Here is a 57,394-nt window from a genome sequence, read left to right as displayed (position 1 = left end):
CTCGCCTGTGTGGGCGTCGGGCTGTGCCTGGTCGTCGCGTCGGCCGGGTGGTTCTTCAAGGACCCGCCGAAGAACTGGTGGCCCTCGCACGTCGACCCGCTCAAGGCCACGGACGACCCGAAGATCCGCCGGGCGCTGGAGAAGAACCCGCCGGCGGTCAAGCAGTACACCCCGAGGGAGGCGTCCCGTCAGCCCGTCCTGTGGATGATGTGGTTCTGCCTGCTGTGCACCGCCGGAATCAACATCTTCGGCATCGCCTTCCAGGTGCCCTTCGGCAAGGACATGGGCTTCGCGGGCGGGATCGTGGCCACCGCGATGTCCCTGAAGGCCATCGTCAACGGCACCGGTCGCGGTGTGATCGGCTGGATATCCGACCGGTACGGGCGGCGCAACACGCTGATCATCGTGTGTCTGGTGCTGGGCACGGCCCAGTTCGGCGTACTGGTCTCCGGCCAGATGGGCAGCATGCCGTTCTTCCTGTTCTGCTCCATGGTCTCCGGTTTCGGCGGCGGGGCGATCTTCCCGCTGTTCGCGGCCATGACCGCGGACTACTTCGGCGAGAACAACAACGCCTCGAACTACGGAATGGTCTACAGCTCGAAGCTCATCTCCGGCCTCGTCGGCTCCGGAGTGGGCGCGATCGTCGTCAAACACTGGGACTACGAGGGCGCGTTCGTCCTGGCCGGCTGCATCGGCCTGGCGTCCGCCGTACTGGCGGTGTTCCTGAAGGCGCCGGGCAGGCCGACGACCGCCCGGCGGGTCTCCCCCAACCCCCAACCGCTCGGCGAGGAAATGGCCTGACCCATCGGCAAGGAACTGACCCGACGCAAAGGAATCGCCCTGAGATGACGGCAGATCCCATCGCGACGAACACTTCGTCGTCCGACCCGCAAGCCGCACACCGTCCCCGTACCCGTCCCTATCGAGAGGTGACCGACTCCCGAGGCCGTGTCTACCGCGTCGGCGAGACCGACCGGGACATCCTCGGTCACTCCCGCAAGCTCATGGTGTACCTGCCGTGGATCGCCATGATGGCCATCAGTGTCTTCGAATACGCGTACGGCTCGGCGGAGGACACCCTGTCCCACGCCCACGGCTGGACGCAGAGCAACACCTTCTGGATCCTCAGCGTCTGGGTCTTCTTCCAGGCCGGCATCGCCTTCCCGGCGGGCTGGCTGCGCGAAAAGGGCGTCCTCACGGCCCGTACGGCCATGTTCATCGGCTCGGGACTCTGCGCCCTGGGGTTCCTCGCCCTGTCGCACCTGAGCAACGTCTGGCTGGCGATCCTGGGCTTCGGCGTCGTCGGAGGCATCGGCGCCGGCCTCGTCTACGCGACCTGCATCAACATGGTCGGCAAGTGGTTCCCCGAGCGCCGGGGAGCCAGGACCGGGTTCGTCAACGGTGGGTTCGCGTACGGATCGCTGCCGTTCATCTTCATCTTCAACTACGGCTTCGACACCGCGAACTACCACCGGGTCCTGGACCTGATCGGCTGCTACATCATGATCGTCGTCCTGGCGTCCGCCTTCTTCTTCAAGGATCCCCCGAAGAACTGGTGGCCCGCGGACATCGATCCACTGACGTACGCCGGTGACGCGAAGAACGCGACAAGCCTCGCGAAGAACCCTCCCGCGGTACGCCAGTACACGCCCAAGGAGGCCATCAGGACCGGCATGCTCCCCCTTATGTGGGTCTCCATCGTGCTGACCGCCGGCGTGTCGATCTTCGGGATCTCGTTCCAGGTCGACTTCGCCAAGGAGGTGGGCTTCGGTCCATTGGTGGCCGCCTCGTCCATGGGTGTCATGGCGGTCATCAACGGCATCGGCCGCGGTGTCGTGGGCTGGCTGTCCGACCTGTGGGGCCGAAAGCCCACCCTGGTGTTCGTCATCGTCGTCCTGGGTCTCGCCCAGTTCGGCGTGATCTGGGCGGGCGACGTCAAGAGCGAGGCACTGTTCCTGTTCTTCGCCTTCCTCTCCGGCTTCGGCGGCGGCGCGTTCTATCCGCTGTTCGCGGCGCTCACCCCGGACTACTTCGGGGAGAACTACAACGCCTCCAACTACGGGCTGGTGTACAGCGGAAAGCTGATCAGCGGTCTGTTCGGGGGCGGCCTCGGCTCCATGGTGGTCGCCGCCTGGGGGTACGACGGCGCGTACGCCCTCGCCGGTGCCGTCTCCATGGTGGCGGCGGGTATCGCCCTGCTGCTGCGGCAGCCGGGGCACGGCACGGCCGTCCGGAGTGCGGAGGCTCAGCCCACGGGATGAACGGCACGCGCGCGTGAGGAGGCCCTCCCGGGAATCGCCGCCCCGGGAGGGCCTCCTCATGTGCACACGGTGCTGTGCTGTCCGTCAGCACTTCTCGCGCAGCGAGTGCAGGTGCTGGCTGGAGCGGCGCGCGAAGGTGAAGGACTCGGTCGGGTTGTCGTGCTCGGCCTGCCAGTGGTGGGCCAGCCGCTCACCGCGCAGCCGGGTCACGGCGGAGATGAACCGCTGGTAGTCGATGTCGCCGTCACCGACATCGGTCATCCGGTAGCCGTACTGGTTGCCGGGGTCGCTGACGCCGTCCTTCACGTGGAAGAGCGGGTAGCGGTGGGGCTGCCTGAGCACGTAGTTCAGCGGCTCGAAGGGCGCGGGGGTGCCGTCGGGGCGCTTGGAGAAGCGGAACTGGCCCGAGTAGGCCCAGAAGATGTCCATCTCCAGGTACACGAGCTTGGGGTCGGTCTCGGCGAGGAGGACGTCGTAGAGGCGGACCTTGGGGTTGTCGGTGGCGAAGGAGAACTCCTCGGAGTGGTTGTGCTGGTAGAACTTCATGCCGCGTGCCCGGGCCGCCGCGCCGTACGTGTTGAACTCCTCCGCCGCCCGCTTCCAGGCGTCGACGGTGGAGCCGTAGCGGAAGGGTCCTGAGGCGGTGCCGATGTGCTTGAGGCCGAGGGCCTGGGCGTCGTCGAGGACCTTGTTCAGGTTCTGGGCGAAGGTGTAGGCGTTCGGGTCGCTGGAGTAGTAGCCGACGTGACTGCCGATCGGGTTGAGGCCGTTGTTGCGTGCCAGCCGCTTGAGCTGGGCCAGGGTGATCGGGCCCGCCGAGCCCTGGGTGTATCCGGCGAACTCGACCTCGTCGTAGCCGTACTTCTTCAGTTCGGCGAAGACGGGGGCGAAGCCGAGCGTGGAGACCTTGTCGCGCAGGCTGTAGAGCTGGATGCCGAGCCGGCCGGGCGGCAGGACGGGACGGCCGTGGCCCGCGCCGCCGGACGCGGACTGGGTGGCGGCGCCTGCGGGGGACGCGGCGGCGCCCAGGAGCGCGGCTGCGGTGGCGCCCGCGGCGACGCCGAGCATGTTCCGTCTGCTGAGGCGGTGGGCGAGTTCGGGGTCGGTGTGCTGGATGCGGCTCATTGCTGGAACTCCTCGGGATCGGAGGGCGTTGTCAGTGGTGAGTGCTTCACTTGTGACCAGTCAGGAGAGACCGGCCAGTTGGAGCAGGAGTGACTTCACGTCGGTGGCCGCGATGCGGCCGTCGACGGCACGGGGGGTGGAGCAGATGAGGAGCGGACCGTCGTCGTCGCTCGCCGGAAGGCGGCCGTGGCTGCCGCGAATAGGCGAGGGATCCAGGGGCACGACCGCCATGCGGTAGCGCAGGCCGAGTTTCTTGCGGGCCAGCGCGGTCGCCGCCTTGACCTTGACGTAGGGGTCGCGCGGATCCATGAAGAGTTCGACCGGGTCGTATCCGGGTTTGCGGTGGATCTCGACGAGCTGTGCGAAGTCGGGCGCGTGTGCGTCGTCGAGCCAGTAGTAGTACGTGAACCAGGCGTCCGGCTCCGCCACGGCGACGAGTTCGCCGGAGCGCGGATGGTCGAGGTGATGGGTCTTCTTGCCCTCGTCGTCGAGGAGTCGCTCGATCCCGGGCAGCTCGGCGAGCGTTTCCTGCACGGTCTCCAGATCCTCCGGTCGCCGCACATAGATGTGGGCGATCTGGTGGTCGGCGACGGCGAAGGCGCGTGACGCCATCGGGTCGAGGTACTCCATGCCGTCCTGGGTGTGCACTTCGAGCAGTCCCGCGCGGCGCAGCGCCCGGTTGATGTCGACGGGCCGGTCTACGCGGGTGATGCCGTACTCGGAGAGCGCGACGACGGTCCGGCCTTCGGCGCGGGCGTCGTCCAGGAGTGGGGCCATGGCCGCGTCGAGGTCGGCGGCGGCTTTCAGGGAGCGTGGGTCGTCGGGGCCGAAGCGCTGCAGGTCGTAGTCGAGGTGGGGGAGGTAGCAGAGGGCCAGGTCGGGGCGTCGGGTGCGCAGTATGTGCCGGGTGGCGTCGATGATCCAGCGGCTGGAGGTGAGGTCGGCGCCGGGGCCCCAGAAGTGGAACAGGGGGAACGTGCCGAAGCGGGCGGTGAGTTCGTCGTGCAGGGCCGGGGGCCGGGTGTAGCAGTCGGGTTCCTTGCGGCCGTCGGAGTAGTAGATCGGACGGGGGGTGACGGTGATGTCGGTGTCGGCGCCCATGGCGTACCACCAGCAGATGTTGGCGACGGTGTAGCCGGGGTGCGCGCGGCGGGCGGCGTCCCAGAGTTTGTCGCCGGCGACGAGACCGTTGTGCTGGCGCCACAGGAGTACGTCGCCGAGGTCGCGGAAGTACCAGCCGTTGCCGACGACGCCGTGTTCGGAGGGGTGGGTGCCGGTGAGGAAGGTGGACTGGGCGGCGCAGGTGACGGCGGGCAGGACGGTGCCCAGCGGGGCACGGGAGCCGGACTGGCCGAGGGCTTTGAGGTGGGGCATGTGGTCGAGGAGACGGGGGGTCAGGCCTACGACGTCCAGGACGAGGAGGGGGGTGGGGTCGGTGGGTGTGGGGGCACTGTGCGCGGGACCTTCTCCGGCGGGGCCGGGGCTCATGGCAGCTCCTTCAGGCCCAGGTCGGTCAACAGGTCGCGGGCGAGGGTGAGTTCGGCGGCGATGCCGTCGGCGAGCTGGGCGCGGGCGCGGGGCCGTAGCTCGGGTGGGAGGGCCTGCCAGGTGTAGGTCTCGACCTCCAGGTGGCGGGTGAGGGGATGCGGGCCGCCGACCAGGCGGGTCAGGGCGGACTTGAGTACGGGGAGGGTGGAGGTGAGGGGTGCGGCGGGGGCCGCGTGCAGCGGGACGTGGAAGTGGGCCCGCCAGGGGGAGGCGTCGGGCAGGGTGTCGCCCTTGAGGGCCTCTCCCAGGTCGTCGGTGCCGCGCAGTCCGGCGGCGGTGGCGGTGCGGGTCTGGTGCAGGAAGCGGGGTTCGTCGAAGGCGGCGAGTGCCTCGCGGACTTCGGGGAGGTGGGGGTGTTCGGCGTGCAGGGCGGCTGAGAGCTGGGATTTGACGACGGGGACGCGGGCTCGCGTGAGTGCGTCCAGGGCGGTGTCGGGGTCTTCGAAGGAGGTGGCGAGGTGGCAGGTGTCGACGCAGATGCCGATGCGGTCGTGGCCGATGTCGGTGAGCGGGGCGATGGCGTCGGCGGTGGTCTCGACGGTGCAGCCGGGTTCCGGTTCCAGTCCGACGCGGATGGAGCGGCCGGTGAGTTCGGCGAGGGCGTCGAGGCGTTCGGCGAGGGTGCCCAGGGCGGTCATGGCCGTGGCCGCGCGCTCGGCGTCGTAGGCGGTGCGCCAGGCGAGGGGCAGGGTGGAGATGCTGCCTTCGGTGACGTCGTCGGGGAGGAGTCCGGCGAGGACCCGGGCGAGGTCGGTGGTGTGGGCGAGCCGTGCGGGGTCGGCCCAGTCCGGCCGGTAGACGCGGTACTTGACCTCTTCGGCGCCGAAACCCTCGTACGGGAAGCCGTTGAGGGTGACGACTTCGAGGCCGCGCCGGTCGAGTTCGGTGCGCAGACCGCGCAGGGCGGAGGGGTCGGTGACCAGGGCGTGGGCGGCGTCCTTGGCGAGCCACAGGCCGATGCCGAGGCGGTCGCGGCCGAGGCGTCGGCGTACGGGTTCGCAGTGGTCGCGGAGTTGGGCGAGGACGCCGTCGAGGGTCTCGGCGGGGTGGACGTTGGTGCAGTAGGCGAGGTGGACGGTGGAGCCGTCGGGGTGCCGGAAGCGCATCGGTCACTCACCGCCGCGCAGGATCGAGTTGCCCTCGTGCGTGGCGTCGGTGGCGTCGACTTCGAGGTCGAGTCGGCCGCTGAGTCCGTAGAAGGCGACCGGGTTGCGCCACAGGACGCGGTCGACGTCGTCCTCGGTGAAGCCCTCCGCGAGCATCAGGTCGCCGACCTTGCGGGTCTTCAGGGGGTCGCTTCTGCCCCAGTCGGCGGCGGAGTTGACCAGCACCTGGTCCGGCCCGTAGTCGCGGAGGATGGCCACCATCCGTTCCTCGTCCATCTTGGTCTCCGGATAGACCGAGAAGCCGAGCCAGCAGCCGGCCGCCTTGGCCTCCTTCACGGTCGTCTCGTTGAGGTGGTCGACCAGGACGTGCTCCGGGGACAGCGCGGACTCCCGTACGACGTCGAGAGTGCGGCGCAGGCCCGCGAGCTTGTCGCGGTGCGGGGTGTGGACGAGCGCGGGGAGGCCGTGGTCGGCGGCGAGCTGGAGCTGGGCGGCGAGGGCGGTGTCCTCGGCAGGGGTCATCGAGTCGTAGCCGATCTCGCCTACGGCGACTACTCGGTCCTTGACGAGATAGCGGGGCAGTTCGTCTAGGACGGGGGTGCAGCGGGGATCGTTGGCCTCCTTGGGGTTGAGGGCGATCGTGCAGTGGTGGGCGATGCCGTGCTGGGCGGCTCGGAAGGGTTCCCAGCCGAGGAGGGAGTCGAAGTAGTCGAGGAAGGAGGCGGGCGAGGTGCGGGGCTGGCCGAGCCAGAAGGAGGGTTCGACGACGGCGCGGACGCCTGCGGTGTACATGGCGCGGTAGTCGTCGGTGGTCCGTGACGTCATGTGGATGTGGGGGTCGAAGATGCGCATCAGGACTCCTTCGCTTCGGACGCGTCGGATGCTTTGCACGCTTTGGAATCCGTCAGGGCCAGGGCCCGGTGCAGATCCTCGGGGACTGGGCGGCCGGCGGCGGTGCGTTCGGCCGCGTAGTCGTCGAGCATGCGGGCGAGTTCGGTGTCCGCACGGGCCCGCTGGTGGAGGTCGGCCACGGTGTCGACGGGCACGCCGGTGAACAGGCACTTCAGTACGGCGTGACGCCAGTTGTGGGCGTCCAGGTGCCGGGCGGCGTAGGGACCGACGGCTGCGGCGACGAGGCGGGTGTCGTTGGTGCGCAGGGCGTCCTCGACCAAGGGGAGGGCTTCGGGGCCGGTGACCAGATGGGGCAGGGCGTGCAGGACGGCTCGGCGTTCGGCGGCGGTGCCCTGGTGGTAGACGCGGGTGAGGGCGTCGGGGCCGGCCTGGGCGGCGTGCAGGATCAGGACGCGTACGGCGTCGGCGTGCTCGGCGCCGCAGCGGCGGCCTGCTTCGGCGAGCCGCAACTCCCAGGCGGAGATGGGGCCGTGGGCGCCGGAGCGGGCGGCTGCCTCGTCCAGGGCGCGGGCGAGCCAGGTGCGGGCGGGCTCGTCGAGGTGGGCGGTGAGGTGGGTGTGGAGGTCGGCCAATGGGGTGCCGGAGGTACCAGGGCCGGGGTGGGGCCGGGGGGTCATGGGGCGCTCCCTTCGGCGGTGGCCGTCGGGGCTGTGCTCGCCGGGACTGCGGTCGCCGTGACGGTGGGCGTCGCTCGGTGGAGGAAGCGGAGGGAGTGTTCGGCGTAGTGGGGGCCCGCGTGGGAGTGGCGGGGGAGTTCGACGACCGTCAGGCCCTGGTAGCCGGTGGCGGACAGGGCGGCCAGTACGGGCGGGAAGTCGATCTCGCCGTCGCCGAAGGGGAGGTGCTCGTGGACCCCGCGGCGCATGTCCTCGATCTGGACGTGGCGCAGCCAGGGGGCGGCGGCGCGGACGCAGTCGGCGGGAGAGAGGGGTTCGAGGCACTGGCAGTGGCCGATGTCGAGGGTGAGGCCGAGGGCCTCGGGGTCGTCGAGTGCGTGCCGGAGGTGGTGGAAGTCGGCGATGGTGGCGAGGAGTTGGCCGGGTTCGGGTTCGACGGCGAGCGGGACGCCGGCTGCGGTGGCCGCGTCCAGGACGGGGGCGAGGGCGTCGGTGAGGCGGTGCCATGCGGTGTCCGGGTCCGTGCCCGCAGGGGTGATGCCGCTGAAGCAGTGCACGGCGTGGGCGCCCAGGTCCGCGGCGACTCGTACGGCCCGGAGGAGGAGGTCGACGCGTCGTGCGCGGTCGTCCGGGTCGGGGTCGAGGAGGGAGGGGCCGTGTTTGCGGCGCGGGTCGAGTACGTAGCGGGCGCCGGTCTCCACGGTCACGCCCAGGCCGAGGGTGTCCAGGCGGCGGGCGAGTCGGTGGGTGCGGGCGGGGAGGTCGGGGGCCAGCGGGTCGAGGTGCATGTGGTCGAGGGTCAGGCCGACGCCGTCGTAGCCCAGGTCGGCGAGCAGGCCGAGGGCGTCGTCGAGGCGGAGGTCGGCGAGGCCGTTGGTTCCGTAGCCGAAGCGGAGGGGGGTGGGAGCAGGGGTGGGGTTGGGGGTGGCGGAGTCGGCGGCGTGCGGTGCGTTGGACCGGGTGCGGGGCCGGGTGACCTGGTCCTGGGCACCATTGCGGGTCGGTGCGTCCGCTCGCGTGCTCACCGGTGTTCCCCCTCACCGTCGGCCGGTCGCCCACCGCCCGGGGACTCGCTCGGCCGGGGTGCCTGGGCCTGGGCGTCCGTGTGCGGGCCGCTTCCCTCGCCGCTCGAAGGCCCCGCCGGTCCCGCTACGTCGCCCGGAAACCCCATCTCTCCCCCACCCCTCAGCCGCCCCGCGAACCCCACCAGCTCCGCGTACTGCTCCCCCAGTCCCGCCGGCCCGTCGCCCACCGGGTCCTTGAAGTAGAAGCCGAGTTCGGTCAGTGGGCCGGAGAGGCCCGCCTCGTGGGCGCGGGACGTCAGGCGGGCCAGGTCCAGGATGAGGGGGGCCGCAAGGGCCGAGTCGCAGCCCTGCCAGGTGGTCTGGAGGACCATGCGGGTGCCGAGGAAGCCGTCGAAGGCGATGTGGTCCCACGCGGTTTTCCAGTCGCCGAGGGACGGGACGTCGTCGATGTGGACCGTGCCCTCGGGGGTGGTGCCGAGGGTGTCCGCGAGGACGCGTTCCTTGCCCGCGTTCTTCGCCGCCGCCGCGGAGGGGTCGGCCAGGGACGCCCCGTCGCCGCCGCCCAGCAGGTTGGTGCCCGACCAGGCGCGGACTTCCAGGGCGCGTTGCGTGAACATCGGGCCGAGGACCGACCGCAGCAGGGTCTGGCCTGTTTTGCCGTCGCGGCCGGCGTAGGGGAGGCCGCTCGTCTCCGCCGCGTGGGTCAGGGCCGGGTGGTGCAGGCCCGTCGACGGGGTGAAGTTGACGTAGGGGCAGCCCGCGCGGAGGGCCGCCGCCGCGTAGAGCGAGCTGGGCGGGAGAGCGGTGCCGGTCGGGGTGGGCTCGGTGGAGGCCACGTTCACCACGACCGCTCGGGCCAGGGCGTGGCGTCGTACGAAGTCCTGGATGTCTGCGGCGAAGGCCGCCACCAGGTCGTCAGGGGTTCGGTCCAGCTCACCCGGCGCGGGGGCGCCGGGCCTGATCTCCCGTTCCGCAGCGGCCAGTTCGGAGGTGATCGCCGAGGTGAGGCCGTACGGGAGGACGCCTGCCGCCGTCAGCGCCTCCGCGCGTTTCGGGAGGGGGCAGTCCACCGTGTCGTGGCCGCCGAAGACGAGGTCGGACAGCGGCGGGAGGCCGCAGTCCGTGAACGGGGGTGTTTCGGTGACCATGCCCGTGGGGCGGTGGAGGCCCGCTGTCACGGCGGCGCAGCCCGCGACGACGGTGGTGGCGACCGAGCCTCGGGCTCCGATCAGCCATACCCCCACACGAGTTCGAGGTTGGGACGTCGACGTGGACATGGGCATGGACATGGGCAGCGGCCTCCTTGTCGTTCACACGCCCCGGCGGCGGGCCGGGTGGAAGGCGGCGGGCGGAGGTCCGGCGTCCTCCGCCCGCCGCCGCTCAGTGGCCCGTGGTGGCCGGGGTCTCCGGCGCCTTCACGGGCAACACGGGCGTTACGGCAGTTCCTTGATCCGGATGTCTCGGAAGGACACCTGGTCGTCGGCTCCGTGGTTCTGGATGCCGATGTGGCCGTCCCGCAGGCTGCGGGCCGGATCGGTGTTGGTGAAATCGTTGATCCGCACGCCGTTGAGCCAGACGCGGAGGCGTTCGCCCTCCACGCGGATCTCGTACGTGTTCCACTCCCCCGGCGGATTCAGCGCGCGGTCGCGCTTCTTCACGTCGGCGGACCTGAACCCGTAGACGGCCCCGGTGGTGCGGTCGGGGGCGTCGGTGGCGTCGATCTGGATCTCGTAGCCCTGGGAGACGGCCGACCAGGGGTCGTCGGAGGGCGGGAAGCCCACGAACACCCCGGAGTTGTCGTCGCCCTCGGTCTTCCAGTCGAGCTTCAGCGAGTAGGCGCCGAAGCTGCGGTCGGCGTACCAGAGCATCCCCATGCCGCCCGACGACGTGAGTGTGCCTTCGTCGGAGCGGGTGAAGGTGCCCGGGCCCGCCTGTCTCCACCCTGCCTGGGAGGTGCCGTCGAAGAGCGGCTGGTAGCCGTTCTCCGGGCGGCAGTCCGCCTGGGCCTTGCCGGTGGCCCAGCGCAGTCCGCCCAACAGGTGCTGCCGGAGGGCGGGTTCGGCGTACGCGGACGGCAGGTGGCCGACGCCGGTGTAGAAGGAGCGTCCGCCCGCGTAGTTGTGGCACCAGGCGATCGGATGGTCGCCGTTCATGGTGCCGCCGGTGTACGAGGACTCGTCGAGCGAGGCCAGGACCCGTACCGAACTCCGGGGATTCGAGCGGTAGTTGTACCACTCGTCGGTACGGTTCCAGTCCGCGCCCAGGGCCGAGGTGGCCGGGTGGGCGCGGTCCTCGACCACGGTGCGGGCCGGCTGGATCGCCGGGTGGCCCTGGAAGTAGGCGCCGACCAGGCCGCCGTAGAACTGCCAGTCGTACTCCGTGTCGGCCGCCGCGTGGATGCCCACATAGCCGCCGCCGTGGTGGATGTAGCTTTCGAAGGAACGTTGTTGACGGTCCGTCAGGACATCGCCGGTCGTCGAGAGGAAGACGACGGCCGCGTACCGGCGGAGGTTCGCCGGGTTGAACGCGGTCGCGTCCTCCGTCGCGTCGACCCTGAAGCCGGCGCTCGTGCCGAGTTCCTTGAGCGCCTTGACGCCGTCGGGGATGGAGTCGTGCCGGAAGGCGGCCGTCTTGGAGAAGACGAGCACCCGGTCGGCGTGCCGTGCTGGTGCGGGGGTGGAGGCGGCCGGGGTCGACACGCACCCGAGGAGCAGTGCCGTGCCCACAACAGCTGTTGGTATTCGGCCTGTTGGTCGCATGGCGCGCACTCCTCTCAGCGTGTCGTGAAGGTGAAGTCGTCCACCTCGAACAGGTCGCCGCTCGCCGCTCCCTTGAAGACCAGATAGAAGGTGGTCGTGCCCTTGGGGGCGTGGGAGAGGGTGGCGGTGACGTCCTTGTAGGTGTCCCAGCCGCCGGTCGCCGGTACGGTCGCCCGGCCCAGCACCTTGCCGGTCGGTGAGCCCGCGCGGATCTCCAGCTTGCCGCCCGCGCCCACCGAGGCGACGCGTGCCGTGAGCGACTTGGCGTTGCTCAGGACGTACGGCGTGAAGGCGATCCAGTCGCCGTTGTCGATGTCGCCGACGGTCTTGCCGCCGTTCGCCGACGCCCGTGAACTCACCGTCGTGCCGGAGGAGTTGTTGGAGTGCTCGGCCTGGCGGTGGGTGGGCTGGACGACGTTCTGGTCATGGGTGGTCAGGGGCGCCTGGCCGCCGCCTCCGAGGTCGGTGTACTGGGCGTCGAAGACCCCGAAGATGTTGGCGTTGGGGTCGTGGCCGCCGTCGGCGCTGGTCTGGATGGTGCCGGAGCAGCCGTTGGCCGAGGTCTGCGGGTGGCCGTGGCTGTCGTGGCCGAGGATGAAGGTGACCTGGACCTTGGTGCAGTCAATGTTCCGGCCGTCCTCGCGGTCGGTGACCTTCACCTTGAACGGGATGGCGTCGCCGAAGGCGAACAGCTGGCCGTCCTCGGGGAGTTGGAGGACCACCTTGGGCGCGGTGTTGCCGACGACGACCTGGACGCTCGCGCCGCCCGTGCGGCCGGAGGCGTCCTTCGCGGTCACCGTCGCCGTGTAGGTGCCGTTCTTCTTGTACTTGTGGGTGGGGTTCGCCGAGGTCGACGTACCGCCGTCGCCGAAGTCCCAGCTGTAGGTGAGGGCGTCGCCGTCCTGGTCGGTGGAGCCGGCTGAGGAGAACTTGACCTTCAGCGGGGCCTGGCCGGAGGTGACGTCCGCGGCGGCCTGGGCGACCGGGGAGTGGCCGTCGGTGGCGTTCTCGATGCGGTAGAGGGCGGAGTGCTCGTCGCCGCCGAACCACGAGATGCCGTAGTCGAGGACGTACAGCGCGCCGTCCGGCCCGAAGGCCATGTCCATCACCTGGGTGCCGGTCCACGGAATGTCGTTGATGGACTGGACGGTCCCGTCGGCGTCGCTGCTGATCCGCTTGATCCAGCGGCGGCCGAACTCACCGGCGAAGAAGTCGCCGTCGTAGGCCTCGGGGAACTTGACCGGGGAGTCGAGCGCGGGGTCGTAGTGGTAGACCGGGCCGCCCATCGGGGACTCGGAGCCGTCGCCGAACTCCGGTACGGACGGGCCGTTGTAGGGAATCCAGGCGGCCTGCGCCGGGGGAAGGTCGGTGAGGCCGGTGTTGTTGGGCGAGGTGTTCTTCGGGGCGGCGCAGTCGAACTTGGCGCCGGAGGTGCCGGTCGCGAAGTCGTAGTCCACGTAGGCGTCGTTGGCGCCGGTGCAGTACGGCCAGCCGAAGTTGCCGGGGCCGGTGACGCGGGCGAACTCGACCTGGCCCGCCGGGCCTCGGTTCGGGTCGGCCGCGCCCGCGTCGGGGCCGTACTCGCCGATGTAGATGATCCCGGTCGCCTTGTCGACGCTGAAGCGGAACGGGTTACGGAAGCCCATCGCGTAGATCTCGGGCCGCGTCTTGTCCGTGCCGGGCGCGAACAGGTTGCCGGACGGGACGGCGTACGAGCCGTCCGCGTTGACCTTGATACGCAGGATCTTGCCGCGCAGGTCGTTGGTGTTGCCGGACGAACGCTGGGCGTCGAAGGCCGGGTTGCGGTTCGCGCGCTCGTCGATGGGTGTGAACCCGTCGGACTGGAAGGGGTTGGTGTCGTCGCCCGTCGACAGGTAGAGGTTGCCCGCCGCGTCGAAGTCGATGTCGCCGCCGACATGGCAGCACAGGCCGCGTGAGGCGGGGACGTCGATGACCTTCGTCTCGCTGGCGTTGTTCAGGGTGCCGTCGGCGTTGAGGACGAACCGGGAGAGCCGGTTGACGCCGTCGAAGGGCGCGAAGTCGGCCGCTGTGCCCGTCTCGGGGGCGTCGCCCGCCGGGGTGTTCAACGGGGGTGCGTAGTACAGGTAGATGAAGCGGTTGGTGCTGAACTCCGGGTCGACGCCGATGCCTTGGAGGCCCTCCTCGTCGTGGGAGTAGACGTCGAGCTTGCCGGCGAGCCGGGTGTTTCCGGCGGCGTCGGTGATGCGGAGTTCGCCGTCGCGCGAGGTGTGCAGGACCGAGCGGTCGGGGAGGACGGCGAGCGACATGGGCTCGCCGACCTCGGGTTCGCCCTTGGCGAGGGTGACCTGCTGGAAGTCCTCGGCGGCGGCGACGGCCGTCGGCTCGGCGTCGGCGGCGCCCGCTGCGGGCGCGGTGAGGGAGAGCGAGGCGCCCGCGAGCATCAGACCGCTCAGCAGGGCGATCGGCCCGCGTATTCGGCGGCGTCTGAGGGGGCTGGTGGGGCGTCTGTTGTCATCGTACGGGTGCACGAAATGCCTCCAGAGAGGAACTGGTCGTACGGAATGCACGGGTGTGTGCGGTACGCCGGGGTGCGCCGTCACCCCGGAAGACACAACAGGGCGGTACGCCCTAGTCGTTGCTGCCGAACGCCGCGTCGAAGGAGGCCGACGGCGGCTCGAAGTCGTACGCCTTGAGGTGGGTCAGTGCCTCGGGGGCGCCCTGGAGCCGGTCCATGCCCGCGTCCTCCCACTCCACGGAGATGGGTCCCCGGTAGTCGATGGAACGCAGCATCCTGAACACGTCCTCCCAGGGGACGTCGCCGTGGCCGGCCGACACGAAGTCCCAGCCTCGGCGGGGGTCGCCCCAGGGCAGGTGCGAGCCGAGGCGGCCGTTGCGGCCGTCGAGCCGCTTGCGGGCCTCCTTGCAGTCGACGTGGTAGATCCGGTCGCGGAAGTCCCAGAGGAAGCCGACCGGGTCGAGGTCCTGCCACACGAAGTGCGAGGGGTCGAAGTTCAGGCCGAAGGCGGGCCGGTGGTCAACTGCCTCCAGTGCGCGCTGGGTTGTCCAGTAGTCGTAGGCGATCTCGCTCGGGTGGACCTCGTGCGCGAACCGCACGCCCTGGGCGTCGAAGACGTCGAGGATCGGGTTCCAGCGGTCGGCGAAGTCCTGGTAGCCGCGGTCGATCATCGACTCGGGGGCGGGCGGGAACATCGCGACCAGGTGCCAGATCGCGGAGCCGGTGAAGCCGATGACGGTGTCGACGCCGAAGGCGGCTGCGGCCCGGGCGGTGTCGGCGATCTCGGCCGCCGCCCGCTGCCGTACGCCCTCCGCGTCGCCGTCGCCCCAGATGCGGGCGGGCAGGATCGCCTGGTGGCGTTCGTCGATGATGGCGTCGCAGACGGCCTGGCCTACAAGGTGGTTGGAGATCGCCCAGCACTTGAGGCCGTACTTGTCGAGGAGTTGGTGGCGGCCGTCCAGGTAGGAGGGGTCCGCGAGGGCCTTGTCGACCTCGAAGTGGTCGCCCCAGCAGGCGAGTTCGAGTCCGTCGTAGCCGAAGTCACGGGCGAGGCGGCAGACCTCTTCGAGGGGCAGGTCCGCCCACTGGCCGGTGAAGAGAGTGAAATCGCGCGGCATTCTCGTCGGACCTCCTCAGACCGATACGGGCGAGACCGTGGTGGGCGCGGCCGTGGTGGGTGAGACCTTGATGGGCGTGTAGACGGAGTTCTTCTCCGCGCTCTCCTCGACCGCCGCGAGGACGCGCTGCACCTGGAGGCCGTCCGCGAAGGACGGCCGGGGGCGGCTGCCCGTGGCGATGGCGTGGACGAGGTCGCGGGCCTGGTGGACGAAGCTGTGCTCGTAGCCGAGGCCGTGGCCCGGCGGCCACCAGGCGTCCAGGTAGGGGTGGTCGGGTTCGGTGACGAGGATGCGGCGGAAGCCGGCGTGGGTGCCGGGTTCGGTGCCGTCGTGGTAGGCGAGTTCGTTGAGGCGTTCCAGGTCGAAGGCCAACGAGCCGTGCTCGCCGTTGAGTTCGATGCGCAGGGCGTTCTTGCGGCCGGTCGCGTACCGGGTGGCCTCGAAGGAGGCGAGGGCGCCGGAGGGGAAGCGGCCGGTGAACAGGGCGGCGTCGTCGACGGTGACCTGTCCGGCGCCGGAGGTCGCGGCGGCGGTCAGGCCGCTCGTCGGGCCGCCGGGCAACGGGCGTTCCCGTACGAAGGTTTCGGTGAGGGCGGAGACTCCGGCGAGTTCCTCGCCCGCGAGGTACTGGGCGAGGTCGACGATGTGGGCGCCGAGGTCGCCGAGCGCGCCCGAACCTGCCGACTCCTTGCGCAGCCGCCAGGTGAGCGGGAACTGCGGGTCCACCAGCCAGTCCTGAAGGTACGTCACCCGTACGTGCCGCAGGGTGCCGAGCCTGCCCTCGGCGACCATGGAGCGGGCGAGCGCGGTGGCGGGCAGGCGGCGGTAGTTGAAGCCGACCATCGCCAACTGGCCGCGCCGTTCGGCCTCTTCGGCCGCCGCCGTCATCGCCACGGCCTCCTCGACCGTGTTCGCGAGGGGCTTCTCGCACAGGACGTGCTTGCCAGCGGCGAGGGCGGCGAGGGCGATCTCGGCGTGGCTGTCGCCGGGGGTGCAGATGTCCACGACGTCGACGTCGTCCCGTTCGATCAGGACGCGCCAGTCGGTCTCGGCCGCCGCCCAGCCGTGGCGGTCCGCCGCGGCTCTGACGGCGTCGGCGTCACGGCCGCAGATCGCCGCGAGCAGCGGGCGCCGGGGGAGGTCGAATACGCGGCCCACTGTGCGCCAGCCCTGGGAGTGGGCTGCGCCCATGAACGCGTATCCGATCATGCCGACGCCCAGTGCCGGCCTGTCGGCGTCGGCGGCGTCTGCCTGCGGCTGTGCCATGCGGATGTCCTCCTCGGGTGGTGGGGGGTCGTCCAGTGGGTCGGCTGCGGGTGCGTTGGGGCTGGTCGCGCTCACGCGGCGGAGCCGCATATCGATGCAGCCCCGCGCCCCTTTGGGGCGCGGCAGAACCGCACGCCTGAGAAACCGCCCCCAGCCCCTGGCCCCGCTCCCTCTACTTGAAGCCCGTCGGCATGTACTGGTCGATGTTCGTCTTGTCGACCACCGCCGAGTAGAGCGTCAGGGAGGACGGGATCTCGAACTCGGCGAGGCCGCTCACCCCCTTCGCCTGGCCGAGGGCTCGGGCCAGGTCGATCGCGGACGCGGCCATCGTGGGCGGGTAGAGGACCGTCGCCTTGAGGACGCCGTTGTCCTGCTTGATGGCCTGGAAGGCGGAGAGGGCACCCGCGCCGCCGACCATCAGGAAGTCGTCGCGGCCGGCCTGTTCGATGGCGCGCAGGGCGCCCACGCCCTGGTCGTCGTCGTGGTTCCACAGGGCGTCGAAGTCAGACTGTGCCTGCAGGAGTTGGGCCATCTTGGCCTGGCCCGACTCGACCGTGAACTCGGCGGCCTGACGGGCGACCTTCTTGATGTTGGGGTAGTTCTTCAGGGCGTCGTCGAAACCCTGGGTGCGCTGCTTGGTCAACTCCAGGTTGTCCAGGCCCGCGAGTTCGATGACCTTGGCGTCGTCCACGTCCTTGAGCTGCTCGCCGATGTAGTGCCCGGCGTTGAGGCCCATGCCGTAGTTGTCGCCGCCGATCCAACAGCGGTACGCCTGCGGGGTGTTGAAGATCCGGTCCAGGTTGACGACGGGGATGCCCGCGCGCATCGCCTTCAGCCCGACCTGCGTGAGCGCCTTGCCGTCGGCGGGCAGGATCACCAGCACGTCGACCTTCTTGTTGATCAGGGTCTCGATCTGGCCGATCTGCGCGGCCGTGTCGTTCGAGCCCTCGGTGATCTCCAGGGTCACGTCGGAGTACTTCTTGGCCCGGCTCTTGGCGTTGTCGTTGATCGCGTTGAGCCAGCCGTGGTCGGCCTGCGGTCCGGCGAAGCCGATGGTGACGGCCTTGCCGGGGGTGTCGGCGGCGGCCGGCTGGTCGTTCGACGCGGGCTCGTCGTCGGACTTGTTGCTGGTGCAACCGGAGAGCATGACTCCCGCCCCAACGGCGGCGGTCCCGAAGAACAGCCCTCTGCGGCTCGTGAAAGGCGTCGACTCTGGCATGGCGGTGAACCCTTCCCTCAGGTCGTGCTTGCGGTACGGCGCTGGACGAGCACGGCGGCGACGATGATCGCGCCCTTGGCGATCTGCTGCACGTCGCTCTGCAGGTTGTTCAGGGCGAAGATGTTGGTGATCGTGGTGAAGATCAGGACGCCCAGGACGGAGCCGACGATGGTGCCGCGACCCCCGCTGAGCAGGGTGCCGCCGATGATCGCGGCGGCGATGGCGTCCAGCTCGTAGAGGTTGCCGTTGGTGTTCTGGCCGGAGCCGGACAGGATGATCAGCAGGAAGGCGGCGATCCCGCAGCACAGCCCGGACAGCAGGTAGAGGTAGAGGCGCTGGCGGCGTACGTCGATGCCGGCCAGCCGGGCCGCCTCCGCGTTGCCGCCGACGGCGACCGTGCGGCGGCCGAAGGTGGTGCGGTTCAGGATCAGCCAGCCGATGATCGTCACAACCGCGAAGACGAGCACGAGCGGGGGGATGCCGAGGATGTACGCGTCGCGTTCGCCGAGGTCGAGGACGCTGTCGATGGTGACGACCTGGGTCGCGCCGTCCGTGATCTGCAGGGCGAGTCCGCGCGCCGAGGCCAGCATGGCGAGGGTGGCGATGAACGGGACCATCCCGCCGTACGCGATGAGCAGCCCGTTGACGAGTCCGCAGCCCACCCCGACGAGTACGGCGGTGAAGAGGATGCCCGCGAAGCCGTACTCCTGGGTGGCGACGGTGGTCGCCCACACGGAGGCGAGGGCGACGATCGCGCCGACCGACAGGTCGATGCCGCCGGACATGATGACGAAGGTCATCCCGACGGTGACGACCCCGATCACCGAGCCCTGGGTGAGGACGAGTTGGAGGTTGCGGGTGTCGAGGAACTCGTCGGGCTTGGTGATGCCGCCGACGACGATCAGTGCGGCGAGGACACCGAGGAGGGAGAGGGTACGGACGTCGGCACGGGCCAACACGCCTCGCCAGGCCGGGGGTTGAGCGGTCGACGGGATCTTGTCGGTGCTGCTGCGGGGTGGGGAGACGGGCTGGGTCATGATGCCGGGCCCCTTCCACCGTCCGCGGGGCTCCTGTCTGCGGAGCTACCGGCCGCGGAGCTGCCGGCCACCGATCTGCCACTGGCCACAGGGGCTCCTTCCATCACCAGGTCGAGTACGCGGTGTTCGTCGAGTTCGCGGGCCGGTGCCGTGTGTACGACCTGGCCCTCGCGCAGTACGAGGACCCGGTCCGCGAGGCCGAGCACCTCGGGTACCTCGCTGGAGACCAGCAGGACGGCGAGGCCCTCGTCGGCGAGGCGGCGGATGACCGCGTACAGCTCGGCTCGGGCGCCGACGTCGACGCCCCGGGTCGGTTCGTCGAGGAGCAGGACCCGGCAGCCGCGCAGCAGCCAGCGGGCGAGGACCGCCTTCTGCTGGTTGCCGCCGGAGAGGGTGCGGACGGGTACCGAGGGGTTGTCGGGGCGCAGGGACAGTTCGCGGGTGGCGGCGCGGGCGGCGGCCAGTTCGGCGCCCCGGTCGATCCAACCCCCGCGTGCGAAGCGGGACATGGAGGAGACCGACACATTGCGGGTGACGGACTCCAGCATCAGCAGGGCCTGCGCCTTGCGCTCCTCGGGGGCGAGCCCGAGTCCGGCACGGACCGCCGCCCGTACGCTGCCGGGCCTCAACACCCGTCCGTCTACGAGCACTTGACCGGTGGTGGGCTTGCGGGCGCCGTAGATCGTCTCCAGGATCTCCGAGCGCCCGGAGCCGACCAGACCCGCGAGGCCGACGATCTCACCGGGGCGCACGGTCAGGTCGACGGGCGCGAACTCGCCCTCCCTGGCCAGTCCTTGGACTTCGAGGACCGGTGCTCCGGCCGCGTCCGCAGGTGCCGCCGGTGTCGCCGGGCGCTCCGGGAAGACGTACTCGACGTTGCGGCCCGTCATCAGGGCGACGACCTCGCGGGTCGGTGTGGACTTCGCGGGGAGTCCGCCCGCCACCGCCCGGCCGTCCTTGAGGACGGTGACACGGTCGCCGATGCGGCGGATCTCCTCCAGGCGGTGGGAGATGTAGACGACGGCGACCCCGTCGGCGGTCAGGTCGCCGACGATGCGGAAGAGGTTGTCGACCTCCTCCGGGTCGAGCGCGGCGGACGGCTCGTCCATGACGATCAGCCGTACCTCGTGGGAGAGCGCCCGAGCCATCGACACGATCTGCTGCTGCGCCGCCGACAACTCCCCGACCAGCCGCCCGGGATCGACCTCCGGGTGGCCGAGTCGCTTGAGCAGGGCGGCCGTTGACGCCTTCGCGGCCTTTCCCCGTACGACGAATCCGGCGGCCGTGGGTTCATGGCCGAGGTGGACGTTCTCGGCGACCGACAGGTGTTCCACCAGGTCGAGTTCCTGGTAGATGGTGGCGATGCCGAGGCGCATCGCGGCGATGGGCGAGCGCAGGGTGACCGGCGCGCCGCGCCAGCTGATGGTGCCGTCGTCGGGCTGGTGGGCGCCCGCCAGGACCTTGATGAGCGTGGACTTCCCGGCGCCGTTCTGGCCGAGCAGACAGTGCACTTCGCCGGCCTGGACGTCGAGGTCGACGCCGTCGAGGGCCCGTACGCCGGGGAACGACTTGGTGATGCCGGACATGCTGAGCAGAGGTGGTTCTGGTGCCATGACGGTTCCCCTTGGCGGGCGTGCGGGCCGGTTGCAGGGCAGATCGCGTGCTGGACAAATCGCTTGCTGGGCAGGCGTTTTCGAGCAGGGCAGAGCAGGACAGGGCAGGGCGGAGCAGGGCGCTGTACCGGTGAGCCGCGTGTACGAAGCGGTGGTCTACGCGGGTGAGAAGAGGTGGTCGCTGATGAGGCGGGCCGCGCCGATGACTCCGGCGGTGGGGCCCAACTCCCCCAGCACGATGGGGAGGTTGCCGGTCGCCAGGGGCAGCGACTGGCGGTAGACCTGGGTTCTGATCGCGGCGAGCAGGGTGTGGCCGAGGCCGGTCACCCCGCCGCCGATCACCACCAGGCCGGGGTTGAAGAAGCTGACCAGGCCGGCGATGACCTGGCCGGTGCGGTTGCCGCCCTCGCGGATCAGGTCGAGCGAGGTGGCGTCCCCGGCGGCAGCGGCGGCGGCGACGTCGACGGCGCTCAGGGTGCCGCTCGCCTCCAGCCGGGCCGCGAGTTCCGCCGAAAGTCCTTGCAGGGCCGCCTCTTTGGCGTCGCGGGCGAGCGCGGCGCCGCTGAAGTGGGCTTCCAGGCAGCCCCGGTTGCCGCAGGCGCACGGGCGGCCGTCGGGCACCGCCTGGATGTGCCCGATGTCGCCGGCACTGCCCGTCACCCCGCGGTGGACCTCACCGCCGACGACGATGCCGCAGCCGATGCCGGTGCCGATCTTGACGCAGAGGAAGTCGCCCACGGAACGGGCGACGCCCGCGTGCTGCTCCCCCATCGCCATCAGGTTCACGTCGTTGTCGACCATCACCGGGCAGCCCAGTTCCTGGCTGAGCGCCTCCCGCACGGGGAAGCCGTCCCAGCCGGGCATGATCGGCGGGGCGACCGGTACGCCCTCGGGGAAGCGGACCGGACCCGGGACACCGATACCGGCGCCGTCGAAGCCCTCCGCGAGCCCGGAGGCCCTCAACTTGGCTGCCATGGAAAGGACTTGCTCGAAGACCGCGACGGGGCCCTCGCGTACGTCCATGGGCTGGTTGAGGTGTCCCAGCACTTCCAGTTCGGCGTTGGTGACCGCGATGTCGATCGAGGTCGCGCCGATGTCGACGCCGAGGAAGCGCAGGGCGGGGGCGAGCCGGATGTTGTGGGAGCGGCGGCCACCGCGCGAGGCGGCGAGTCCGTCGGCCACGACCAGGCCCGTCTCCAGGAGCCGGTCCACCTCCACGGCCAGCTTGGACCGCGACAGGTCGATCTGATCGCCCAGCTGGGCCCGGGAGTTGGGCCCGCCGTCACGCAACAGCCGGAGCAGCCGGGCCTGGTGGGCGTTCGCGGGTCGTGCGGTCATCCGTCTCACGAGCCCCTCCCCGCCTAGTCAGGCACCAACCAGCCATGGTTTCCGGCCACTTCACCGGGCTTTCGAGTGGAACGTAGCAGCGGCTGCCGGGGCTGGGAAGAAGTTGCGCACAGATTGCCACTGACTTTTTCCTCTGAGTGGACAAAGAAAGGGCTACAGACCGGCGCCGGGCGCACACTGCACGGGGGGACGCTGATGCGCTCGCGGACACCGTCGGCGCGGTGTGCGTGTTCGGGCGGGTCAGACGACGCAGGCGGTGCTGGGCGGCGAGCAGATCTCCGGCGCATGACCCCCGGCTGCCGCAGGTCGGCCCGGCGGAGTGCTCAGTCGTGCTGGCGTTCGTGATACGTCTTGCGGGTGTGTTCCGTGTGGGCCCGCATGACCTCGGTCGCCCGCCGCTCGTCGCCGTCCGCGATCGCCGCGATCAGCTCGCGGTGTTCGATCCACGACTGCCGGCCGCGCTGTCTCGCCACCGGCGTGTAGTACCAGCGCACCCGGCGATCGACCTGGGCCGCCAGTTCCGCCAGGACCGCGTTGCCCGCCAACTCCATGACCTTCGCGTGGAAGCGGGCGTTCAGGGCGACCGCGCCGTCCACGTCGTCCTCGCTCACCGCCCGCTCGCCCTCGGCGCACAGCCGCTCCAGCGACTCGATGCCGGCCCGGCTCGCGCCCGCGGCGGCGAGCCGGGCGGCCTCCGCCTCCAACAGGGTCCGGACGGTGAGGAGTTGGTCGGCCTCGTCCTCCGTCGGCTCGTGCACGAAGGCGCCCTGGGCGGGCCGCAGGTCGACCCACCCGTCCGTGTTCAGCCGTTGCAGCGCCTCGCGGACCGGCTGCCTCGACACCCCGAGGTGTCCGGCGAGTTCGCTCTCGACCAGGTGCTGGCCGGGGCGCAGGGCGCGGGTGGTGATCAGCTCCAGCAGTGCCTCGTAGACCCGGTCCCGCAACGGCCCGGGGCGTTCGAGCTTCGGTACCGCGCCCTGCGGCAGTCCTGTCGTCGAGAACATCACGGTCCTCCTGGGGCAGCGCCGGGCAGAGCAGCCGGAAGGCCAGTATGAATTGCCTTTCGTCTACAGTCCACGGCACACAAGGACCAGATCCCACGGAAGCCGGACCCGCACGAACGGCCGCCTGCCCGCACGAACGGCCTGACCCTCACGGACAGCGGACGACCTGTCCGGCGTACGACAGGTTGCCGCCGAAGCCGAACAGCAGGACCGGGTCGCCGGTGGAGATCTCCGCGCGCTCGACCAGTTTCGAGAAGGCGAGCGGGATGCTGGCGGCCGAGGTGTTGCCGGACTCGACGACATCGCGGGCCACGACGGCGTTGACCGCGCCGATCTTCTCGGCCAGCGGCTCGATGATCCGCAGGTTGGCCTGGTGCAGGACGACGGCGGCGAGGTCCGCGGGGGTGAGTCCCGCGCGCTCGCAGGCCTGGCGGGCGATGCGCGGCAGCTGGGTGGTGGCCCAGCGGTACACGCTCTGGCCCTCCTGGGCGAAGACCGGGGGCGTGCCCTCGATCCGTACCGCGTGGCCCATCTCGGGGACCGAACCCCACAGCACGGGCCCGATGCCCGCGATGCCCTCCTCGACCGGCGGGCAGGCCTCGACGACCGCCGCGCCCGCGCCGTCCCCGACGAGTACGCAGGTCGTGCGGTCGGTCCAGTCCGTCACCGCGGACATCTTGTCGGCGCCGATGACGAGGGCCCGTACCGATCCCCCGGCCCGTACCGCGTGGTCGGCCGTGGCCAGGGCGTGGGTGAAACCGGCGCACACGACGTTGAGGTCCATCGTGGCCGCCGAGGGGATGCCGATCCGGCCGGCGACCCGGGCGGCCATGTTCGGGGAGCGGTCGACGGCGGTCGAGGTGGCGACGAGGACGAGGTCGATGTCGCTCGCGGTCAGCCCCGCCGAGGCCAGTGCCTTGGCGGCGGCATGCGCGGCCAGCTCGTCCACCGGCTCGTCGGGACCGGCGATGTGGCGCGTACGGATGCCCACCCGGCTTCTGATCCACTCGTCGTCGGTGTCGACCAAGCCCGCCAGGTCCTCGTTGGTGAGCACCTTGGCGGGCTGGTAGTGACCGACGGCGGTGATGCGCGAGCCGTTCATGGGTGGGTCCCCCTTGCTGCTTTTCGGTAGCGGGATCCACCAGTCTGATCAGTGACTCACCAGTACGACGGCACGCGATGCCACAGGATTCACGCGGCCGGGTTGTCGGCTTCCATCAGACTCCACGGTGCCCGAACACCTACCCTGTGAACAGCTGTGTCGCCTTCTGTACCAGCTCATAGAGGCCGTAGCAGAGCGGGGCACCCACCCACAGCCAGGCGAACGCGATCAGGGGCCGCCGGTCGGGCGGACCCGCACTGTCAGACGGACTGCTACCGCTGGACATCGGCGGCCTCCTTCTCCTTCGGTGCGGAAACGTGGTGTCGAGGGTCGACGGGGCGGACGAGTTCGTTGGCGACGAAGCCGACGGCGAGCAGTCCGATCATGATGTAGAACGATGTCCCGTACAGGGCGGAGCCGGTCTTGCCCGCCTCCTCCTGCCGGTCGGCGATCCAGTTGACGATCAGCGGGCCGAGGACACCGGCCGTGGACCAGGCGGTGAGCAGCCGGCCGTGGATCGCGCCGACCTGGTAGGTCCCGAAGAGGTCCTTCAGATAGGCGGGGATGGTGGCGAAGCCGCCGCCGTAGAAGGAGAGGATCACCAGCGCGCACAGGATGAACAGCGGCTTGGAGGAGTCCCCGAACCAGGCGATCGAGGCGTACATCAGCGCGCCGACGCCCAGGTAGACACGGTAGATGTTCTTGCGGCCGATCAGGTCGGAGGTGGACGACCAGCCGATCCGGCCCGCCATGTTGGCGGCCGACAGCAGCGCGACGAAGCCCGCCGCGGCCGACACCGAGACCGGGGTGGAGCTGTCCGCGAAGAAGTCCTTGATCATCGGCGCGGCCTTCTCCAGGATGCCGATGCCCGCGGTGACGTTCATGCAGAGGATGACCCACAGGCACCAGAACTGCGGGGTCCGCACGGCACCGCGCGCGGAGACCTGGACGCCCGACAGGGCACTCGGGGCAGGCGCCCCGCCCGCCCCGCCGCCGGCCGGCTTCTCGATGCGCGGAACCCGCACCAGGAGTACGCCGAGCGACATGAAGACGGCGTACGAGAGTCCGTGCACGAGGAAGGCGAGCGCGATCCCGGAGCTGTCGGAGCCGAAGGACTCCAGCATCTGTGCCGACCAGGGCGAGGCGATGAGCGCGCCGCCGCCGAAGCCCATGATCGCGATGCCGGTGGCCATGCCCGGCCGGTCCGGGAACCACTTGATCAGGGTGGAGACGGGCGAGATGTAGCCGATGCCGAGGCCGATGCCGCCGACGAAGCCGTAGCCGAAGACGATCAGCCAGTACTGCTCGGTGGCGGCGCCGAGCGAGGCGAGCAGGAAGCCGGAGGAGAAGCAGACCAGGGCGACGGTCATGGCCCAGCGGGGGCCGTTGCGCTCGACGAGGGTGCCGCCGAACGCGGCGGACAGGCCGAGCATGACGATGCCGAGCTGGAAGGGCAGCGCGCTCTGCGTGCCGCTGAGGCCGAGGGCGGATTCCAGGGGCGGCTTGAAGACGCTCCAGGCGTAGGCCTGGCCGATGGAGAGATGGACCGAGAGGGCGGCGGGGGGAACGAGCCAGCGGCTCCAGCCGGGTGGCGCTACAGGGGGACTCATGATCCCGGACGATAGGAACCGGCCGCGGGGTTGGGAAGGCGACCGGACGGGCTCGCCGACCGTATGCGGTGAACGGTATCCGGGCTGCGCCGAACGGTCGTTCGGATCGGACGAACGGCATCCCGTACGGGTGCGCCACCCCTTGTCGACGTAACCACCATACTGTAGACAGTATTTCGACGACATGGTTCCGTCTCGTCATCCACCGCATATGAGATCGTTGAAGGTCACCCACCAGCGCGTACAGAACCGGGGCTGATCAGGACATGGGACGAGTCACGGAACGACGCAAGGTGATCCGGATCCGCGACGGAGCGGTCTCCGCCCGCCCGGACACCCTGGTCGCCGAGGAGCCCATGGAGATCCGGCTGAACGGCAAGCCGATCGCCATCACCATGCGCACACCGGGCGACGACTTCGCGCTCGCCGCCGGTTTCCTGGTGAGCGAGGGCGTGCTCGCCGAGGGGCGCGACCTCCAGAACATCGTCTACTGCGCGGGCGCCACCGCCGACGGCTCGAACACGTACAACGTGGTGGACGTGCGGACGGCCCCGGACGTGGTGCTGCCGGACATCACGCTGGAGCGGAACGTGTACACGACGTCCTCGTGCGGACTGTGCGGCAAGGCGAGCCTGGACGCCGTCCGTACGACGGCCCGCTGGCCGATCGACGACGGGGCCGACGCTCCCCCGGTCCGGCTGGCACCCGAACTGCTCGCGAGCCTCCCCGACCGGCTCCGCGCGGCCCAACGGGTGTTCGACCGGACCGGGGGCCTGCACGCGGCGGCCCTGTTCACGGAGGAGGGCGAACTGCTCGACATCCGCGAGGACGTGGGCCGGCACAACGCGGTCGACAAGCTGGTCGGGCGGGCGCTGCAGCGGGGCGGGCTGCCGCTGTCCCGGACGATCCTGCTGGTCTCGGGCCGGGCGTCGTTCGAGCTGGCACAGAAGGCGGTCATGGCCGGGATCCCGGTGCTGGCTGCCGTGTCGGCGCCCTCGTCGCTCGCCGTGGACCTGGCGGCGGAGTCGGGGCTGACGCTGGTGGGGTTCCTGCGGGGCTCCAACATGAACGTGTACGCGGGCGAGGACCGTATCGCCCTGACGGCCGCGGCCTCCCAGGGCTGACCGGCTTCCCCGCGGCACGGCGGCGGGGCCCCGAACGGCGGGGAGCGCCCCCTGCGCCGCCGGGGCCCCGCCTCTACCACCGGTCCACCGCTACGTGGCGCCCGAGACCCGGGTGAGCAGGGCCGTCAGCAGCTCGCGCTCCACGACGCTGAGGGGTGCCAACAGCTCGTCGTTGGCCTTGCGCGCCGCCCGCTCGCAGCGGGCCAGCAGGCGCCGTCCGTCCGCCGTGACCGACACCGCGTTCTTGCGGCGGTCGTGCGGATCGGGGGCCCGTACGACGAGTCCGGCGTCCTGGAGGTCATTCAGAACGCCGACCATGTCCTTGGCGTCGAGCCCCACCCCGCGCACCAGTTCGGCCTGCGCGACCGGGCCCAGCTCCGCCACGGCGGAGAGCACCACGTGGTGCCACATCTTCAGCCCTTCCCGGGCCAGCGCGGCGGCGACCAGCGCCCGCCCGCGATCGGCTGCCCTCCCCAGCAGCCAGCTGGGGAGGACGCGTATCGCGCGAAGTTCGGCAGACATAAGAAAAGCCTAGCCAATAATCATTGGACCTTCCAACGGTTATACGTTTATCGTTGGGACTCCCAACGGTTTCGCGGAGGCGTGTGTGATCGTGTACGGCCGAATAGCAAGGTTGTCCTGAACCCGCGACACGCGGTTCTTGTGGGGCAGCTGAGCAGCCAACTACCGTCTGATGCGCGCAAGTTGGACGTGGGATGTCCGGATTTCCGGATGCCCGGTTGTTCAGATGTCCAGACCTCTGAAATCCACCGACCACGTCGAGAACTCTGAAGTCCAGACGCATGAAGTCCAGACGTTGAAGGGCAGGGCCGCACATGCCGTCAAGTCTTCGCGCACGTCTCAGATACACCCTCACGGCCGTGTGCACCACGGCCGCTCTGCTGTTCGCGCTGCCGAGCCCCGCGGGCGCCGAACAGGCCACCCCGACGGCCGTCTTCGAACAGCAGGTGCTCTTCCGGGCCTCCCAGGACCCCGGCTACGCCTGCTACCGCATCCCCGCGGTCGTCCGGACCCTCAAGGGCACACTGCTGGCCTTCGCCGAGGGACGCAAGGACAACTGCGGGGACGCCGGTGACATCGATATCGTCGTCAAGCGGTCCACCGACGACGGCGTCACCTGGGGCCCGGTCCAGGTCGTCGACGACGGCGGGGTCGACACCCACGGCAACCCGGCCCCGATCGTGGACCGGCAGACCGGCCGCATCCTCCTCGCGGAGACCTGGAACACCGGCCGGGGCGGCGGCAACTGCCCGGTGCCGTGCGACCGCAGCCCCCACATGCAGTACAGCGACGACGACGGTCTGACCTGGTCCCAGCCGCGCGACCTGAGCGCCGAGATCATGCCGCCCGAGTGGAACTCCTGGTACGCGACGGGCCCCGTGCACGGCCTCCAGCTGACCCGGGGCGAGCACGCGGGCCGGCTCGTCTTCGGCGTCAACACCGAGAGCTGGGACGGCAGTCGGATCAGCGCCAACCACGCCGCGCTGATCATCAGCGACGACGGCGGCGACCACTGGAAGGTCGGCGCCACCGACAGCTGGCCGATCGCGGCGGACGGCACCTTCCGGCAGAAACCGTCCGAGGTCACACTCACCGAGCGCTCCGACGGGGTGATCCTGGTCAGCGGGCGCGAACAGGACGGTACGGATCTCGGCCACCGCACCCAGGCGTTCAGCGAGGACGGCGGCAGCACCTTCCGCACCCCGTTCCGCGCCCTCCCCGACCTCTACGCACCCCAGGTCCAGTGCTCCACCGTCGACTTCGGCGCCCGGCTGCTGCTGGCCTGCCCGGGCGACCCCGACCGGCGGCGCACGATGATGATCCGGTCGTCGTACGACGGCGGGCGCACCTGGGACAGCGTCGACCGGGGCACGGTCGTCAGCCGGGACTGGTCGGGCTACTCCGATCTGGTGAGGATCGACAGCCGGACGGCGGGCCTGCTGTACGAGGCCGGCACCGTGGACGCCCGCGACGAGATCCGCTTCGCCCGCTTCAGCGAGGACTGGCTGACCCCGGCGCGCGGCCCCGACCCGACCACCCCCGACCTCGCCCCTGAGGCCCACCCGGCCGCCGTGCTCGGCGGTGCCACGCAGACCTCCGGCGTGTTCGGCGGCGGTGCACTGGCGTTCGACGGCGTGGACGACGCCGTACGCCTCCCGTACAGCGACCGGCTGCCGCTGGGCACCAAGGACTTCACGGTGGGCCTCTGGTTCCGCACCACGGCGACGACGGGCGACCGGCCCCTGCTGTGGATGGGCGGGGTCGGCTCGACCCAGCCCCAGGTGTGGCTGCGCGCCGAGCCCGCGAGCAACCGCGTCCGGGGCCTGATGACCGTCCGGGACGGCGCGTCGGCGCTCAGGACGGCGTCGGCGACATCGGTCGGCACGTACAACGACGGCCAGTGGCACTTCGCCGCGCTGCGCCGTGGCGGCGGACAGTTCACGCTGTTCGTCGACGGTACGGCGGTGAGTGTCGCGGACGTCACCGGCTCGGTGAGCCGCAACTCGGCGTTCGGGGTGCACATCGGGGAGCGGATGGACAGTCTGCAGCACTTCACCGGCGCGATCGACGACGTACGGGTCTGGGACCGGGCGCTGAGTTCGGCCGAGCTGTCCGCGGCGGCCATGACCGCGAAGGTGGATCCGGCCGCGACCACCGACGACACGGTGCTCTGGCTGCCCCTGGACCAGGTGACCGCCGGGAGTCCCGCGCGGTAGGCGGTTCGCCGGAGCGGCCTCCGGAGCACGCGAGGGGCGTACCTTCCCGGAAGGTGCGCCCTTCCTGCGTGGTCACCGCAGAAGATCTCAATGATCACCGCAGAGGATCTGAATGGTCGCCACAGAGAAGCAACCGGCCGAACCGCTCAGCCGCGTTTCGCGGCGTCCTCGTCGCCGAACGGGCCAGGAAGGAGATGCCCCGGCCGGCCGCGACATGCTCCAGCGTCTCGTCCACGCCGCCGTCCGCGCGGCACTCGCCGACGCGACGACGCGAGGGCGACAAGGCCGCGCGCCTACCGGGGCACGCCGGTACCGGGCTCGGCCGGTATGCGGGGCTGTGCCGTCGGGTCCGGTTCCGTCAGGTCCGGTTGCGTCGGTTGCTGTTCCGCCGGTACCGGGTCCTGCGAGCGGCGTTTGGCGATGACCGCGCAGACCATCAGCTGCATCTGGTGGAAGAGCATCAGGGGCAGCACCGCCAGTGAGGCGTGGGCGCCGAACAGGACGCTCGCCATGGGGAGTCCGGAGGCCAGGGACTTCTTCGAGCCGGCGAACTGGATCGCGATCCGGTCCTCGCGGCCGAAGCCGAGCGCCCTGCCGCCGTACCAGGTCAGCGCCAGCATCACGGCGAGCAGTACGGCCTCGACGACCAGGAGTCCGCCGAGCCGGACCGGGCTGACCTGGTGCCAGATGCCCTGGACCATGCCCTCGCTGAACGCGGTGTAGACGACGAGGAGGATCGAGCCCCGGTCGACCAGCCCGAGCACCTTCTTGTGCCGGGTGATGAAGGCGCCGATCCAGCGCCGCAGCAGTTGCCCGGCGACGAACGGCACCAGCAGCTGCAGGACGATCTCCAGCAGCGAGTCGATCGAGAAGCCGCCGCCGGTGGAGCCCAGCAGGGTGGCCGCGAGCAGCGGGGTGAGGACGATGCCGACGAGGGAGGAGAAGGAGCCCGCGCAGATCGCGGCAGGCACGTTGCCCCGGGCCATCGAGGTGAAGGCGATCGACGACTGGATCGTGGACGGGACGAGGGTGAGGAAGAGCAGCCCGGTGTAGAGGTCGTGGGTCAGGAACACCGGTTCGAGTCCGCGGGCGGCGAGGCCGAGCAGCGGGAAGACGACGAACGTACAGGCGAGGACCGTGATGTGCAGCCGCCAGTGCTTCAGTCCCGCCAGCGCCTCACGGGTGGAGAGGCGGGCGCCGTAGAGGAAGAAGAGGAAGGCGATGGCGGCCGTGGAGGCACCGGAGGCGACGTCGGCGCCCGTCCCGCGCGCGGGCAGGAGCGCCGCGAGACCCACCGTGCCGAGCAACAGCAGGATGTAGGGGTCGATCGGCATCCAGCTCGGCCACTTCAGGCGTTTCACGGTGCTCCACTACTCGTGCGGGTACTGCGGATACGGGGACGGTCGTGCCCTTTCCATCGTCCTCCTCGGCCTCGTGATCGGGAATCCCGTACACCGCTCTGACTGTCATCACGTTTCGCGATGACGCGCTACGGTGGAGGCGTGTACGACCCCTCTCAGCTGCGGACCTTCCTGACGGTGGCCCAGACGCTCAGCTTCACGCAGGCCGCCCGGCGGCTCGGACTGCGCCAGTCGACGGTCAGCCAGCATGTACGGCGGCTCGAGGACGCGGCCGGACGGCAGCTGTTCTCCCGGGACACGCACTCCGTGGAGCTGACGGAGGACGGCGAGGTGATGCTCGGTTTCGCCCGCCGCATCCTGGAGGTGCACGAGCAGGCGACGGCGTTCTTCACGGGTACGCGGCTGCGCGGCCGGCTGCGGTTCGGCGCGTCCGAGGACTTCGTGCTGACCCGGCTGCCGGAGATCCTGGAGGGCTTCCGGTACGACCATCCCGAGGTCGATCTGGAGCTGACCGTCGAGCTGTCGGGCACCCTGCACGAGCAGTTGACCGCCGGGAAGCTGGACCTCGTACTGGCCAAGCGGCGTCCCGAGGACCCGCGCGGCGAGCCGGTGTGGCACGACGAGCTGGTGTGGATCGGTGCGGAGCGGCTCCGGCTGGACGCCGACCGGCCGGTGCCGCTGATCGTGTATCCGCCGCCGGGCATCACCCGCGCCCTCGCCATGGAGGCGCTGGAGCGGCAGGGCCGGGCGTGGCGGGTCGCCTGCACCAGTGGCAGCCTCAACGGCCTGATCGCGGCGGCCCGGGCGGGCCTCGGTGTGATGGCCCACTCGCGCGGTCTGATCCCGCCGGGCCTGGTCCGCGTACCCGACCGCTTCGGGCTGCCGGAGCTGGGCCGGGTCGACTTCGTCCTGGTGCACGGCCGTCGTCGTACGTCGGCGCAGAGCGCGGCGGACGCGCTGGCGGCGGCGATTCTTACCAGCGGGGACCGGCTGCAGCGGCGTTAGCCGGGCGGGAACGGACGCTCGGAGGTTTGCCGGAATGTTAAAGAGCGCCCCAAGATGCCTGGCGCGGGCGGTGACCGGGACGGTCGGATTCGGTGGAGATTGAGGAATCGGAACCTTCTCGTACGTAAGAGATTCTGTCCGTCCCCTACCCATACAGCCGTATTTTCCGCCCGGCGACGGCGTGGAAGCTGAACACCGCTCGGGTTGGCGCCCCCTGCCGGAGCACAGACCTGTGAGGTAGCTTTCACCGCGCCGAGCCGGAGTGTCACTAGGAGCGGGTTTGCGCGAATTCACCAACCCTCCGTTGGCGTTGGCGCCGCCCGTGGGCGGCCTGGCCGACGTGGTCTACGAGCATGCCCAGGAAGACCCGCTCCGCGTCGCGCTCGGCCGCAAGGACGAGGCCGGCGAGTGGCGGGACGTGACCGCCGGTGAGTTCCGTGACGAGGTGTTCGCCCTCGCCAAGGGGCTGCTCGCGCAGGGCATCCGGTTCGGGGACCGCGTCGCGATCATGTCCCGTACGCGCTACGAGTGGACGCTCTTCGACTACGCGCTGTGGACGATCGGCGCCCAGGTGGTGCCGGTCTATCCGACGTCGTCGGCCGAGCAGGTCTTCTGGATGCTGTACGACGCCGAGGTGACGGCGGCGATGGTGGAGCACGAGGACCACGCGATGACGATCGCCACGGTCATCGACCGGCTGCCCCGGTTCCGCCGGTTGTGGCAGCTGGACGTGGGGGCCGTGCAGGAGCTGTACGAGGCGGGCGCGCACCTCGACGACGACATCGTGCACCGGCAGCGGCTCGCGGTGACGCCCGAGTCGACGGCGACGATCATCTACACCTCCGGCACCACGGGCCGCCCCAAGGGCTGTGTGATCACCCACGCCAACTTCATGTTCGAGGCGGACACGATGATCGGGCGCTGGGAACCGGTGTTCCACTCCAGGAAGGGCGACGAGGCGGCCACGCTCCTCTTTCTCCCCCTCGCCCATGTCTTCGGGCGGATGGTGCAGGTGGCCGCGATCCGCGGCGGGGTCCGTTTCGGCCATCAGCCGCAGCTGAACGCGGCGGCCCTGCTGCCCGACCTCGCCGCCTTCCGGCCCACCTTCTTCCTCGGGGTGCCGTACATCTTCGAGAAGGTCTTCAACGCGGCCCGCCGCAAGGCCGAGCGGGAGGGGAGGTCCGGCCCGTTCGAGAAGGCCGTAGAGTGCGCGGTGCGGTACGCGGAGGCCGTGGAGGAGAAGGCCTGGGACGTGGGCCCCGGCCCGTCGGCGGGGCTGCGGATGCAGCACCAGGTCTTCGAGAAGCTCGTGTACGCCAAGATCAGGGCCGCGATGGGCGGGCGCGTACGGCAGGCCATGACGGGCGGTTCGGCGATGGACCGGCGGCTCGGACTGTTCTTCGCGGGCGCGGGCGTCCATATATACGAGGGCTACGGGCTGACGGAGACGACGGCGGCGGCCACCGCGAACCCGCCCGGGCGCACCCGCTACGGCACGGTCGGGCAGGCCATCCCGGGCATGACCGTGCACATCGCGGACGACGGCGAGATCTGGCTGCGCGGCGACAACGTCTTCCAGGGCTATCTGAACAACCAGAAGGCGACGGACGAGACCCTGCACGACGGCTGGCTCGCCACCGGCGACCTGGGCTCCCTGGACGAGGACGGCTTCCTCACGATCACCGGCCGCAAGAAGGAGATCCTGGTGACGTCGGGCGGCAAGAGCGTCGCCCCGGGCGGCCTGGAGGAGCGTGTCCGGGACCATCCGCTGGTCGCCCAGTGCATCGTGGTCGGCAACGACCGCCCGTACATCGCCGCTCTCGTCACCCTGGACCCGGAGGCGGTCGAGCACTGGCTCACCATGCGTGAGAAGCCGCAGCTGACCCCGACGGAACTGGTCCGCGACGCCGACCTGGAGAAGGAGGTGCGGCGGGCGGTGGTGGCCGCCAACACCCTTGTCTCCAGGGCCGAACAGATCCGCACCTTCCGTATCCTGGCCCAGCCGTTCACCGAGGAGCACGGTCTGCTGACGCCGTCCCTGAAGCTGAAGCGCAAGGCGATCGAGAACGCGTACGCGAAGGAGGTCGAGGCCCTCTACCGGGCCTGACTCCCGTCGCCGTCAGACGAGTTGATAGCCGCGCAGGTTGGTGAGCAGCAGGTGGCAGTCCTGAAGCGAGCCCGAAGTGTCGCCCAGGGAACGGTAGATGCCCCACTTGGGGCGCACCCGGTCGGCGAGGAAGGTGTCGACGCCGGTGCGGGAGACGTCGACGACCGTGGTCGAGCCGCTCCTGAGTATCCAACGGACCGAGCCCGCCGAGCCGTTGCCGACCTTGATCTGGAAGTCGACGTCCGTCCAGCTGTCGTGGAGCGGTTCGAGGTCGGTACGGCCGACGAGTATGTCGTCGATGGGCAGCTTGAGTTCGATGGTCTGCACGCCGTTCACCCGGCGCAGCGACTGCACGACCATCGGCGAGGTGCCGGCGCCGGGCTGCTTCATCTGCATGATGTGGGTGAAGGTGGTCGTCGCCTTGAGGGAGCTGGGGATGTACATCGAGTACGTGACCCGCCAGGTCTGCCCCTCGGTCCACTTGAGGTAGTTGCTGCCGCTGCCGTTGCGCAGTCCGGTGACCTCCTGGCGCTGGCGGTCGGTCGAGGTGTCGCGGTCGCGGGTGTGCATGTTGAAGCGCCAGTTGTTTCCGGTGGCGTAGATGTGCGGCTGTCCTGCGGTGTGGGAGTCGGCGCGGTCGTCCTCGATCGTCTCGAAGGCACCGAGCCCGGCACCGCTCGCGGAGGGCGCCCACTTCTGCTGCCAGGAGGCGGCGTGGGCGGGCCCGGCGAGGGCCGGGAGTCCGACGGCGGCTCCGGCGGCTCCGCCGAGTGCGGCACCGAGCAGGGTTCGCCTGGATGTGTTCATGGGGGATCACCTCGACGTGGGGGGTTACATATGTGCACGACGTTCACCATCACGTTCCTTGGCGGGATACAGAGTCGCCGGATGACAGCCCACGGTCAATAGTCCGTACCAATGTGTTCGCGTCGGCCGAGGTGTTTCCGGCCAATCCGCGGGCAGGCGGACGAGGTCCGCGATCAGGAATGCATCCCGGCCCGTGATCGTTGACCATGGGAGTTCCACCCGACGACTGAAGGATCGAGAGCTCGTGAGCAGCAAGGTCCCCCCGATCATCCTGAACAACGGCGTCGAGATGCCCCAGCTGGGCTTCGGCGTCTGGCAGGTGCCGGACGACGAGGCGGAGCGGGCGGTCGCCACCGCACTCGAGACCGGCTACCGCAGCATCGACACCGCGGCGATCTACGGCAACGAAGAGGGCACCGGAAAGGCCATCGCCGCCGCCGGCGTCCCCCGCGCGGACCTCTTCGTCACCACCAAGCTCTGGAACGGCGACCAGGGGTACGACTCCACGCTCCGCGCCTTCGACACCTCCCTGGACAAGCTCGGCCTGGAGTACGTCGACCTGTATCTGATCCACTGGCCGCAGCCGGCCAAGGGGAAGTTCGTCGACACGTACAAGGCGTTCGAGAAGCTCGCCGCGGACGGCCGCGCCAAGGCCATCGGTGTCTCCAACTTCCTGCCGGAGCACCTCGACCGGCTCCTCGCCGAGACGTCGGTCATCCCGGCCGTCAACCAGATCGAGCTGCACCCGCACCTCCAGCAGCACGCCTCCCGCGAGTACCACGCGGAGCAGGGCATCGCCACGGAGGCCTGGTCCCCGCTCGGCTCGGGCAAGGGCCTGCTGGAGGTCCCCGCGATCGTCGCCATCGCCCAGAAGCACGGGCGTACGCCGGCCCAGATCGTCCTGCGCTGGCACCTCCAGCTCGGGAACGTGGTGATCCCCAAGTCCGTGACGCCGTCCCGGATCAAGGAGAACATCGAGGTCTTCGACTTCAGCCTGGACACGGAGGACCTCGCCGCGATCAGCGCGCTGAACGAGGACCGCCGGCTCGGCCCGGACCCGGCCACCTTCGAGACGGGCTGACGACAGCTCCGAGGCGGGCTGACCACAGCCACGGCAACGCCCCGGTCCGCGCCGGCCACGGTCGCGGTTCCGGGGCGTTTCGCTTGCCCGCGCGCACCGGCCCGAACACCCGCGCTCCCCCGCGAACCACCCTCCGCCCCTCCTCCCCGGGCTCCGGCCCGGCCTCCGGCACGTCCCACCACCGACAGCCGTCGACAGGGTTGACGCGGGCATGCGGACAGGTCCACCTTGGATCACACCCGGTAAGGAAACTTTCCTAACAGAAGGGTCCCCCCACAGTGCGCTCTCGAACACTGACCCTCGCCGCGGCCACCGGCGCAGCCCTGCTCGCCGCCGCCGCGCTCCCCTCGTACGCCTCAGGGCCGCCCTCCGTCCGGGAGGGCTCGGTCAGCGCGGCCGACCTCCTCGCCAAGGTGACGTCCTGCTCGCAGCTCTCCAACGGCAAGTACCGCACCGACGAGGAGACTTCGGCCACGATCCCGGTGTGCGGCAAGAACGGCGCCGTGTTCTGGAAGGCCGACATGGACATCGACTGCGACGGCCAGCGCACGTCGAAGTGCAACGAGAACACCGACCCCTGGTACCAGGACGACACGGCGTTCCACCAGTCCAACGGCAAGCCGCTCAAGGCGGATTCACTGCCGTACGTCGTCGTGCCCAGCTCCAGCTCCATCTGGAACTACTCCGGCGCGGGCATCAAGGGCGGCGGTGTGGTCGCCGTGATCTACAACAACAAGGTCCAGTACGCGGTCGTCGGCGACACCGGCCCCACGAAGATCATCGGCGAGGCGTCGTACGCCACCGCCCAGGCCCTCGGCATCGACCCCGACCCGGAGACCGGCGGCACCGACTCCGGGGTGACGTACATCCTGTTCAAGAACTCCCAGGTCTCCCCCATCGAGAGCCACGGCGCGGCGGTCTCCCTGGGCGATCAGCTGGCCAGGCAGTTCATCCGCGACAACTGACCCCGGCGCGGAAGCCGGAGCGGCCCGGTGCCGTGCGCGCGGACACGGCACCGGGCCCTCGGGCCGCCGACTCAGCTGCACTTTCGGTCAGTTGGGCTGCCCGATCGGCCGTACGACCACGGTGTTGACGTCGACTCCCTCGGGCTGCCGGATCGCCCAGACGATCGAGTCGGCCAGCTGGTCGGCCGTCAGCAGGTGCCCCGGGGGCAGACCGCCGTAGCTGTCCCAGAACGGGGTCTCGACGCGTCCGGGGGCCACCAGCGTGACGCCGACCCCGAACTCCGTGACCTGGCGCCGGGTGTTCTCCGCCAGCCCGGTCACCGCCCACTTGGTCGCCCCGTAGATGTTGCCCGGCGTGTGGACGAACCCGGCGACACTGCCGACCAGCACGATCCGGCCCCGGGTCTCCTTCAACGCGTCGATCGAGGCCCTGATGAGCAGCGCGGGCCCGAGTACGTTGGTCAGCACCATCTCGGTCCAGCCGGCCGGGTCACCCTCGGCGACCGTGTCATGGGTGGCGAACCCGGCGTTGGCGACGACCGTGTCCAGTCGCCCGAACTCCTTGAGCGCCGTCTCGACGGCTCCGCGCACGTCGTCGTACTCGGCCGCGTTCCCGGCGATCGTCAACAGCCCCTCGGGGGAGCCGAGTTCCTCGGCGAAGCCGCGCAGCCGCTGCTCGCCCCGGCCGGTGACGACGACCCGGTGACCGGTGTCGAGCAGCCGCCGGGCGACAGCGGCGCCGATTCCGCTGCCGCCGCCGGTGATGAGGGCGACGGGTGAGTCGCTCATGGTTCCCCCTGTGTGCCGTTCGGTGTGTGGTGAACGGCGGAGAGTCCATCACTTGAAGTGCTCTCCAAGTCAAGGGAGTTGAGGGACTCCCCGGCGCTCACTCCCCCGGCTTGGTGGCCGTGTACAGCGTGTGCGCGGCGAGCACGAAGACGTCGGGGCGGTGGTGCAGGCTCGCCTTGTCGTCGGGGTCGAGGAGGCGGTCGAGGGTGGCGCGGTCCTCGGCGTCGAGTTCCTCGCCGAACATCGAGCGGCGCCGGTCGAAGACGCCGATCACATAGGCGCGGGCCTCGTCCGCGAGCGGAGCCGGGAGGTCGAGGACGAAGGAACGGGTGCCGGAAGGACGCAGACCGGCGGCGGTGAGCAGGGCCGGCCAGTCCTCGGTCTCCCGCACATGGCCGGGCAGCGTGGTGCGCATCTCGCTGAACCAGGTCTGCTCGATCAGGTCCATCCGGGTCTCCAGGCCGGGGCGCCCGAAGCCGAGGTCACGCGGCAGGTTCCGCTCGGGGAGGCCGCCCTCCATCACGGCGAGGGTGCCGCCGGGCGCGAGTACGGCCGCCAGCGCGATGAGGCCGGCCCGCTGGTCGCCGACGTGATGGACGACGCGGCTCGACCACACCAGGTCGGCGGGGTACTCCAACTCGCCGAGCCCGTTGGGGAGTTCGGCTTCTACGGTGCTGAACCGGTCGGCGTTGCCCAGGCGTTCGGCGTTCTCGCGGGCCCGCTCCAGGAGCGCCGCCGAAGCGTCCGCCGCGACGATACGGGCCTCGGGGAACGCCTCCGCGAAGTAGCCCGAGATGATGCCGGGGCCACTGCCCGCGTCGACGATCAGCCCCGGCTCGGGCTGCTGCCGGGACAGCCAGGCCAGGGCGTCGGCGTACAGCGGCGCGAACAACCGGGCCTGGCCCTCCAGCATGGGGATCATCGTGCCGAAGTCGATGTCACCGTGGGCATGCGCGTGGGCGTGGTCCTGGATGTGCTCTTGGGTGTGCTGAGGCTGGTGCCGGTGCTGATGGGCCATGGTGTACGGGCCTCCCCTTGTCGTTGCCACCAGCCTGCTCCGACCTCGCCGACCGGGCCAGTTCTGTTGCCGTTACGGCAAACCGGGACGCGGCCCTCGAACAGGCACGGCAAAAACCGGATGCGCGGGCCCGCCCCGCTCCCCCACGATGTCCCGTATGACTGACGAGCTGGTGGAGCGCTTCCTCGAAGACGGGTTCGTGAAGATCGAGGGCGCCTTTCCGCCGCGCGTCGCCGAGCACTGCGCCCGGCTGCTGTGGCGGGAGACGGGGTGCGACCCGGACGACCCCGGCACCTGGACGAAGCCGGTGCACTGGGTGTCGGACATGGCCCAGGGTCCGTTCGCGGCGGCGGTCAACACCCCTGTGCTGCATGAGGCGTTCGACATCCTGGTGGGCGAGGACCGCTGGGCGTCGCGCTACTCACTGGGCAGCTTCCCGCTGCGGTTCCCGCACGAGGAGGAACCGGACGACGCGGGCTGGCACATCGAGGGCAGCTACGCCGTCGAGGGCGCCGACTGGCCGTACACGAATCTCCGCTCCCGGGACCGCGCCCTGTTGATGCTGTTCCTGTTCACCGAGGTCGGCGAGGAGGACGCCCCGACCCGCATCCGGGTGGGCTCCCATCTGGACGTACCACCGCTCCTGGAGCCGTACGGTGAGAAGGGCGTCTCGGGCCTTGAGATTGCCCCGCAGCTGGTCGAGTCCTCGGCCCACCGCCCACTGGCGCACGCCACGGGTCGCCCTGGCGACGTCTACCTCTGCCACCCCTTCCTGGTCCACGCGGCCCAGCCCCACCACGGCACCCGCCCCCGCTTCATGGCCCAGCCTCCACTGCACCCGACGGCCCCGTACGACCTGAACCGCGAGGACGAGAACTACTCACCGGTGGAGTTCGCGATCCGCCAGGGGCTGGGGAAGAACGACTGAGCCCCCTGGCGGATCACGTTCAGTTGTTCGGACGGCTCCGGTGGACTCTGGCGCACACCCGCGCCCCTGTCTTCAGGGGCGCGGGGAACTGCGCGACCAGCCCCCACCGGGCCCGCGGTCGAAACACCACGGGCCCGACGGAACTCAGAGTGCCGGGTACGCGTTCCTCATCAGTTCCTGGAACTGCGCCGAGAACCAGTGCCCCGACACCGGCGAGTTCGCCAACGCCCCGGACATGTTGTTGTTGTTCCGCGGGTTACCGGTGTAGGTCGGGTCGCACATCCGGTCGAACCCCTTGCCCTCGTCGTTCGGGATCGCCGAGCTGGACCCGTCCGACTCCCCCGGAGGCTTCATCCACACATACGCGTCGATCCCGGTCGCCGGAGCGGCCTTGGGCCGTTCGCCCAGACCCGCCCCGGACTGGTTGCACCAGTTCCCGACATGGATGCGCCGGTCGTAGCGCCCGCCGTCGACATACGTGTCGACCGTGGTCGTCGCTCCCGGACCGGCCGGCCGCGCGGTGCCGCCCCAGCCGTTCCTGGACGTGTCGATCAGCATGCCGATGGTGGACGGGAAGCCGACCGTGACCAGCTGGTTCCTGAACGCCTGCGCGAAGGACAGCTCGTCGGTGTACCGGTTCCAGTCCACCCACTTCGACTCGCGGACGGACTTGCCGGCCACGTTGTCGTTGATGGTGAAGTTGTTCTCCTTCAGGGCGCTGTAGTTCGCCGTGTTGGTGATGAACCCGTGCACGTCGTTGACGGTCGCGCCCTCGGCGGTGGCCGCCTGCTTGAACACGTCGGCGGAGGCGCCGAAGTTGTCGTCCCAGCCGATCCAGCCGTGGTGGCCGGCGTCGACGTAGTTGTACACGTTCGGCACGTCACCGAGCTTGTTGAGCGCGTAGCCGACGCCCTTGACGTAGTTGCCGTTCGCCTTCATCACGTCGCACGCGGGCGTGGCCGTGGGCCGGCTGCCGGTGTTGGTGACGAGGTTGGGCAGCGAGTCGATCTCGACGGTCGTGACGATGCGCAGGCCCGCGTACTTGGTGTCCGCGAGGATCGCCGCGATCGGGTCGATGTAGGCGGTCTTGTAGCGGTCGATCTCCGTCGGGCCGAGTTCGCCGTTGGAGGCGAGCGCCGCGCAGTCGCGTCCGGGCAGGTTGTAGATGACCAGCTGGACGACGAGTTCGCCGGTGCCCTTCTGCTGGAGGGCCGCGTCGAGGTGGGCGCGCAGGCCCATCCCGCCGTTGACGCCGTTGATCGCGGCGATCCGGTCCAGCCACACACCGGTGGGCTGGCTGGAGATCCGGCTGCCGCCCGTCTCGGCGGCTGCCTTCGCGGACCACTCCGGGTTCACGTACACCTTGGCGCCCGCGTACGGGTTGTCGACCCTGGTGCCGGTGCCCGGCGGGGTCGTGGGGCCGCCCCCGCCGTCGTCGACGTTGCAGGTGACGCCGTCGAGGGTGAAGGTCGTCGGGAGCGAGTTGGTGCCGCTGTAGCTGCCGTTGAAGCCGAAGCTCACCGAACCGCCGGTGGCGAGCGTCCCGTTGTAGGTCTCGTTGGCGGCGGTCACGGCGGTGCCGGCCTGGGTGATCTTCGCGTTCCAGCCGCTGGTCACCTGCTGGTTACCGGCGTACGACCACTTCACGGCCCAACTCGACTTGGCCGCGCTGTTGTTGGTGATCGTCACGGCGGCGGTGAAGCCGGTGTTCCACTGGCTCTGCACCTTGTAGTCGACGGTGCAGGGGATCGCGGCGATGCCGACGTCGGCCGGGGCGGCTGCGACGGCGGCGCCGGTGGCACCGGCGACCAGCGCCATGGCAGCGAGGATCGCTGTTCTGGTACGGCTCATGAGTGCGGGTGTCCTCTCGTGTTCCGGTCGTGTTCCGTTCGTTTTCCGGGAGGGGTGAGAAGCGCCTTGCCGTGAAGGGGAGTTGGAGCGCTAACCGATGGCGCGCAGATGGTCGCGCAGGCCGATTCCGAAGGCGGTGGGTGTGCCGTCGTAACCGGAGATCAGGGACGGGCCGGTGGCGCAGTTCCAGGTGTTCCAGGTCCAGCCGAGGTACGACAGCGAGCGGTCGTCGAACCACTTCATGACCCGGTCGACGAAGGAGTGCGCGCAGGTGTTCTCGCCGATCTCGCCCGCGACCAGCGGGACCTGGGCGGCGACCGGCGCGAGTGTCGAGTCCCAGCAGCTTTCGCTGACACAGGAGTTGAAGTTGTAGACGTGCCAGGCGGCGGCGAGATTGCCCGCCGGGTCGGTCGGCCGGTACGCCAGCCACTGGCTGAGGTCGTTGGAGTAGGCGAGCCCGGCGGCGAGGATCACGTTCTTGGCGCCGGTGGCCCGGACGGCGTCGATCAGATCCTGCATACCGGCGACCTCGTACCCGATGCCGGGGCAGGTGCCGCCGTCCCGCCAGCAGGTCCAGGCCTGGGCCGCCGTGGAGGTGGCGCGGTCCGGGTAGGGCTCGTTGAAGAGGTCGAAGACGACGGCCGTGTCGCCCTTGAAGGTGTTGGCGACCGAGGTCCAGAAGGCGGGCGTGTACTGCATGTTCGGCATGGGCTTCTGGCAGCTGGCGTGCACGTCGGAGCAGCCGGCCGAGTTGCCCGTGTACTGGCCCCAGGTCCAGTGCAGTTCGACCATCGGGGTCATGCCGTGCGCCTTCACCTTCGCCACCAGGTCCTTGACGGCGGCGATGTAGTTGGCGCCCGCGTACTCGGGTCTGATGTTGGACAGCCCGAGCCAGCACTCCTCGTTCAGCGGGATGCGTACGGTGTTGACCTTCCAGTCGGCGATCGCCTTCACCGAGGCGTCGTCGACGGGTCCGTCCCAGATGCCGTTGCCCTGGACGCACGCGAACTCGCCGCCGGAGCGGTTGACGCCGAGCAGCCGCCGGGTGGCGCCGCCGGAGTCGACGAGCTTGTTGCCGGACACATGCAGGGCGGGTGGCCCGTCACCGGGGGCCGGTGGAACGGAGGGCGACGGAGTCGGGGTGGGGGTAGGGGTCGGGGTCGGCTCCGTGTCGACGTTGCATGTCGTCCCGTTGAGCTTGAACGACGCCGGTACGGGATTGCTCCCGGCCCGTGAGGCGAGGAACCCCGCGCTGACGCTCGCTCCCGTGCCCAGCGAGCCGTTGTACGTCTCGTTGGCCGCGGTGACGGTGGTGCCGGACTGGGACCACTTGGCGTTCCAGCCCTGGGTGAGCTTCTGACCTGCGCCGAAGTCGAAGGTGAGACTCCAACTGCTGAGCGCCGCCTGGTTGTTGGTGATCCTGACGGAGCCCTGGAAGCCGGCGTCCCACGCACTGGTGAGGGTGTATTCCACCGTGCACGCGGGGGTGGCTCCCGATGCCGTGACGACCGGTACGACCGCGGTGCCCACAAGGGCGGCGGTAGCGCCGAGCACGACTAAAAGACCTGAACGCGGGGGGTGTCGCATGAGCGACTCCTTGCAGATCGGGCGCGTCGTGGCGGACGCGTCGACTGATGGAACCGCTCCCACTGGTGTCAATGAAGCTAGCGCCAAGTGACGGCAAAGGACAGAGAGTTGACGTGTTTCCATCAGATGTCGTCGTCGAATCAATTCGAGTCTTCAAACACCTTGACCCTTGACACGCCTGTCTTCAATATGGGAGCGCTCCCACTGGTTCAAGGCTTGTTGCTCTCCCCACTTCTCCACGAGCACCTCCGAGCCGCTAGGAGGAACCAGCACCATGCACTCCCGACACAGACGCCGCCTCGCGCGACGGTTCTGGACCGCTGTCGTGGCGGCCCTCGCCCTCCCCTTGACCATGCTCGCAACAGGCACAACTCCCGCGCAGGCGGCGGCAGTTCAGTGCAGCGTCGACTACAAGACGAACGACTGGGGGTCCGGTTTCACCGCGGACCTGACGATCACCAACCGCGGTACGGACGTCATCAACGGCTGGACACTGACGTACGCCTACGCGGGCAACCAGCGGCTCAGCAATGGCTGGAACGGCACCTGGTCCCAGTCCGGGCAGACGGTCACCGTGCAGAACGCCACGTACAACGCGACGATCGCGGCCGGCGCGGCCGTCAGCACCGGTGGCCAGTTCACCTACAGCGGCGCCAACGCGGCGCCGACCTCCTTCGCGGTCAACGGCACGACCTGCGTGGGCGCCCACCAGCCGCCGGTCACCGTGCTGACCAGCCCGGTCGCGGGCGCCGTCTACTCGCAGGGCACCGCCGTGCCGATGGCGGCCACGGCGGCGGCTGCGGACAACGCGACGATCACGAAGATCGAGTTCTACGACGACACCACGCTGCTCGGCACGGACACGACCGCGCCGTACACCTACTCGGCCACCGCCCTGTCCGTGGGCAGCCACTCGCTGCTGGCCAAGGCGTACGACAGCCTGGGCGCCTCGGCGCCGTCCACACCGGTCGGCATCACGGTCGCCTCGGGTCCCGCCGTGGTCGCCGTGCCCACCCAACTCGGCGTGCAGCAGAGCCAGTCGGCGACGTACGACGTGAAGCTGTCGACGCAGCCGAGCGCGAACGTGACCGTGGCGACAGCCCGGGCCAGTGGCAACACCGGCCTGTCGGTGACGGGCGGCGCCTCGCTCACCTTCACCCCGGCCAACTGGAACACGGCCCAGAAGGTGACGATCACCGCCAACGCGACGGGCACCGGATCCGCGGCCTTCGACTCGACGGCCACCGGCCACGCCAAGGCGACGGTCACCGTCACCCAGCTGGCCGCCTCGAAGGTGTACGACGCCCGCTTCCTGAACCTCTACGGCAAGATCACCAACCCGGCGAACGGCTACTTCTCCCCCGAGGGCATCCCCTACCACTCGGTCGAGACACTGATCGTCGAGGCGCCGGACCACGGCCACGAGACCACGTCGGAGGCGTACAGCTACCTCCTGTGGCTCCAGGCCATGTACGGCAAGGTGACGGGCGACTGGAGCAAGTTCAACGGCGCCTGGTCGATCATGGAGCAGTACATGATCCCCACCCACGCCGACCAGCCCACCAACTCCTTCTACAACGCGTCGAAACCGGCGACGTACGCCCCCGAGTACGACCTGCCGAGCCAGTACCCGGCCGCGCTCAACACCGCTGTCTCGGTCGGCCCCGACCCGATCGCGGCCGAGCTGAAGACCGCGTACGGCACGGATGACGTCTACGGCATGCACTGGCTCCAGGACGTCGACAACGTCTACGGCTACGGCAACTCGCCCGGCAAGTGCGAGGCGGGTCCGACGGACACCGGTCCCTCCTACATCAACACCTTCCAGCGCGGGCCGCAGGAATCGGTGTGGGAGACGGTTCCGCAGCCGACCTGCGACGCCTTCAAGTACGGCGGTACGAACGGGTACCTGGACCTGTTCACCGGTGACGCGTCGTACGCCAAGCAGTGGAAGTTCACCAACGCCCCGGACGCCGACGCGCGGGCCGTGCAGGCCGCGTACTGGGCGGACGTCTGGGCCAAGCAGCAGGGCAAGGGCGCCGACGTCTCGGCGACCGTGGGCAAGGCCGCGAAGATGGGCGACTATCTGCGGTATTCGATGTACGACAAGTACTTCAAGAAAATCGGCAACTGCGTCGGCCCGACCACCTGCCCGGCCGGTACCGGCAAGGACGCCTCGCACTATCTGATGTCCTGGTACTACGCGTGGGGCGGCGCCACCGACACGGCGGCCGGCTGGGCCTGGCGCATCGGCTCCAGTCACACGCACGGCGGCTACCAGAACCCCCTGGCCGCCTACGCGCTCGCCAACTACGCCCCGCTGAAGCCCAAGTCGACGACCGGGCAGACCGACTGGGCCACGTCCCTGAACCGGCAGATCGAGTTCTACCGCTGGCTCCAGTCCAACGAGGGTGCCATCGCGGGCGGCGCGACCAACAGCTGGGCGGGGCGGTACGCCACTCCCCCGGCCGGTACGCCGACCTTCTACGGCATGTACTACGACGAGAAGCCGGTGTACCACGACCCGCCTTCCAACCAGTGGTTCGGCTTCCAGGCGTGGTCCATGGAGCGGGTCGCCGAGTACTACCAGCAGACGGGCAACGCGGCGGCGAAGACCGTCCTGGACAAGTGGGTCGACTGGGCCCTGTCCAAGACGACCATCAACCCGGACGGCACATACCGTATCCCGTCGACACTCCAGTGGTCGGGCACCCCCGACACCTGGAACGCGTCGACTCCGGGCGCGAACGCGGGACTTCACGTCACGGTCGCCGACTACACGAACGACGTGGGTGTGGCGGCGGCGTACGCGAAGACGCTGACGTACTACGCCGACCGCTCCGGTGACACCGAGGCGGCGACGACGGCGAAGGCGCTCCTCGACGGCATGTGGTCCAACTACCAGGACACCCTGGGCATCGCCGTCCCGGAGACCCGCGCGGACTACAACCGCTTCGACGACGGGATCTACGTGCCGTCGGCCTGGACGGGGAAGATGCCGAACGGCGACACGATCAACGCGTCGTCGACGTTCGCCTCGATCCGTTCCTTCTACAAGAACGACCCCAACTGGTCGAAGATCGAGGCGTACCTGGCGGGCGGCGCCGTGCCCTCGTTCACCTATCACCGGTTCTGGGCGCAGGCGGACATCGCCCTCGCCATGGGTTCGTACGCGGAGCTTCTCGAATAGCCCCCGTCAGGTCCACCGGGACCTGAGTTCCGCGTACAGCGCCGGGCGGCCCCCTCCCGCACTGGGGGTCGCCCGGCAACTCTCGCACCGAATGGAAAGCGCTTACCCCCCTCCGTCCCTGCCTTCCCGTTTCCCCCACCCGGAAAGGACCCCCCGTGCGAAGAACCCGTATCCTCACGGCCGTCATGGCCCTGGCCGCAGGGCTGCTGGCGGGCAGCCCGCTCGCGTCGGCCGCCCCGAGCGCCGCCGAGGTGACGCTCGCGGCGGACACGTACACCTGGAAGAACGCCCGGATCGACGGCGGTGGTTTCGTCCCCGGGATCGTGTTCAACCGGGCCGAGAAGAACCTGGCGTACGCCCGCACGGACATCGGCGGGGCCTACCGCTGGCAGGAGTCGACGAAGACCTGGACGCCGTTGCTGGACTCGGTCGGCTGGGACCGCTGGGGGCACACCGGAGTGGTGAGCCTCGCCTCCGACTCCGTCGACCCGAACAAGGTGTACGCGGCTGTCGGAACGTATACCAACAGCTGGGATCCCGGGAACGGTGCCGTGCTGCGGTCGGGCGACCGGGGCGCCAGTTGGCAACGGGCCGATCTGCCCTTCAAGTTGGGCGGCAACATGCCCGGCCGGGGCATGGGTGAGCGGCTGGCCGTCGACCCGAACCGGAACAGCGTGCTGTATCTGGGGGCGCCCAGCGGCAAGGGGCTGTGGCGGTCGACGGACTCGGGGGCGACCTGGTCGCAGGTGGCGAACTTCCCCAACGTCGGGAACTACGCGCAGGATCCGACCGACACCAGCGGGTACGCCAGCGACAACCAGGGGATCGTCTGGGTCACCTTCGACGAGTCGACGGGGACCACGGGCAGCGCGACCCGCACGATCTATGTCGGGGTCGCCGACAAGGACAACGCGGTGTACCGCTCGACGGACGCGGGCGCGACCTGGGCGAGGGTGGCCGGGCAGCCCACGGGCTATCTGGCCCACAAGGGCGTACTGGACGCGCGGAACGGCTACCTGTACCTGCCGTACAGCGACAAGGGCGGTCCGTACGACGGCGGCAAGGGCCAGTTGTGGCGGTACGCGACGGCGACCGGCACCTGGACGAACATCAGCCCGGTCGCGGAGGCGGACACCTACTACGGCTTCAGCGGGCTGACGATCGACCGGCAGAAGCCGGGCACGGTGATGGCGACGGCGTACAGCTCGTGGTGGCCGGACACCCAGCTGTTCCGGTCCACGGACAGCGGCGGCACCTGGACGAGGGCCTGGGACTACACCTCGTACCCCAACCGCTCGAACCGCTTCACGATGGACGTCTCCTCCTCACCCTGGCTGACCTTCGGCGCGAATCCGTCGCCGCCCGAACAGAGCCCGAAACTGGGGTGGATGACGGAGTCGCTGGAGATCGACCCGTTCAACTCGAACCGCATGATGTACGGGACGGGCGCGACGATCTACGGCACGGAGAACCTGACGAACTGGGACAGCGGCAGCCAGTTCAGCATCAAGCCGATGGTGCAGGGCCTGGAGGAGACGGCGGTCAACGACCTGGCCGCGCCCCCGTCGGGCGGAGCCGTACTGCTGAGCGCACTCGGTGACATCGGCGGCTTCCGGCACACGGATCTCACCAAGGTCCCCTCGATGATGTTCACTTCACCGAACTTCACGACGACCACGAGCCTGGACTACGCCGAGTCGAACCCGGGGATCGTGGCCCGCGTCGGCAACCTGGACTCGGGTCCGCATGTCGCGTTCTCGACGGACAACGGCGCCAACTGGTTCGCGGGGACCGACCCTTCGGGGGTCTCGGGCGGCGGCACGATCGCGTCGGCGTCGGACGGCAGCCGGTTCGTGTGGAGCCCGGCGGGCACAGGAGTGCAGTACGCGACGGGCTTCGGCAACTCGTGGTCGGCGTCGGCGGGCATCCCGGCGGGCGCGGTCGTGGAGTCGGACCGGGTGGACCCGAGGACGTTCTACGGCTTCAAGTCGGGCAGGTTCTACGTGAGTTCGGACGGCGGAGCGACCTTCACGGCCTCGGCGGCGACCGGCCTCCCGGCCGGCGACAGTGTGCGCTTCAAGGCGCTGCCCGGCACGAAGGGCGACATCTGGCTGGCGGGCGGCGCGACGGACGGCGCGTACGGCCTGTGGCACTCGACGAACGGCGGTACGAGCTTCGCCAAGCTGTCGAACGTCGAGCAGGCCGACACGATCGGCTTCGGCAAGGCGGCGACGGGGGCGGCGTACCAGACGCTCTACACGAGCGCGAAGATCGGCGGCGTACGCGGCATCTTCCGCTCCACGGACAAGGGCGTGAGCTGGACCCGTATCAACGACGATGCCCACCAGTGGGGTTGGACGGGTGCGGCGATCACCGGTGACCCGAGGGTGTACGGGCGGGTGTACGTGGCGACGAACGGGCGCGGTGTCGTGTACGGCGAGTCGTCGGACGCGAGCGGTGGCGGGGGCGGCACGGATCCGACGCCGACCCCGACCGGGGCCTGCGCGGTGACGTACAAGGTGACCAGCGAGTGGTCGGGCGGCTTCCAGGCGGACGTGCAGATCGGCAACACGGGCACAACTGCCTGGACCGGCTGGCAACTTGGCTGGTCCTTCCCCAACGGGCAGACCGTCTCCCAGCTCTGGAACGCCGATTACACCCAGTCGGGCGCGGCGGTGACGGCGAAGAACGTGAACTGGAACGCGAATGTGGCGGCGGGTTCGTCGGTGAGCTTCGGGTTCACGGGGAGTTGGTCGGGGACGAACGGGAAACCGACGGCGTTCAAACTGGGTGACCAGAGCTGCACGGTCGCCTGAGCGCCGAGGGCGCGTACCCAGGGTGGCACGCGCCCTCCACCCCAGAGTTCTGAGTAGGCGTACTCATGCCTGGATTCCTCGTGTCGCACAAGCTGGTCGCACACCACATCGAGAGGGAGTCACCTGTGCGCAGGACCAGCCGAACCGGACTTCTGTCGCTTCTGGCCATGACCGGCGTGACCGCCGCCCTACTGACCGGCTGTTCGATCGAGCAGTCGACCTGCGGCGGCGACGAGTATCCGGTCCTCGCCGTGGGGAGCACCGGCAACGCCTGTGTTCCCCACGGCGAGGAGCCGCCGAAGGGATACGCCCGCTACCCGGAGGGCAAGGTCCCCTCGCAGGTCGGCGACAAATGGGACGTCTATTGGGAGACCCACACCCTCGACGAGAGCGGCAAGATCATCAAGGCTCCCGAGGAGTGAGCGGTGGCCGCCCCGAGTGCGCGGGCGACCACCCTCACGACGTCACGGCGTGTACACCGTCGGCCTGGGTGCCGTGGGCATGCCGTTGCCGATGAAGAAGCTCGGGTGCGGTGGTTGGTTGTATGCGGTGTTCTGCCAGGCGATGCCCGTGCGGTACATCGTGTCGTGCAGGAGAGTCGTGATCCTGGTCGTCGTCTCGATCGGGGTCGAGTAGATGCGCAGGGCCGTGTTCGCGCTGGTCGCCCAGACGACCTCCTCGCGCCAGTCGCCGAAGAGGTCGCCGGAGAGTGCCGGGGTCGCCTTCGTGCTGTTGTTGGAGTGGACGGACGCGCCGGTCAGCAGGCGGGTGTCCGAGGAGGTGCCGTACTTGTCGATGTGGGTGCCGTCGAGGAGTTCGCGGACCGGGTCGGCGTCCCACCAGGAGAGGAAGTTGACGGAGGAGGGCTCGCGGCCCTTCGTCGCGCCGGCCTCGTCGCGGATCGACGTGTCCGAGGCCGACCAGACCTCCGCGCCGTCGTTGCCCGCCCAGATGTCCCCGGCGACTCCGCGACCGTTGTCGCAGCAGGCGGCGATGCTCCAGTTGACCGTGCCGTTGGCCGGGTTGATGTACAGCTCGGCCGGCTGGGAGGTCGACTCGGACACCTTGAAGTACTCCAGGCCCGCGTGCCCCGGGTCCAGGTCGCCGAGGTGCTGGGCGTCGCCGTGCCCCGTCTTCGTCGTCCACAGGCCGTTGCCGTTGTCGTCGACCGCCATCGCGCCGTAGACGATCTCGTCCTTGCCGTCGCCGTCGACGTCCCCGACGGACAGGCTGTGCGAGCCCTGGCCGTCAAATCCCTTGCCGGTGTTGGTGGATGAGCTGGAGTCGAAGGTCCAGCGGCGCGTGAACGCCCCGTTCCGCCAGTCCCAGGCCGCCAGCACCGTACGCGTGTAGTAGCCGCGCGCCATGATCAGGGAGGGCCGGGCGCCGTCCAAGTAGGCGGTACCGGCGAGGAATCGGTCCACCCGGTTGCCGTACGAGTCGCCCCACGAGGAGACCGTGCCGCGCGCCGGGACGTAGTCGACCGTCCCCATGGCCTTGCCGGTCTGCCCGTTGAACATGGTCAGGTACTCGGGGCCGGAGAGTACGTAACCGCTTGAATTCCTGTAGTCAGCCGCCGAGTTGCCGATGACGACGCCCGTCCCGTCGACGGTCGCGTCCGCCGTCTTCATGGCGACCTCGGCCTTGCGGTCGCCGTCGTAGTCGTACACCTGGAACTGCGTGTAGTGCGCGCCCGAGCGGATGTTGCGCCCCAGGTCGATCCGCCAGAGCCGGGTGCCGTCGAGCTTGATGCCGTCGACGATCGTGTTGCCGGTGTAGCCGGACTGGGAGTTGTCCTTGGCGTTGGTGGGCTGCCACTTCAGTACGAAGTCGAGGGCGCCGTCGCCGTCCAGGTCGCCGACCGAGGCGTCGTTCGCCTCGTAGGTGTAGGCGACCCCGTCGGGGGTGGTGCCGCCGGCGGGCGGGGTGATCGGGACGTCCTTGTAGCCGGTGCGGAACTGGATCGCGTGGACGGAGTCGGCCTGTTCGACGCCGCCGACGATCGCCCGGACCGTGTAGTCGGCCTGGGCGGGGGCGCCCGAGTGGAAGTAGTTCGTGGAGCCGGTGACCGGCGTCGAGTTGACCTTCGTACCGGCACGGTAGACGTTGAAGGACACGTCGTTCGGGTCGGTGCCGAGCCAGCGCCAGCTGACCAGGTTGCCGCTGTCGATGTGCACGCTGACGACGCCCCGGTCGAGCGCCTCGACCTGGCGGGCGGTGGCGGCCTCGGCGGGTGCGGCGGAGAGCGAGACGAGCCCGGCGGCGGCGAGGACTCCGGCGGTCATGGCGGAGAGGAGAGGCCGACGTCTGGTGCGGGTCGGGGTGGGGGGACGGAGTTGTGCGTGCGGCTGCGGGTGCTGCACGGTACCTACCTCCAGCGGAGTGGGGGGAACGAGACGGACGGGTTCCAGCCCTCAGTCGCCGCCGCCCGCAACGGAGTTGCCGCCCGGAGGCGGCAACTTCCCGTATCTCGCGGCCAGTTCCGTCACCGTCCGCGCGATCCGCTCCCGCAGCCCGTCGGGCGCGAGCACCTCGATCCCTGTCCCCAGCCTCAGGAACTCCTCGTGGGCACGCTCGACGGACTCGATCGGCACCGTCGCCAGCGTCCAACCCTCGTCATCCATACGACCGTTGGCCTCGACGGCACGACCGGCCGCCCCCGCCAGCCGCACCCCGGGCGCCAGCCGTACCACCGCCTCGCCGCGATACAGCCGGTCGTGGAAGTCGCGCTGGTACGCCGTCCAGTACGCGGCCAGGTCGAACTCCTCGGGGCGCTCGAACTCCTCGTCGCACGCGGCCAGTTCGAGGATCTGGTCGACCCGGAAGGTATGCGGCCCAGGCCCGGCGACCACGTACCAGCGGCCCGCCTTCAGCACCAGCCCGTACGGTTCGAGCCGGCGCTCCACATCCGTCGGCTCGCGCCAGCGGCGGTAGCGCACCCGCAGCACCCGGCCACGCCAGACGGCGTCCGCGACGGCGGGGAGGTACGGGGTGTCGTCGGCGTCCGCGTACCAGCCGGGCGCGTCCAGGTGGAAGCGCCCGGCGACCCGGTCGGCGTGGGCGCGCAGCTCGGCCGGGAGCGCGGCGCGCACCTTGAGCTGGGCGGCGGCCAGGAACGGGCCGAGGCCCAGCTCGGCGGCCGGGCCCGGGGCGCCGGAGAGGAACAGCGCCTCGGCCTCGTCGGCGGTCAGGCCGGTCAGCCGGGTGCGGTAGCCGTCGACCAGCCGGTAGCCACCGGCGTGCCCCGCGTCCCCGTACAGCGGCACGCCCGCCGCGCTCAGCGCCTCGACGTCCCGGTAGACCGTGCGTACCGAGACCTCCAGCTCCCCGGCGAGCTGGGCGGCGGTCATCCGCCCCCGGGTCTGGAGCAGCAGAAGCACGGACAGCAGCCGACCGGCCCTCACGGACATCTCACCCACGCCCTCGCCTTCATTCGTCAGCGCTTCACTGACACAGGATGTCAGTGAAGCGGGCCTAGCGTCCCCTCATGCCCTTCACCGAGAAGCTGCTGACCGTCTTCGAGCCCATCGAGGTCTCCGGCCGGCACATCAAGCGCTACCACGTCACGGCCGACCCGGCCGGCATCGCACCCGAGGTCCAGGAGGCCGCGTACGCGATGCTGCCGAAGCTGCTCCCGGAGCCGGACGGCACTCCGCCCGCCACCTTCGTCGTCCTGCACCGGGGCGGCGACGACGGCGCCTATCTCAACGCGTACAGCTGGGCGTGGGACAACGTCCTGCACTTCCGGGGCGCGGCGGCGGGCCAGCCGGTGCTGGGCTGCCCGGACCGTGACCCCACGCACTTCGTCCCGCTCGACCGCCCCTGGATCGGCTGCGTCTGGGAGCTGCCGCCGATCCTGCACGAACGGGACGCCTGGGTACGGCACTTGCTGACACCCCAAGTCCCCGACCTGACCGCCTACTTGGCGGACACCATGCCCGAGGGAACCACGGGGGACCGCCCATGAGCAGCCCGCACGACTTCGACCTCCCGCACGGCGACCGGGCGGTCCGCGGACTCCCGGGAAAGGCAACTCCCTTGCGCGCTACGGCTTCCGGAACGCCCGCAGGGTGAACACCGGTTCCGGGCGCGGCCGGTCCTGGTCGGGCAGGGCCTCCAGGCGGGCGGCGAAGCCGTCGGCCAGGGGGTCGCCCGGTGGCAGGGTCATGAACCAGCCGCGCCGCAGGTCGGCGACGGCTCGCCGGGGGCTGCGTCCCTGTCCGTGCCCCCGGAACCGGGCTTCCCCGGCCGGTACCAGCCCGTGGGCGACGGCGTGCGCCTCGACGACGGCCGCCGTGTCCGGTGCCGCGCGCCAGGGGCGGCCGGCGAGGATGGCGTCGATGTCGCTGCCCACGTTGTGCGAGGCGCCCTTGTCGACGGTGGTGACGAACACCCCGCCCGGCCGCAGCACCCGCGCGCACTCGCCGATGATGGCCCCGGCGTCCTCGGGCCGTGGCGCGAGATGCAGCACCCAGACACTGGTCACCGCATCAAACCGGCCGTCCAGAAAGGGTAGTTGACGGCTGTCGGCGAGGACGACGGCGCCTGGCAGCCGGGCGGCGGCCCGCCGGGCCATCGCGTCGGTGAGGTCGACGCCCGCGACCCGCGTCCCGGGCCGCGCCGCCGCGAGCCGCCGGGTCACGATGCCCGTACCGCAGCCCACGTCGAGCAGGGTGCGCGTCTCCTCGGGTACGAGGCTCAGTACGGCGTCCGCCGCCGCGGCGGCCCTGGGTTCGCCGCCGCGCAGGGCGTCGTACCGCTCGGCCTCCTGGTTGTAGTCCAGCACGATCCTGTTCCTTCGGCCCGGTCAGCTCGCCCCGTGCCCCGGTGCGAGGTCCTCGACTCTGCGGGCGAGCTGGAAGTCGAGGTCCGTGACCGCGCCGCCCGCGCTGTGGGTGTTCACGGTGAGCGACACGGTGTTGTAGCCGAGGGCGAGGTCGGAGTGGTGGCCCAGTTCCTCCTGGACCTGGGCGATGTGGACGACCAGCGCAGCCGCCGCGAAGTGCGAGGCGAGCCGGTAGGAGCGGGCGATGCGGTCTCCGTCGAGCGACCAGCCCGGCAGTTCCGCCAGCCGGTCGTCGATCTCCTTCTGCGACAGCGGTTCGACGGGCATGACCACGCTCCTTCCGCGATGTGGGGTGCCCTCCCAGCGTGCCACAAGCCGGGCTTTCCGGCCCAGGTCAGGAGGGTGCCCGCGTCCGCCTCGGCTACCGTCGTCCCATGACGACGGCCCAGCCTGGCGGCGCCGCCCGCCCCACCACCCCCAGGGACCCGGCGATCGAGGGAGTGGGCCCGCTGCTGCGGGCCTGGCGGGAGCGGCGGCGCGTCAGCCAGCTCGAACTGGCGCTGCGGGCCGACTCGTCCACCCGGCACATCAGCTTCGTCGAGACGGGCCGCTCCCGGCCGAGCGAGGAACTGCTCCTGCGGCTCGCGGAGCACCTGGACGTGCCGGTCCGGGAGCGCAACGCCCTTCTCCTGTCAGCCGGTTACGCCCCGCGCTACCGCGAGACCCCGCTCGACGACCCGGCGCTCGCGTCCCTGCGCGACGGCGTCGAGCGGCTGATCCAGGGGTACGAGCCCTATCCGGCGTTCGTGGTCGACGCCACGTACAACGTCCTGGCCGCGAACCGGGGCATCCTGATGCTCCTCGACGGTCTCCCCGATTTCCTGCTCGCGCCGCAGGTCAACGCGATGCGTCTGACCCTGCACCCGGAGGGTCTCGCCCCGCGCATCCACAACCTCCCGGAGTGGCGCGGGCATCTGCTGGCCCAGATGGAACGCGAGATCGCCCTGCACCGCTCGGCCCCGCTGCGCGCGCTGTACGAGGAGGTCGCCGCGTATCCGGTGGTGCGGCGGGAGGCGAGCCCGGCGGACGGTCCCGCCGAGTCCGTGACCCCGTTCGCGCTGCCGATGCGGATCGAGCACGAGGGCCGGGTGCTCTCCTTCATCTCGTCCATCTCCACCTTCAACACCCCGATGGACATCACCGTCGCCGAGCTGGCCATCGAGACGCTTCTTCCGGCCGACCCGGCGACGGTCAAGTACCTGCACTCGATGGTGAGTTGACGCCCACGCGGAGAGATCCGGCCGGCGGGGCCGCCGCAGCGGACTGCCCTCAGCGGCAGGCCCTCAGTGCCACGTACTGCAGGCCGGCGAATCCGGCCACGACGGCCGCCTGCAGCACCGTCCACCCGGCCCCGGCCGCACTCGGCGAGAGCCACAGCGCGAGCGCGACACAACTCAGCAGCGCCCAGGCGAGGTTGACCTCGATCACGACCCGCACCGCAAGCACGGCGGGCCGCCGCCGCAAGGCCAGCCATCCGACACCCCCGGCGTACCCGGCCAGTACCAGGCCGAGTTCGAGCAGCAGCCCCGGGCCGACGCCGAGGAGGCGGGCGAGCGGACCGGCCGCCACCAGGTAGGCGACCGCGTTCGCACCGGTCACCAGGGCGTCGAGGGCGAGGAAGCGGCGTAGCATCACGGTCGGTTCGGTGGTCCGGGCGGCGAGTGCGGCGAACTGGGCTGCGGACATGGCGGATCGCCCTCCGTCGAGGTCAGGCCGGAAAATTGGGGGAACCCGGGCCCCGGACCGGAGTGCGCCGGCCCGGAACCCGTTGCCTTCACTCTTCCGCGCGGGTCCGCGAAGGGCCATTACTTCCTGGGTAATCTCCATGGCTCGAACCTGTCAGTGCGACAGCGGAACGTGACACACTGCTCGCTGTACTTCGGCGCGTAGGGGAGGCGTGGCGTGAGTGAGCGGCGGGCTGCGCCCACCGTGGGTCAAGTGGTGCTCGGAAGACGGCTCCAGGAGCTGCGCGAGGCCGCCGGGCTGAAGCGGGAAGAGGCCGCGCGGGTGCTGCGGGTGGCCTCGGCGACCGTACGGCGGATGGAGATGGCCGAGGTCGCCCTCAAAATCCCGTACGTACATGTGCTGTTGACGACGTACGGCGTGCCCGAGGACGAGGTGGCCGTCTTCGTGGACCTGGCCGAGGAGGCCAACGAGCCCGGCTGGTGGCAGCGCTTCTCCGACGTCCTGCCGGACTGGTTCAGCATGCATGTGAGCCTGGAGGGCTCCGCCCGGCTGATCCGCTCGTACGAACCGCACTTCGTGCCCGGCCTGTTGCAGACCCCGGACTACGCGCGTGCGGTCATGGAGGCCGGGACGATCGGGCACACCGGCCCCGAGGCGGTCGAGCGGCATGTGTCGCTGCGCATGGCCCGGCAGAAGCTGCTGACCCGCGAACACCCGCCCCACCTATGGGTGATCATCGACGAGACGGTGCTGCGGCGGCCCGTGAGCATCCGCGGCGAGGTCATGCGCGAGCAGCTGGACCGGCTCCTCGACGCTTCCGAGAGCGGCCATGTCACCATCCAGGTCGCCGAGTTCAGGGACGGCCCGCACCCCGGGACATCGGCGCCCTTCGAACTGTTCCGCTTCGCCGAGCCGGAACTGCCCGACATGGTCTACACCGAGTATCTGACCGGTGCGCTCTATCTGGACTCCCGCCGGGAGGTGGCCTCGCATCTGGAGGTCCTGGACCACATGACGGCGGGTGCCGCGTCGGCCCAGCGCACCAAGGAGATCATCGCCGAGTACCGCGACGGCTACTGACCCCAACTCCCCCCACGTACAAGGCAAGTGCTCCACGTCCCCCCACACCGGACCCACTTCCCAGAATCCAGTACCCAGGACCAGGAGCAGCGACGGCATGACCGGACCCGAGGGCGCAGCACCCCGTATCGACACCAGCAGACCGCACCCCGCCCGGGTCTACGACTGGTGGCTGGGCGGCAAGGACAACTACCCGGTGGACGAGGAGCTGGCCCGCAAGATCCTCGCCGTGGACGGCACGGTGCTGCGCGGCGCGCGCGCCAACCGCCGGTTCATGCGCCGGGCGACCCGGACCGCCGCCGAGGCCGGTATCCGCCAGTTCCTGGACATCGGCACGGGCATCCCCACCGAGCCGAACCTGCACCAGGTGGCCCAGAGCGTCGCCCCCGAGTCCAAGGTGGTGTACGCGGACAACGACCCGATCGTCCTTCGGCACGCGCAGGCCCTCCTGCACGGCACCCCCGAGGGCACGACGGAGTACGTGCACGCGGACGCCCGCGACCCCGAGACGATCCTGGGCCTGGCCGCCGAGTCCCTGGACTTCACCCGGCCCATCGCGCTGTCCCTGGTCGCACTGACCCACTACCTGGGCGACGACCCCGAGGGCGACGACGTCCACGGCCTCCTGAAGAAGTACGTCGACGCGCTCGCCCCCGGCAGCTACCTGGTCCTCTCCCAGGTCACCCCGGACCTCAGCCCCGAGGCCATCACCAAGGCGGCAGAACACTTCCGCCGCAGCGGCACCCCCTTCTTCCCCCGCTCCCTGCCCGAGTTCCACCGCTTCTTCGACGGCCTGGACCTACTGGGCCCGGGCATCATCCCGGTCTACGGCTGGCGCCCGGAACCGGAGGACGTGGAGGCCCAGGCGGAGGGAATCGTCCCGGTGTACGCAGGGGTGGCCCGCAAACCCTGAAGGGCGCGACAGCGCCCCTTCAGGGGCGCGGGGAACGGCGCGACAAGCCACATCGAACCCGCACCCCGCAACGCACCTACACCCCCCGCCCCTTCCCGTCCCCCGACTCCCTCTCCTCATCAACAATCTCGGCATCCACAACCCCCTCCTCCTCAGCAGGAGCGACATCCTCCTGCTGAGGAGCAGCCTGCGCATACATCGCCTGCCCCATCCGCTGACTGACAGTGGCAAGCTTCTCCACCCCCGCCCGCAGCGCCACCACATCACTCTCCTCCGCCAGCAACCCCTTCACCTCGGCAACAGCCGAGCCAACCTCCACCTTCGCCTCCGCAGGAA

General features: G+C 70.1%; 48 protein-coding genes (2 of these 48 running past the window's edge). 16 read left to right on the top strand and 32 right to left on the bottom strand.

What is annotated here, in order from left to right:
* Together CW359_RS13730 and CW359_RS13725 are read left to right on the top strand one after the other, a co-directional pair.
* Positions 1–801, top strand: the 3' portion of a protein-coding gene (locus CW359_RS13730) for an OFA family MFS transporter (protein WP_105970174.1). It extends 591 nt beyond the left edge of the window; only the last 801 of its 1,392 coding nucleotides appear in the window; the start codon falls outside the window, past its left edge; it ends in the stop codon at positions 799–801.
* 44 nt (positions 802–845) lie between these two features.
* On the top strand, positions 846–2,261 hold the full coding sequence (locus CW359_RS13725) for an OFA family MFS transporter (protein WP_105970173.1): 1,416 nt from the start codon (positions 846–848) through the stop codon (positions 2,259–2,261).
* Positions 2,262–2,345: 84 nt separating this feature from the next.
* Here the strand turns inward: CW359_RS13725 and CW359_RS13720 are convergent, their stop codons facing one another.
* The 19 genes from CW359_RS13720 to CW359_RS13635 form a co-directional block, all read right to left on the bottom strand.
* Positions 2,346–3,386 (bottom strand): sugar phosphate isomerase/epimerase family protein, encoded by a 1,041-nt coding sequence (locus CW359_RS13720; RefSeq protein ID WP_105970172.1) that lies wholly within the window; start codon positions 3,384–3,386, stop codon positions 2,346–2,348.
* A 60-nt stretch (positions 3,387–3,446) separates the two neighbouring features.
* A complete protein-coding gene (locus tag CW359_RS13715) occupies positions 3,447–4,874 on the bottom strand; it encodes an alkaline phosphatase family protein (RefSeq protein WP_105970171.1) in 1,428 nt (475 codons plus the stop codon).
* On the bottom strand, positions 4,871–6,040 hold the full coding sequence (gene eboE, locus CW359_RS13710; protein ID WP_105970170.1) for a metabolite traffic protein EboE: 1,170 nt from the start codon (positions 6,038–6,040) through the stop codon (positions 4,871–4,873). Before eboE ends, CW359_RS13715 begins: the two co-directional genes overlap by 4 nt.
* A 3-nt stretch (positions 6,041–6,043) precedes the next feature.
* Entirely contained in the window at positions 6,044–6,892 is an 849-nt protein-coding gene (locus CW359_RS13705; protein ID WP_105970169.1) for a TatD family hydrolase, read from the bottom strand.
* A complete protein-coding gene (locus tag CW359_RS13700; RefSeq protein ID WP_105970168.1) occupies positions 6,892–7,569 on the bottom strand; it encodes an EboA domain-containing protein in 678 nt (225 codons plus the stop codon). Before CW359_RS13700 ends, CW359_RS13705 begins: the two co-directional genes overlap by 1 nt.
* The gene (locus CW359_RS13695) at positions 7,566–8,594 is read right to left on the bottom strand and encodes a sugar phosphate isomerase/epimerase family protein (protein ID WP_105970167.1); all 1,029 of its coding nucleotides are present in this window, start codon (positions 8,592–8,594) and stop codon (positions 7,566–7,568) included. Before CW359_RS13695 ends, CW359_RS13700 begins: the two co-directional genes overlap by 4 nt.
* Positions 8,591–9,871: an inositol-3-phosphate synthase gene (locus CW359_RS13690; RefSeq protein ID WP_105970207.1), complete on the bottom strand. Its 1,281-nt coding sequence runs from the start codon at positions 9,869–9,871 to the stop codon at positions 8,591–8,593. Before CW359_RS13690 ends, CW359_RS13695 begins: the two co-directional genes overlap by 4 nt.
* Before the next feature lie 156 nt (positions 9,872–10,027).
* Positions 10,028–11,353 carry a ThuA domain-containing protein gene (locus tag CW359_RS13685; protein ID WP_105970166.1) on the bottom strand — a complete coding sequence of 442 codons (1,326 nt, stop codon included), beginning with the start codon at positions 11,351–11,353 and terminating at the stop codon, positions 10,028–10,030.
* A 14-nt stretch (positions 11,354–11,367) separates the two neighbouring features.
* The gene (locus CW359_RS13680; RefSeq protein ID WP_105970165.1) at positions 11,368–13,863 is read right to left on the bottom strand and encodes a PQQ-dependent sugar dehydrogenase; all 2,496 of its coding nucleotides are present in this window, start codon (positions 13,861–13,863) and stop codon (positions 11,368–11,370) included.
* Between the two features lie 100 nt (positions 13,864–13,963).
* A complete protein-coding gene (locus CW359_RS13675) occupies positions 13,964–14,968 on the bottom strand; it encodes a sugar phosphate isomerase/epimerase family protein (RefSeq protein ID WP_105970164.1) in 1,005 nt (334 codons plus the stop codon).
* A gap of 15 nt (positions 14,969–14,983) precedes the next feature.
* Positions 14,984–16,234 (bottom strand): Gfo/Idh/MocA family protein, encoded by a 1,251-nt coding sequence (locus tag CW359_RS13670; protein ID WP_105970163.1) that lies wholly within the window; start codon positions 16,232–16,234, stop codon positions 14,984–14,986.
* Positions 16,235–16,406: 172 nt separating this feature from the next.
* Positions 16,407–17,453 carry a substrate-binding domain-containing protein gene (locus tag CW359_RS13665; protein ID WP_105970162.1) on the bottom strand — a complete coding sequence of 349 codons (1,047 nt, stop codon included), beginning with the start codon at positions 17,451–17,453 and terminating at the stop codon, positions 16,407–16,409.
* A gap of 17 nt (positions 17,454–17,470) precedes the next feature.
* The gene (locus tag CW359_RS13660; protein ID WP_105970161.1) at positions 17,471–18,490 is read right to left on the bottom strand and encodes an ABC transporter permease; all 1,020 of its coding nucleotides are present in this window, start codon (positions 18,488–18,490) and stop codon (positions 17,471–17,473) included.
* Positions 18,487–20,103, bottom strand: a complete 1,617-nt coding sequence (locus CW359_RS13655; RefSeq protein ID WP_232838383.1) for a sugar ABC transporter ATP-binding protein — start codon at positions 20,101–20,103, stop codon at positions 18,487–18,489. Before CW359_RS13655 ends, CW359_RS13660 begins: the two co-directional genes overlap by 4 nt.
* Positions 20,104–20,259: 156 nt before the next feature.
* Entirely contained in the window at positions 20,260–21,441 is a 1,182-nt protein-coding gene (locus CW359_RS13650; RefSeq protein ID WP_105970160.1) for an ROK family transcriptional regulator, read from the bottom strand.
* Between the two features lie 332 nt (positions 21,442–21,773).
* Positions 21,774–22,454 carry a GntR family transcriptional regulator gene (locus CW359_RS13645; RefSeq protein ID WP_105970159.1) on the bottom strand — a complete coding sequence of 227 codons (681 nt, stop codon included), beginning with the start codon at positions 22,452–22,454 and terminating at the stop codon, positions 21,774–21,776.
* 148 nt (positions 22,455–22,602) lie between these two features.
* Positions 22,603–23,556 (bottom strand): beta-ketoacyl-ACP synthase III, encoded by a 954-nt coding sequence (locus CW359_RS13640; protein ID WP_105970158.1) that lies wholly within the window; start codon positions 23,554–23,556, stop codon positions 22,603–22,605.
* Positions 23,557–23,695: 139 nt separating this feature from the next.
* Positions 23,696–23,842 carry an MFS transporter small subunit gene (locus CW359_RS47800; RefSeq protein ID WP_456300554.1) on the bottom strand — a complete coding sequence of 49 codons (147 nt, stop codon included), beginning with the start codon at positions 23,840–23,842 and terminating at the stop codon, positions 23,696–23,698.
* Complete coding sequence (locus tag CW359_RS13635) at positions 23,829–25,166, bottom strand: OFA family MFS transporter (protein WP_105970157.1); 1,338 nt, start codon at positions 25,164–25,166, stop codon at positions 23,829–23,831. Before CW359_RS13635 ends, CW359_RS47800 begins: the two co-directional genes overlap by 14 nt.
* A gap of 266 nt (positions 25,167–25,432) precedes the next feature.
* On the opposite strand from CW359_RS13635, the gene fdhD reads away from it, so the two are divergent.
* Positions 25,433–26,290 carry a formate dehydrogenase accessory sulfurtransferase FdhD gene (gene fdhD / locus CW359_RS13630; protein WP_105970156.1) on the top strand — a complete coding sequence of 286 codons (858 nt, stop codon included), beginning with the start codon at positions 25,433–25,435 and terminating at the stop codon, positions 26,288–26,290.
* Between the two features lie 90 nt (positions 26,291–26,380).
* On the opposite strand, the gene CW359_RS13625 is transcribed toward fdhD, so the two are convergent.
* On the bottom strand, positions 26,381–26,812 hold the full coding sequence (locus tag CW359_RS13625) for a MarR family winged helix-turn-helix transcriptional regulator (protein ID WP_105970155.1): 432 nt from the start codon (positions 26,810–26,812) through the stop codon (positions 26,381–26,383).
* A gap of 314 nt (positions 26,813–27,126) precedes the next feature.
* Here CW359_RS13625 and CW359_RS13620 point away from each other — a divergent pair, with 314 nt between their 5' ends.
* Positions 27,127–29,028: a sialidase family protein gene (locus tag CW359_RS13620; protein ID WP_105970154.1), complete on the top strand. Its 1,902-nt coding sequence runs from the start codon at positions 27,127–27,129 to the stop codon at positions 29,026–29,028.
* Positions 29,029–29,321: 293 nt separating this feature from the next.
* On the opposite strand, the gene CW359_RS13610 is transcribed toward CW359_RS13620, so the two are convergent.
* Positions 29,322–30,362, bottom strand: coding sequence for a bile acid:sodium symporter family protein (locus tag CW359_RS13610; RefSeq protein WP_232838389.1), 1,041 nt, complete (start codon positions 30,360–30,362; stop codon positions 29,322–29,324).
* A 168-nt stretch (positions 30,363–30,530) separates the two neighbouring features.
* Between CW359_RS13610 and CW359_RS13605 the strand changes: the two genes are divergently transcribed.
* Both CW359_RS13605 and CW359_RS13600 read left to right on the top strand, forming a co-directional pair.
* Positions 30,531–31,394 carry a LysR substrate-binding domain-containing protein gene (locus CW359_RS13605; RefSeq protein ID WP_105970152.1) on the top strand — a complete coding sequence of 288 codons (864 nt, stop codon included), beginning with the start codon at positions 30,531–30,533 and terminating at the stop codon, positions 31,392–31,394.
* 280 nt (positions 31,395–31,674) lie between these two features.
* Positions 31,675–33,501 carry an AMP-dependent synthetase/ligase gene (locus CW359_RS13600; RefSeq protein ID WP_105970151.1) on the top strand — a complete coding sequence of 609 codons (1,827 nt, stop codon included), beginning with the start codon at positions 31,675–31,677 and terminating at the stop codon, positions 33,499–33,501.
* 12 nt (positions 33,502–33,513) lie between these two features.
* Here CW359_RS13600 and CW359_RS13595 read toward each other — a convergent pair whose 3' ends face one another.
* Positions 33,514–34,308 (bottom strand): Tat pathway signal sequence domain protein, encoded by a 795-nt coding sequence (locus CW359_RS13595; protein WP_105970150.1) that lies wholly within the window; start codon positions 34,306–34,308, stop codon positions 33,514–33,516.
* Positions 34,309–34,552: 244 nt separating this feature from the next.
* Here CW359_RS13595 and CW359_RS13590 point away from each other — a divergent pair, with 244 nt between their 5' ends.
* Entirely contained in the window at positions 34,553–35,389 is an 837-nt protein-coding gene (locus CW359_RS13590; RefSeq protein WP_105970149.1) for an aldo/keto reductase, read from the top strand.
* 278 nt (positions 35,390–35,667) lie between these two features.
* A complete protein-coding gene (locus CW359_RS13585) occupies positions 35,668–36,354 on the top strand; it encodes a glycoside hydrolase family 75 protein (protein ID WP_105970148.1) in 687 nt (228 codons plus the stop codon).
* 87 nt (positions 36,355–36,441) lie between these two features.
* Here the strand turns inward: CW359_RS13585 and CW359_RS13580 are convergent, their stop codons facing one another.
* Complete coding sequence (locus CW359_RS13580) at positions 36,442–37,143, bottom strand: SDR family oxidoreductase (RefSeq protein ID WP_105970147.1); 702 nt, start codon at positions 37,141–37,143, stop codon at positions 36,442–36,444.
* 97 nt (positions 37,144–37,240) lie between these two features.
* The gene (locus CW359_RS13575) at positions 37,241–38,161 is read right to left on the bottom strand and encodes a class I SAM-dependent methyltransferase (RefSeq protein WP_105970146.1); all 921 of its coding nucleotides are present in this window, start codon (positions 38,159–38,161) and stop codon (positions 37,241–37,243) included.
* 157 nt (positions 38,162–38,318) lie between these two features.
* On the opposite strand from CW359_RS13575, the gene CW359_RS13570 reads away from it, so the two are divergent.
* Positions 38,319–39,089, top strand: coding sequence for a phytanoyl-CoA dioxygenase family protein (locus tag CW359_RS13570; protein ID WP_105970145.1), 771 nt, complete (start codon positions 38,319–38,321; stop codon positions 39,087–39,089).
* A 144-nt stretch (positions 39,090–39,233) separates the two neighbouring features.
* Here the strand turns inward: CW359_RS13570 and CW359_RS13565 are convergent, their stop codons facing one another.
* Together CW359_RS13565 and CW359_RS13560 are read right to left on the bottom strand one after the other, a co-directional pair.
* Positions 39,234–40,940 carry a glycoside hydrolase family 6 protein gene (locus tag CW359_RS13565; RefSeq protein ID WP_105970144.1) on the bottom strand — a complete coding sequence of 569 codons (1,707 nt, stop codon included), beginning with the start codon at positions 40,938–40,940 and terminating at the stop codon, positions 39,234–39,236.
* Positions 40,941–41,030: 90 nt separating this feature from the next.
* The gene (locus CW359_RS13560) at positions 41,031–42,527 is read right to left on the bottom strand and encodes a cellulase family glycosylhydrolase (RefSeq protein ID WP_198655205.1); all 1,497 of its coding nucleotides are present in this window, start codon (positions 42,525–42,527) and stop codon (positions 41,031–41,033) included.
* A gap of 274 nt (positions 42,528–42,801) precedes the next feature.
* Here CW359_RS13560 and CW359_RS13555 point away from each other — a divergent pair, with 274 nt between their 5' ends.
* The 3 genes from CW359_RS13555 to CW359_RS13545 all read left to right on the top strand — a co-directional run bounded on the left by CW359_RS13555 (position 42,802) and on the right by CW359_RS13545 (position 48,955).
* The gene (locus CW359_RS13555) at positions 42,802–45,717 is read left to right on the top strand and encodes a glycoside hydrolase family 48 protein (protein ID WP_105970143.1); all 2,916 of its coding nucleotides are present in this window, start codon (positions 42,802–42,804) and stop codon (positions 45,715–45,717) included.
* A gap of 155 nt (positions 45,718–45,872) precedes the next feature.
* Complete coding sequence (locus CW359_RS13550) at positions 45,873–48,533, top strand: cellulose binding domain-containing protein (protein WP_105970142.1); 2,661 nt, start codon at positions 45,873–45,875, stop codon at positions 48,531–48,533.
* Between the two features lie 167 nt (positions 48,534–48,700).
* Complete coding sequence (locus CW359_RS13545) at positions 48,701–48,955, top strand: SCO0607 family lipoprotein (RefSeq protein WP_105970141.1); 255 nt, start codon at positions 48,701–48,703, stop codon at positions 48,953–48,955.
* A 42-nt stretch (positions 48,956–48,997) separates the two neighbouring features.
* Here CW359_RS13545 and CW359_RS13540 read toward each other — a convergent pair whose 3' ends face one another.
* Both CW359_RS13540 and CW359_RS13535 read right to left on the bottom strand, forming a co-directional pair.
* Positions 48,998–50,818, bottom strand: coding sequence for a rhamnogalacturonan lyase (locus CW359_RS13540; RefSeq protein WP_105970140.1), 1,821 nt, complete (start codon positions 50,816–50,818; stop codon positions 48,998–49,000).
* Positions 50,819–50,947: 129 nt separating this feature from the next.
* A complete protein-coding gene (locus CW359_RS13535) occupies positions 50,948–51,943 on the bottom strand; it encodes a helix-turn-helix transcriptional regulator (protein WP_232838387.1) in 996 nt (331 codons plus the stop codon).
* 77 nt (positions 51,944–52,020) lie between these two features.
* Between CW359_RS13535 and CW359_RS13530 the strand changes: the two genes are divergently transcribed.
* Positions 52,021–52,500, top strand: a complete 480-nt coding sequence (locus tag CW359_RS13530; protein WP_105970139.1) for a hypothetical protein — start codon at positions 52,021–52,023, stop codon at positions 52,498–52,500.
* Between the two features lie 78 nt (positions 52,501–52,578).
* On the opposite strand, the gene CW359_RS13525 is transcribed toward CW359_RS13530, so the two are convergent.
* Complete coding sequence (locus CW359_RS13525; protein WP_105970138.1) at positions 52,579–53,319, bottom strand: class I SAM-dependent methyltransferase; 741 nt, start codon at positions 53,317–53,319, stop codon at positions 52,579–52,581.
* 21 nt (positions 53,320–53,340) lie between these two features.
* The gene (locus CW359_RS13520) at positions 53,341–53,646 is read right to left on the bottom strand and encodes a 4a-hydroxytetrahydrobiopterin dehydratase (protein ID WP_105970137.1); all 306 of its coding nucleotides are present in this window, start codon (positions 53,644–53,646) and stop codon (positions 53,341–53,343) included.
* A gap of 107 nt (positions 53,647–53,753) precedes the next feature.
* Between CW359_RS13520 and CW359_RS13515 the strand changes: the two genes are divergently transcribed.
* Positions 53,754–54,599: a helix-turn-helix domain-containing protein gene (locus CW359_RS13515; RefSeq protein ID WP_105970136.1), complete on the top strand. Its 846-nt coding sequence runs from the start codon at positions 53,754–53,756 to the stop codon at positions 54,597–54,599.
* Positions 54,600–54,648: 49 nt separating this feature from the next.
* Here CW359_RS13515 and CW359_RS13510 read toward each other — a convergent pair whose 3' ends face one another.
* Entirely contained in the window at positions 54,649–55,065 is a 417-nt protein-coding gene (locus tag CW359_RS13510) for a hypothetical protein (protein WP_105970135.1), read from the bottom strand.
* A 216-nt stretch (positions 55,066–55,281) separates the two neighbouring features.
* Between CW359_RS13510 and CW359_RS13505 the strand changes: the two genes are divergently transcribed.
* Positions 55,282–56,145: a helix-turn-helix domain-containing protein gene (locus CW359_RS13505; protein ID WP_105970134.1), complete on the top strand. Its 864-nt coding sequence runs from the start codon at positions 55,282–55,284 to the stop codon at positions 56,143–56,145.
* A 97-nt stretch (positions 56,146–56,242) separates the two neighbouring features.
* Positions 56,243–57,058: an SAM-dependent methyltransferase gene (locus CW359_RS13500; RefSeq protein ID WP_105970133.1), complete on the top strand. Its 816-nt coding sequence runs from the start codon at positions 56,243–56,245 to the stop codon at positions 57,056–57,058.
* Positions 57,059–57,134: 76 nt separating this feature from the next.
* On the opposite strand, the gene dnaK is transcribed toward CW359_RS13500, so the two are convergent.
* Positions 57,135–57,394, bottom strand: partial view of a molecular chaperone DnaK gene (dnaK, locus tag CW359_RS13495; RefSeq protein WP_105970132.1) — the 3' portion only. 1,597 nt of this gene lie beyond the right edge of the window; 260 of the gene's 1,857 nt are visible here — the last part of the coding sequence; the start codon falls outside the window, past its right edge; the stop codon is at positions 57,135–57,137.

The sequence above is a fragment of the Streptomyces geranii genome, assembly GCF_002954775.1.
Lineage (GTDB): Bacteria > Actinomycetota > Actinomycetes > Streptomycetales > Streptomycetaceae > Streptomyces > Streptomyces geranii.
Note: the sequence above shows the minus strand (reverse complement) of the source record. Positions and strands in the feature narration are given on the sequence as shown.

Coding starts and splice junctions, on each gene's coding strand:
- CW359_RS13725 (WP_105970173.1), top strand. CDS start 846: ATGACGGCAGATCCCATCGCGACGAACACTTCGTCGTCCGACCCGCAA.
- CW359_RS13720 (WP_105970172.1), bottom strand. CDS start 3,386: ATGAGCCGCATCCAGCACACCGACCCCGAACTCGCCCACCGCCTCAGC.
- CW359_RS13715 (WP_105970171.1), bottom strand. CDS start 4,874: ATGAGCCCCGGCCCCGCCGGAGAAGGTCCCGCGCACAGTGCCCCCACA.
- eboE (WP_105970170.1), bottom strand. CDS start 6,040: ATGCGCTTCCGGCACCCCGACGGCTCCACCGTCCACCTCGCCTACTGC.
- CW359_RS13705 (WP_105970169.1), bottom strand. CDS start 6,892: ATGCGCATCTTCGACCCCCACATCCACATGACGTCACGGACCACCGAC.
- CW359_RS13700 (WP_105970168.1), bottom strand. CDS start 7,569: ATGACCCCCCGGCCCCACCCCGGCCCTGGTACCTCCGGCACCCCATTG.
- CW359_RS13690 (WP_105970207.1), bottom strand. CDS start 9,871: ATGTCCACGTCGACGTCCCAACCTCGAACTCGTGTGGGGGTATGGCTG.
- CW359_RS13685 (WP_105970166.1), bottom strand. CDS start 11,353: ATGCGACCAACAGGCCGAATACCAACAGCTGTTGTGGGCACGGCACTG.
- CW359_RS13675 (WP_105970164.1), bottom strand. CDS start 14,968: ATGCCGCGCGATTTCACTCTCTTCACCGGCCAGTGGGCGGACCTGCCC.
- CW359_RS13670 (WP_105970163.1), bottom strand. CDS start 16,234: ATGGCACAGCCGCAGGCAGACGCCGCCGACGCCGACAGGCCGGCACTG.
- CW359_RS13665 (WP_105970162.1), bottom strand. CDS start 17,453: ATGCCAGAGTCGACGCCTTTCACGAGCCGCAGAGGGCTGTTCTTCGGG.
- CW359_RS13660 (WP_105970161.1), bottom strand. CDS start 18,490: ATGACCCAGCCCGTCTCCCCACCCCGCAGCAGCACCGACAAGATCCCG.
- CW359_RS13655 (WP_232838383.1), bottom strand. CDS start 20,103: ATGGCACCAGAACCACCTCTGCTCAGCATGTCCGGCATCACCAAGTCG.
- CW359_RS13650 (WP_105970160.1), bottom strand. CDS start 21,441: ATGACCGCACGACCCGCGAACGCCCACCAGGCCCGGCTGCTCCGGCTG.
- CW359_RS13645 (WP_105970159.1), bottom strand. CDS start 22,454: ATGTTCTCGACGACAGGACTGCCGCAGGGCGCGGTACCGAAGCTCGAA.
- CW359_RS13640 (WP_105970158.1), bottom strand. CDS start 23,556: ATGAACGGCTCGCGCATCACCGCCGTCGGTCACTACCAGCCCGCCAAG.
- CW359_RS47800 (WP_456300554.1), bottom strand. CDS start 23,842: ATGTCCAGCGGTAGCAGTCCGTCTGACAGTGCGGGTCCGCCCGACCGG.
- CW359_RS13635 (WP_105970157.1), bottom strand. CDS start 25,166: ATGAGTCCCCCTGTAGCGCCACCCGGCTGGAGCCGCTGGCTCGTTCCC.
- fdhD (WP_105970156.1), top strand. CDS start 25,433: ATGGGACGAGTCACGGAACGACGCAAGGTGATCCGGATCCGCGACGGA.
- CW359_RS13625 (WP_105970155.1), bottom strand. CDS start 26,812: ATGTCTGCCGAACTTCGCGCGATACGCGTCCTCCCCAGCTGGCTGCTG.
- CW359_RS13620 (WP_105970154.1), top strand. CDS start 27,127: ATGCCGTCAAGTCTTCGCGCACGTCTCAGATACACCCTCACGGCCGTG.
- CW359_RS13610 (WP_232838389.1), bottom strand. CDS start 30,362: ATGCCGATCGACCCCTACATCCTGCTGTTGCTCGGCACGGTGGGTCTC.
- CW359_RS13595 (WP_105970150.1), bottom strand. CDS start 34,308: ATGAACACATCCAGGCGAACCCTGCTCGGTGCCGCACTCGGCGGAGCC.
- CW359_RS13580 (WP_105970147.1), bottom strand. CDS start 37,143: ATGAGCGACTCACCCGTCGCCCTCATCACCGGCGGCGGCAGCGGAATC.
- CW359_RS13575 (WP_105970146.1), bottom strand. CDS start 38,161: ATGGCCCATCAGCACCGGCACCAGCCTCAGCACACCCAAGAGCACATC.
- CW359_RS13570 (WP_105970145.1), top strand. CDS start 38,319: ATGACTGACGAGCTGGTGGAGCGCTTCCTCGAAGACGGGTTCGTGAAG.
- CW359_RS13565 (WP_105970144.1), bottom strand. CDS start 40,940: ATGAGCCGTACCAGAACAGCGATCCTCGCTGCCATGGCGCTGGTCGCC.
- CW359_RS13560 (WP_198655205.1), bottom strand. CDS start 42,527: ATGCGACACCCCCCGCGTTCAGGTCTTTTAGTCGTGCTCGGCGCTACC.
- CW359_RS13555 (WP_105970143.1), top strand. CDS start 42,802: ATGCACTCCCGACACAGACGCCGCCTCGCGCGACGGTTCTGGACCGCT.
- CW359_RS13545 (WP_105970141.1), top strand. CDS start 48,701: ATGACCGGCGTGACCGCCGCCCTACTGACCGGCTGTTCGATCGAGCAG.
- CW359_RS13540 (WP_105970140.1), bottom strand. CDS start 50,818: ATGACCGCCGGAGTCCTCGCCGCCGCCGGGCTCGTCTCGCTCTCCGCC.
- CW359_RS13535 (WP_232838387.1), bottom strand. CDS start 51,943: ATGTCCGTGAGGGCCGGTCGGCTGCTGTCCGTGCTTCTGCTGCTCCAG.
- CW359_RS13530 (WP_105970139.1), top strand. CDS start 52,021: ATGCCCTTCACCGAGAAGCTGCTGACCGTCTTCGAGCCCATCGAGGTC.
- CW359_RS13520 (WP_105970137.1), bottom strand. CDS start 53,646: ATGCCCGTCGAACCGCTGTCGCAGAAGGAGATCGACGACCGGCTGGCG.
- CW359_RS13515 (WP_105970136.1), top strand. CDS start 53,754: ATGACGACGGCCCAGCCTGGCGGCGCCGCCCGCCCCACCACCCCCAGG.
- CW359_RS13510 (WP_105970135.1), bottom strand. CDS start 55,065: ATGTCCGCAGCCCAGTTCGCCGCACTCGCCGCCCGGACCACCGAACCG.
- CW359_RS13500 (WP_105970133.1), top strand. CDS start 56,243: ATGACCGGACCCGAGGGCGCAGCACCCCGTATCGACACCAGCAGACCG.